Here is a 57,671-nt window from a genome sequence, read left to right on the forward strand (position 1 = left end):
GCCGGGACATCCCCGCCGAACTCGCCCACATCGCAGAAGGCATCCAGGACTCCGGCACCACCCGCCAGGAAGCCTCCACCATCCTCGCCGCCCACAGCTAAACAGACCCGCCCTAAGCCGCGCCGCCATTAATGGCGGCGCGGCTTAGTCGTTTCCAGTGGCTGAGTCGGTTCTAATCCAGGTAGAAGCGGTTCCGGGCACCCATGTGATCCAGTTGGAAACACCAGGCGGCACGGCCTATGCCGGAGGTCGCTGCCTCCAGGCCGCGTTCCAGGGTGGGTATGTCAATAACGTGTTCGTCCGGAGCGAAGATAAATTCGTCCCCGGCATGGACCAGGCTCTTTTTAGTCTGGCTTTCCGTATATCCGTGGACGGATGGGCGGGTCCAAAAGATCCCCTTGCTGACAATCCTGGCCGGCACGCCTGCAGCGGTCGCATTTGAAGGGACGTTCTTGGTGATCAACGCCCGGGCAGCAAGAATGCTACCGGAACCAACCTTCGCTCCCTTGAGGAGAAGGGTGTCTTCCCCCAACCACACGTGGTCCCCTACCCAGATCGATTCGCTCGGATTGACGCGTTGGTGGTGCTCCACCGAGTAGATCAAATGAGGGTCGGCCGTTCGGAAAGCAACCCGTGATGAAAACATTGCATCCCGTCCGACGATCACATGCTTGCGTTCAGTGGGAAGGACGCGCGCTTCGGCCGTGAAGGTTGCGCCTGGTCCCAAGTAAAAAACGGATTCTTCGAACACGGTCACAATCAGCCTGAGGAAGCCATGGGACTTCCTTAGATGGATCACGGCGTCGTTGCCCAGAAAGCGGAGCCTGGTGTTGCGGAGCCTTGTTCCGTCCTCCACGAAAAGGACATTTCCGCTGCCGGCAAACTCCACACTTGATGATGTGAATTCGGAACCTGGTGTCTCTTTGAGATGCACCACATTGTCTTGAACCGCGGCGACGTCAGCGTAGGAGCGGATGATCTGGTTCTTTGGCGCTTGGGCACGGCTGGGTGAATCAGTGATGTCCTGCACCGGCCAACACCTCCTTGGAGGCGGCCTGCACAACACTGGCGTCCTCCCAATCGATGGCGGAAAGGACTTCAACGGCCTCGGGGTCTGCATCGGCATCGATCACAAGCAGCAACCGCCGTACCCCGGCAGCGATGACGAACCTCAAGGCTGCGATGTCCGCCAATGCCCAGCCATCGAGTGGTTGAACTACTGCCTTGAAGGCGGTCCGAGAGCTGCTGTCAGGGATCTCTGCAGTTACTGAATCTGTGGTGGCCGCGAAATGGATTTCCATGGTGTCTCCGTCACCGGCCAGGGCACGGCAGTCATAACGGAAGCGGGCGAGGGTGTCGCCGTCGAGTATTGCGTACTCTTGCGTGGTTTCTGTCTCAAGAGTCAGCGGCTGGAAACTAAGGCTCTTTTTCAGCACCCGGGTTCCTGGTTTGACCGCCGCAGGCAGAGCAGCCGTCCACGTGGTTCCACCGGGCGTCAGTGCAATGACCTCGGAGAGCTGATCGATGGGGTCGTAGGCGGGGCAAAGACTCTGCTCGCCTGCGGTGTACTTGACGAAATGGTAGGAGTGTTCCGTCATCAGCTGAAGGAACCGAGTTCGCCCTGAACTGCCGGCAACGAACCAGTTGGCCCCGGCGACCATGGAAGCTTCGGCGTCGATCCGGACCTGTACTTGTACGCTCTGGTCATATCGGAAAGTTCGCAATTCTTCGCAGGCGAACTCTTTGTCAATCGGGCCGCTGAGGAAGCTTCGCAAAATACACAACATGGCAGGCAGGGCGGACCTTGCGACGTCTGAGTGCCCGCCGTGGATGCGGTATTTGGAGAGATTGGGTATGTCGGATGCCAGTTCGATCAGTGAGTGATTGCTCAGCTCATCGGAATTCGTATAGAAGTAGTCAATCCTGCGTCCTTCCGCCAAGTACCTGCGGAGCCGCTCCTCTGGTTGTTCGACTTCGCGCAGAGCGGGATTCTGCAAGAGGTTGTCCCTGAAAAACGGCTTATTGAAGTAATACGGCAGGTTCATTTGCGGGACAGCCAGCAGCAACGCGGCCCGGGGATAATTCTCCGCGTAGTGGATGGCAATGGAACCACCCTTGGAAGCTCCGAAGAACAGCATCTCCTGGGCATCTATGTTGAACCGGCTCCGGAGCCCTTCAATGGCTCCCCCAACCCTGCTGTCCAGAGGCCTTCCCGAGTTGTCCACCATCATGTAGGAACCTGCCACCAGGTAACGGTCTTGGAAGCACACCATCAGGGTCTCTTGCAGGTCCACCTCAGTGAGGTCCTTAAGGTAGCTGACCGCATAGGAAATCCGGGTTGTTGAGGGGCCGAATCCCGGAAAGGTGATGAGCATTTTCTTCGGGTTTTTCGTGTTTCCCCGCAGGGAGTAGAACACGTCCCCGTGCTGCTCCACGCCGTACCGCTCGTCGTAGGCGAGCTGCTGTTGGGTGGTGAATGCTCCGCGCCCGATTTTCAATTCATATGGCACGTCGATATCGATCGTGAAGCGGGAGGGGTCCTCCGACGTGACCATGATGTTGCGGTATTCCAGAGGAAAGCCGCGGGCCGGAGGCTCAACCTGGTTTCCGTAGACTACTTTCCCATCCTGAAGGAGCCGGAACTGATGCCCCTTCCAAGCCTCCCAATTGCCCAGGGTCAGTTTCGCAAAGTAGACCCCCTGCGGGAGGCTCTCGGAGGCAACCCGGCGTATTCTTCCCTCCAGGCCTCTTGCCTTAATGATGCGCCGCACGGGCGAATCAGCGCGGGTCGCCAGGACTGCCCTGGCGACCTCCAGGCCGGCAGGCGAGTAGGCTGCCGCGCGGCCTGCTTTGGTGATGCTCCTTTTGAAGCCATGAACCAACGCCATCAGAGACTCAACATCCTTTCGACGATCTTTTCATTGATGCGTCCTGGATCCACGCCTTCAAAGAATCGTTCCCGGCGCCCGATGTACTCAGGATCGGTGACAGTGAATTCCTCCCGGACGATGTAATTGATCAACCCGGCGTGCTCATGGAACACCGGGCCCAGCCCCTCGTCGGCGTAGTCCAGACGGCTTTCATAGGGTTGGTCGTTGAAGAAGTCGGCTGCGTCCCAGTGGTAGTAGGCGATCGGTGTGCCCACGAATGCTGCGTCAAGGGCTGCTGAGCTGTAGTCGGTCACTACCCACTCGGCGGCACGGATCGCTTCCCGATAGCTCAATTCCGACTTCACGATGCGATCTGTGAACCTGAACTGACCGGCACGCTTTTCCACATTCGGATGCAGCTTCACATGCATTATCCGGTCAGTTTCCTCAAGGAACTTCAGGAGGGCGTGGTCCGACAGCAACGCGTCAATGGCTTGGAAATAGCTCGACTGGACAAAGTGCTCGGTGGAGGACTGGTGCAGGTTGAAGCGCCACGTTGGCATAAAGAGAAGATGCTGTTGCCCGAGGGTGTCGCGGCTCAAGGACTCGTAACGGGGCAATCCACTGTTCAGCGTTTCAACGGGGGCAAGTTTTTCCATGTATTCCGCCTCGATCCTGCCCGTGGCAATGAAGACATCGAAATACTTGGAGAGCACCCAGTCGGACATGTCATTGAGTTGGATTCCATGCTGAAGGTAGACAAAACGCGAGTTGGCGAAGGACTTGCCCCGATACCTGATGCTGTAGATCTGGGAGGATACGACGAGGTCCGATACAAGGAATTTCTCGTAGAACTCCTTGGTGAAGATTGAGATCAGCTTGAAGCCCTTGGCTTGAAGCCGATCCCAATCAGGCGACTTGGGGTTGATTGCGAAGTACGCCTGGTCGAACTCGGGGTGCTTTGCCGTGAAGTACTCGTACAAGTGCTCTGCGTTGTCATCCGCCTGAAAGGGCCGGTCGAAGAAGAGGATGGTCGAGGAAGGACGGATCGGCCGGTTATAGAAGTTGTAACTGCCGGGCCTGGCATGGCCGGACCTGAGATTGCGTGCCCGGTAGCACTTGTTGATGGTCAGGATTTCCTGGTCGAACAGCAACTCATACAGGGGCACCTCCCCGGCGCCGCCGTCATCAGTATTGGGCCGAAAAACCAGGTAGGCGTCCTTGGTACTCAATTGCTTGAAGAACTGCTTGCCGTCTGCCGGGTCGTCCAGCCAACGGATCCACGCGGCTTCGAAAGGCTGCAAGGTCTCCACCATGGCCAGCAGTTCCATCAGTTCGAAGCCGCAGATGAGGTCCCTCAAGTGGTTCAGGGAAATGGACGTCGCCTTCTGTCCCCGGATGCCCCTGAGAAACAGAGAAACGTAGCGCAGAACCTGCAGTCGGATTTCCTTGGAAGGAAGGGGCATCACCGGCATCAGGCGGCTGGCCTCTGCAGAAACCCTGAGGCCGGTTGCAGCCTTGGTGTCCGAGGCTGTAGAGAAACCCGTGATAAGTGGCCTGACCTTGGCTATGGACCAGTACATCCGGTAGCTGGTGTAGATGGCTGAACGATCCACATCCCCAAGCGCCTCCAGGGCATCGGACAATCTCCTGGTGTTGAAAGCACTGCCAAAGACATCGGTGTCGCGGGCGTAGTGGTAAGTGTCATCGAGCTTGGTTCCAGCCACATTCTTGGGGATGGGCCCTGTGTAGATGACAGGCTCCGCGAGATAGACAGTGCGCGACTTGAGGTACTCAAAGATCGTGGCGACGTAGTTCGCGGACAACAGGTGGGAAGTTCTCATAAAGATGACGTACTTGCTGTCGATTTCCCGGCAAAGCCTGGCAATGACGGGCGTTGTCAAGGACTCGGCCACATGGAGGACGGCGAAGTGGGATTCAAGCCGCAAGCGTGCAGCAATCAGTCGCCGGTACATGGCTGACTCGCGGTCGAGTTGTCCGGTTTCCTCAAGGACGATGGTGAGCAGTGGCGGCAAATCGGGCATGTGGTTCCTATGGGGATCGAACGGGGAATTGCGCAGTATCGAGTCACTCCGGCGCTTGGGAGTCACTTAAACGAAGTGACATGGCGGGCTGGATCATGACGAAGAAATCAAAAATGAATCGATGGCGCTCCGGCGCAGTTCCCCAAGGCGTCCGGTGTCCGGGCATGGATCACGTAGAATTAAGGCACTATGGCGAACTCCCCTGATTCCAGCAAATCGACCCCCTCGGCCGACGCCCCCAAGCGTGGGCTGTTCCAGCGCAAGCCCAAGGAAGCCAAGGCAAAGAAGCCCAGCCAACTGAAGCAGATCGCTGAAGTCTTCAAAATGACCCGGCGGAATGATCCCCAGGTTGTATGGATCATGGTGCTGGCATTCCTTGCTGTGGTGGCGGTCGCATTCCTGGTCGGCTTCCTCCTGGAGAACTGGGTCACCGGCCTGATCATTGGTATTCCACTGGGTCTTTTGGCGGCGGTCTTCATCCTTTCCCGAAGGGCCGAGAAAGCCGCCTTCGCGCAGATCGAGAACCAGCCCGGCGCCTCCGGCGCAGCCCTGGGAACCCTTCGCCGCGGTTGGGTCACCCAGGACCAGCCCGTAGCTGTCAACCCCCGCACACAGGACGCCGTCTTCATGGCGATAGGCCGCCCCGGTGTAGTACTTGTCAGCGAGGGCCCCACCCACCGCGTCAAGCCCCTCGTGGATGCAGAGCGCAAGCGCCTCGCCCGCATCCTCCCGAACGTCACCATCCACGTTCTGGAATCCGGGCGCGGAGAAGGCCAGGTGCCGCTGAACAAGCTGGCGAAGACCATGGGCAAGCTCAAGAACGAGCTCACCAAAATTGAGGTCAATGCCGTGAGCAAGCGCATCAACTCGCTGGGAAACCGCCTGCCGATTCCCAAGGGCATCGACCCCTACAAGGCCCGCCCTGACCGCAAGGCCGCACGCGGACGCTGACATTCTTCCTGGCAACAAAAATACTGCCCAACAAAAAACCGCCGCTCCCGATCCGGGCGCAGCGGTTTTTTGTTGGCTTTGTTCAGGGAGGAAACCCTACATCCGGATAAGGATCGTGTTCATGGCTTTGTCGTGGAGGCCACGCTGGTCGGGATCAAAGACAACTGCCGGTATGACCAAGCACAAAAGAATTGTCCGGACCAGCGCGGCCACGGGGCCTGCCGGGCCGCCTCCCAGGCGGACCACATGGATCCCAACGATCCGGTGCCCGATGCTGTAGCCCAAGGTGCCAATCAAAAGAATCTGCTCGGCAGCAAAAACTGCCAGCGTTGCCCATTGGTTTCCCCCAAAGGAAAAATTGCTGATGACCAACGCGATGGTCCAATCCACCATGATGGCCAGGATGCGGCGACCGGCGCGGGCGGTGGAGCCTGGGCCCGATTCGGGCAGCCCAAGCCTCTCGCCGGGGTATTTTGAGATTCCTGAAGTGTCCGGACCACTGAGCCAGGAGCCTATGTCTTTTCGATCAACCACCCCTCAAGCCTAACTGCTGGCATGCCTGCTGTCCGACTCACAGCGGCTTCGGAAAGGGACTGGCGACGGTGTTCAGGCGGCTGCAGTGTTCGCCCACCGGACCCGCTTGGACCAGAGGCAGTGAAGCCGACTACCGTTTACACAACAGATGATTCTGTAACCTGCCGGAAACAATACTGACACCCCCGGGAAATCCCATCTCCCTATGGTGGTATGAGTTGCCAGCCACCACTGCAAGGGGATGTTTTGTGTCTCCGGAGCTTTGGCATGGGCTGCACCACGCGGCCTTCCGGGCCTGTTACTTGATATGCATAAGGAGCATAGATGTTCAAGACTGCGGACGAAGTCCTCAAGTTCATCAAAGACGAAGACGTCAAATTCGTCGATATCCGCTTCACCGACCTTCCTGGTGTCCAGCAGCACTTCAATGTGCCGGCCAAGAGTGTCGACCTCGATTTCTTCGTCCACGGCCAGCTCTTCGACGGATCTTCCATCCGCGGCTTCCAGGGCATCGCCGAATCCGACATGCAGCTCATCCCGGATGTGACCTCGGCTTTCATCGACACCTTCCGCATCGAGAAGACACTCGCGCTGAACTTCTCCATCGTGAACCCCCGCACCGGTGATCCTTACCACCGCGATCCCCGTGGCGTAGCTGAGAAGGCTGAAGCGTACCTGGCATCCACCGGCATCGCCGATACCGCGTTCTTCGCTCCCGAAGCCGAGTTCTTCGTCTTCGATAACATCCAGTACGAGTCCTCCCCGCAGGGCAGCTTCTACAAGATCGACTCTGAAGAAGCCCACTGGAACACTGGCCGCAAGGAAGAGGGCGGCAACCTCGGTTACAAGACTCCGGTCAAGGGCGGTTACTTCCCGGTCTCCCCCACTGACAAGCAGGCCGACCTCCGCGATGCCATGTGCATCGAGCTGGACAAGGCAGGCCTCGAAGTTGAGCGCTCCCACCACGAGGTTGGATCCGCCGGCCAGGCTGAGATCAACTACAAGTTCACCACGCTGACCGCGGCTGCTGATGATCTGCAGAAGTTCAAGTACATCATCAAGAACACAGCAGATGCTTGGGGCAAGTCCGTTACCTTCATGCCGAAGCCTGTCTTCGGTGACAACGGCTCGGGCATGCACTGCCACCAGTCGCTGTGGAGCAACGGCGATCCCCTGTTCTATGACGAAAAGGGCTACGCAGGCCTCTCGGACATGGCCCGCTGGTACATCGGCGGCCTGCTGAAGCACTCCTCCGCGGTCCTGGCATTCACCAACCCGACGGTCAACTCCTACCGCCGCTTGGTCAAGGGCTTCGAAGCCCCCGTAAACATGGTTTACTCGCAGGGCAACCGCTCCGCAGGCATCCGCATCCCCATCACGGGCACCAACCCGAAGGCCAAGCGCATCGAGTTCCGCGCTCCGGACCCCTCCTCCAACCCGTACCTGGCGTTCGCCGCGCAGCTGATGGCCGGCATTGACGGTATCCGCAACCGCATCGAGCCGCCGGCTCCGATCGACAAGGACCTCTACGAGCTCCCCGCCGAGGAAGCCAAGGACATCCCCAAGGCTCCGGGCTCCCTGGAAGAAGCCCTCGAGGCCCTTCGCGAGGACAACGAGTTCCTCCAGGCCGGTGGCGTCTTCACCCAGGACCTCATCGATACTTGGATCGACTACAAGTACGAGAACGAGATCCGCCCGCTGTCTCTGCGCCCGAACCCCTACGAGTTCGAGCTCTACTACGGCGTCTAGCTAGATCACGCGGCAGAAGCGGGCATAGTCCGCAGACAGTCCGCAAGAATCAAGACACAGAAAGGCCGGCCCCAGGTTTAACCACCTGAGGGCCGGCCTTTTGTCCTTAACGAATTGCCATCTATGCACGCCGCTCCGCACGCGAACTGAGCCGATCCGCAAGGACGCTGGCAACGGCGGCGCGTGCCGTATCTTCCTTGTCAGGCCACATGTGCCCGTAGGTGTCGAGAGTTGTTTTGGCTGACGAGTGCCTAAGACTCTTCTGGACAACCTTCACATCAAGCCCTTGAGCTATAAGCAATGAAGCGAAGTAATGCCTGAGGTCATGGAACCGAAATCCCTCCGGAAGCCCCTTAACCGCGCTTCGAGCCTCGCGGAAATAGTGCTCAAGCCGATGCGGTGAAATGGAGCGACCCCACTCATTCGTCACCAACGTATCGCTTCCCCACCGAGAATGATTCACCGACAGCTCTAGGCAAAGGTTCTGAGGTATCGGGATCGGGTTTTTCGATTCCTCGGTCTTAAGCTCAACGCCGGGATACTGAATTGATGGCGTTATGATTCCCCGCATGAAATCCACGTCTGACACTCGCAGCGCCACGGCTTCTGCAATGCGCAGGCCAGCAAACGCAGCCAGGAGGATGGCGGGCTGTAGACCCGCTGGCATGGCGTCATGAAGCGCCCAGACCTGCTCGGTTGTCGCTACATAGGCTCGCTGCTTGCCAGCCTTGGGTGCAGTGCGTCGGCTCACTGGCGATTTAGGCAGCAGCCCGTCGTGGACCGCATCTGCAAACACCTGCCCTAGACGTGAGTGCAACGCGTAGACGGTCGAGTCCGCTAAACCCTCGTCACTTAACCGAGCAGTCCACGCCTTCACCTCGGACGGGCGCACACTCTTTAGTGCTCGCCCGCCAAAATCATGGTTGATTCGCTTCAAGTGCGTCTTTGCTTGACGAACCGTTGAGGGGCGGTTGTTTTCGTAGCCTCGGAGCCATACGCCGGACCATTCCTGAACTGTTGTGAGCGCTGCCTTAGGGTCCACATATGTCCCCGAGACGACAGATGCGGTCACCTCATTAAGCCAACGTTGGGCGTCAATCTTACGCGGAAAGTGTCGCGCATGTTCCTTGCCAGAGTCGTCCCTGTACCTGGCGCGCCATGAACCATTCTCACGCTTCTTTATGCTCGCCATTTCAGGACCGACTCCGGAGGCCGGCTGGTAGGCCCTCGCGTTCATCAGGTGTTTCAACACTCTCGGGGGCGGCAGTAACGTCTGCTAGCAATTGCTTTGCTTGCTCGCGCAGCTTTCCGAACGCCTCACGTAGGTCGTCGTCTTGCCATTCGTTGAGGTCAATGGGCTCGACAAATTCAACGAGCTCTCTTAGCTTTGCCCGTGTTTCCGCCAGATTGCCATAGGCCTCTGAAAGACGATTACGAGCCACGCGCACGTCTCCAATGACACCCGCCAGCCCTTGGACAATCGACGTTTCCACAGGAAGTGACACCATCGTTGCCACGTTGGAGCCCAAGGCTCTAGCGATCGCCCGAGCCTCACCCAACTTTATTGGACGGTCTCCCGACTCAATGCGCGAAATGGTTGTTTGGTGAAAGATCGGCCACCCGCCCTCGATAAGTCTTCGGCTGAGTTCTCCCTGTGACCAGCCCTTACGTTCCCGCAAAGCCCGCATGTTTTCGCGGAAACACTCCTCATCCACGTCTGGTGTTGGCAAGTTCATCATGGACAAACCTTCTCACCAATCAGCATTGACGGTCAACACAAACCAGCCTATGCTGATTAGTGAGGGAACAATCACGACTCGTAAGGACGACGACATGGAGACAATCAAGCTTTTGACCATGGCGGAGGTTTCGGACGCGCTGCGGATCCCCGTCAATACGCTTCGCTACTACCGCCATCTGGGCAAAGGCCCCAAAGCCGCCAAGTACGCGGGGCGAATTATGTACCGCGAGCAAGACGTAATCGACTGGGTAAACGCAGCATTCGAACAGGCCGACTAACAGCACAAATCAAGTACTCGCAATGAGTCAGCCCACCAAGCTGACGCGAGACCCCCGAATTGCTCTCTGGGAGGGAGCACAAGGGACGCATCATCAAATCCATCACAAATTCCGATCAAAGGTTTCATTCAAAATGAACAGCACCGCATTGACCGTGCCCACTGTCCGCCGCATGACGCAGGAGCAGGCCATCAAGCTTGCAGCTTTCGTAGTCACGATTCGCCCGGAGTGGTCAGCCGCACCAATCCGCGGGCTTCTCCAAGCCCACACCTACGGAACCCGAGGCGTGGAAGTCATCGAAGTTGAGGAACTAACGCGCCGCACCGTCGCCGCAGCGTTCACCTCAACACAGGAACAACTCACAGACCTCCCGGCAGAACCCGGAGTGATCATCAGCAGGAAGTAAACGACATCCAGGCCGGCGCGGGACATGAGCACCCCGCGCCGGCACAAGCCAGCACCGCCCACAACTTTTGTCCCGACCGAAACCAAGGACACCATGCACAGGCTCAGAACATACCGACCGACCAGCGCAAACGCGCAGCCATTCATTGGCACTAGCCGCTACATCAGCTTGGAGATGAAGCGGCACATCGAAACCACCGAAACGCCAGGGCTCCATGGATACTTTGGCGAGGTGGACGGGTGAACGACAAGCCATGGTTCAGCAAAGACCTCTACGAAGAAGACTCGGCACCAGCCCAGGATGCACCGCCCAAGGGTGGGCTGAAACTGCGGAGGGCGACAGAACTAAAACTGCCACCCCACACAAAATGGTTAGGCCGCGGCTGGCTACCCCGCAGGGAGATAACCGTTCTGGTTGGATCCGAGGGAATCGGCAAAAGCTTGCTGTGGATCCTAATGGCAATGCTTGTCACAACAGGCAAAGCCTTCCCGATGTTCAACTGGGCCGCGAGGAAACCCGCTGACGTAATCGTCATCGTCACTGAGGACTCAGCAAGTGAAGTCGAAGCACGGCTACGAACAGCAGGCGCCGACATCAGCAGAATCCACTTCTACTGCGCCGAGGACGACGGCACAGGCACCCCCGTATTTTCCACCGGCAACAACGGGGACATGCTGCTACTGCATGGGCTCATCGAACAGATGGACGAAAAGCCAGCATTCCTTGTCGTAGACGCATGGCTGGACACCGTGGCAGGGAACTTGAACATCAGGGACACTCAACAGGCCCGTTCAGCACTCCACCCTTGGAAGGATCTGGCAACCCGCCACGACCTCGCGGTTTTGCTCGTGACCCACACAAACCGGATGGACACGACCAGCACCCGTGACCTTATGGGCGGCACGGCAGCGCTGCGGCAGAAAGCTCGAATGGTGCTGTTCGCTGCACGCCCACCAGGGCAGGACGACAGCGGCCAATACCTCTGGGTAGGCCCGGACAAAGCCAACACAACAGGGATCGTGGACGCGGTGAAGTTCCAAGTTCGAGTTGAGCAGGTGCGGGACCAGACAGATGACGATCCAGGGACAACGGCGCTGTTAACGTCGCCCGCGTCGGCGCTCATGCCCATCGCTCACCTTCTTTCACAGTGGAAGCAGGCTGAGACTGAGGCAGAACGCAAGCCGTCGAAGTCCGAAGAAGCGGAAGCCTTGGTCAAGGCATTTGTGGAAGATGCGGGTGGATCCGCGCCGGCTGCGGACGTGAAGGACTACCTCCGCGACGAAGGCTACGGAAAGACCGCAGCAGAGAAAGCAATGAAGGCCTTAGGAACATCGGCGCCTACCGGGCCGGGACAACCCTGGATCTACTCCCTGAATCAGTCTTCCTACCAAGGGGGTCTATCTCAGGAGTCTAGGAACACTGAGAACACTAGGAACACTGAAACGGAATCTTCCACTGTTCCTAGTCTCCCTAGAGTTCTCACTTCCTACATACACACCTCAGCGGTTAGGAACACCGGCCCGGAGCCCTGCACGGTCTGCGGCGACATGCTGGACGACAACGAACACGGAAACCATCAGGAGTGCGCAGCGTGAAGACCTACCGGAAGCACAAATGCACCCGCCAGCACCGAACCTCCAAGACCTTCCTAGCCTGCGCCATACCGCGTCATCACTGGATTCGCGGCAAGGGAAACATAGCTCTCATAGCTTGGTGCGACGCCCCCAGCATCTCCCTCTGGACTAAAGCGGAAGACGCGGATGCATCCAAGGACTTCATAGACGCCGTTGGCTGCGGAGGTCGTTGCACGGGACGGCACGACATCATCCAGGTGCAAGGAGTCGCCGCATGAATGACGCCGAATTGGCCGTCTACTGGAAGTTTCAGGCGATGCATTTCAAGCGCCTCGCGGTCGCATACCAGCAAGAACTACTAGCACTCAAGAACACCCCGACGCGCGAGCGAAGCCACGGACGAGGCCTTCATCCCGATCCAACGGCAACGCGCGCTGTTCACAACGTCTCCCGTCAGCAGAAAGGGAAATAGCTATGGCTTACGACTGGACCGAAAAACAAATCATCACCTACGACTACCCCGCACAAAGCGCCGTTTGGAAACTGAAGTTTGAGCACGCTCAGCAGGAAGCCACGCACTGGATGCGCCGCGCAAAGGCTGCTGAGGCGCAGTTGTCCATGTACCAAGCCCGCGAAAGGACCCCAGTATGAGCGCCAGCGACTTCCTAGCTGACCCACGTGTAGCCGAGCACCTTGACCCCGAAATCCTCGTTTACCTGACAACCAACCTGCCAGCAGAAGGCGTCACAGCGGATGAGGAAGCAGGGCACTGGATCGCCCACATAGTCGCGCTACTCCAGCAGGTCCGTGAACTCAAGCAGCGTGTAAGGGAATTGGAGGCTGACGCATGACACGCCACCCTTATGGGTCCTTGGGGTATTGGAGGGCCATGGCTGAGGCAAGGCAAGCCATCCTCACCCGAGCACACAAGAAGCTCAGGTTGCTACAGCAGGAGTATGACCAAGTTGAGGCTGAGCTGCGGACCTATGTTGAGGGGCGTCGTTGAACCAGACCCCGACCTCGCCTAGGCCTCCTTTTCGTACCAAACCGCCGTAGCAAAGTCCGCGTCCCTGAACGGGCCGTCAGGATCCCCGGCGCCACCGCGATCACGCGAGGTGCCCGACCACTGATATTCACCGCCCGGATGAATTTGCGGGAAGTCTGATTCCTCAGCCTCGCTCTTCTCACCGTCGCGCGGGCCACCCTCATACCTGAATTTCTTACCCATGCCGACAACCGTAAACCCCGAACCATCGAAGGAACACCCAATGCCCCTGAATGACCCCACCGCACTTAACCCGCTTTACGAACTCGAACTCCAGGAACGCCCCCACCTTGTGGAAGCCGCCACCTCCGAAAGCCTCCCGCCAACCATGTGGGCGACCGGCGACCTGCCACCCTTCACAGCGTCCGGGCTAGACCCGGAAATGCTCCGCCACGTGCCCTGGCAGGCACGCCACGCAGCAGCAGCAGAACCCGACCGCGCCAAGGTTCTCGGCATGATCGAGAACTACCAGGGTGGCAATGAACAGGAAATCATTGGCATCGAACACGAAGGCCTTGCCGCATACCGTCAGCGCATGAACGACTGGCTCTCCGGCAAGAACCGCCCCAAAGACAAGCCACTCACCGCCGAAGAAGCAGATGAACTCTACAAGAGCGTCTACGGCGGATGATCTGGCCGCCACCCGTGACGGACAACACTGTCTTGGGAAACACGGAACGTCCGAATCAACCGGCGTGAAGACACATACCGGCTTCGAACCGTCAACTTATCCGGCGCCATCGTCCAAATAGACGCGCAGGGCAATTTCTTCTGCGAAGGGTGCCAAGACCTGTTCACCCTCCAAGAAGTCACCGCCCCAGGGTCCGGCCACATGGGCGGCAGACTACGCCCAGCCATGACCAGCCATCTGATCAACATCTACCCGGACGCGAACAACCAGTAATGCACGGGTCCTGAGCCTTTACACGACCAGGACCCGTGCACAGTCCAGCTCCATACTTCCAAACAGCCCGCTCATGGCGGGCTTTTTTGTACCCAAAATCAGACGAGGAGCCATCTTTGGCTATCGAAGTAACCCCACTTGGTTTCCAGAAACCGGACGGCAATGAGCCTGTCCGGAATGGGGACAACATCATCTCCGCCAACGCCCAGAAGGCTCAAGATTTGCACGCCTCGGCCAATGGTCGCCTCGGCGCTATCGAATCCGCAGCGACCGCCCTGACAACACGGGTGTCCACCGCTGAGGGAACCATCACCAGCAACGGAACCAGGCTCACAGCAACCGAATCCGTTGCGCTGCAAGCCGTCCCCCGGTTCAAGCCACTCACCGCATACGTTGCCGGTCAGCAGGTTGTTGCCCCGACCGGGGACATCGTTTCAGCCAAGATCGATTTCACTTCAGGCGCGTCGTACTCCGCTGCGAACTGGAATCTTTCGCGGTCGTTGCAGTTCCGCGGCAATCTGCCCGTCGGCGCTGACCTCAACACTTACTTTGGTATGGCCTACGCCGGTATCTGGGGCATCCCGTCCGCCACCATCTCCAACTCGCTCGTGAACGGCCCAGCAGACATTGCAGGCAAGGCTGGCGAGTTCATTGTTGAAGCGACTGACAACGGAATCACCTTCCACACCGTTAAAATCTATAGCTCCTTCTTCAAGTGGGTTGTCCGGGCATCTAACAACCTGCTGGGAACGTCCTATCAGACGTGGCGCAACATCATGTTCGATGACGGGTCAACGCTAAAGGTTTGGCCGGCGCTGACTACCGGCGCGGATGTTCATGCCCTGACAGTAGCGGGCGTGTACCCAGTGAACACGGGGACTGTCGCCGCGTCCCTTGTGAACGCCCCAACAGATCAGCCAGGGTTCGTCAGGGTGCTTGCCTCCACGAACGGCATCTACCACCGCGAGTACATCCAGTACGGGACGCTGAAAAAGTGGGAAGAAATAACCCAGTCCGTCACCTCCGGGGCACTCACCCCGTGGGCACAGACATGGCCCGCCGCCACTAGCGGCGGCGGAACAACCGTTGTCAGTGATGCAGGCCTGACGAACAGCATCCTGATCCAGGACTTCACCCGGCAAATGGGTGGGCGTAGGAAAGTTACAACGGCGACCATCGCGTTCCGCTTTGACCACGGGCTCAACAACTTTGACGCCTACGTCCGGGCCGAGATGGAAGCCCGCGGGTTCAAGTATTCACTGGCGCTGTGCAGCGGACAGTGGTCCCGTACGGAGAACAACCTCATCACGCCCTCCATGGTGAACGCATGGGTCACTGGCGGGCTCGCTGAAATTTGGAACCACTCCAAAGACCACGGATCCGGCGACAACTCCGAAGCCGCATGGAAAGCGGCGATCCTTGACGGGCTCACTGAGCTGCAAACCCAGATCCCCGCATGTGCCGGGAAGGTGTGGGGATTCGCTCCGCCAGGATCAGCGGGCACAGACTTCGGCGGATTCATCGACGGAACCACGCTGCCCCAGTTCTACGGGACTGACGGCGGCAGGTTCCTCCACTCCCTCCATGCGGTCATCGCCGGGTATATTGGCGCCACCAAGCGCTGGCAGGACGGGATGGTCCGTCAAGGATTGGGGCACATCACCTTGGATAGCCGCAGTCTTGCGCAGGTTCAGGCTGACATCACCGCAGCCCAGGCAGAGAAGCGGGCGTTGCAGTACATGCTCCACCCGTCTCTCATGAATAACGGCACCAACATGTCATCCGCCACTTGGGTGTCCATCCTTGATTACGTCAAGGCAGAAGAAACCGCTGGGCGGTTGAAGGTTGTCGGCCCATACGAACAACTGCTCTGTGATGTCACCTAAGGAGAGCGTGCCCGTAGCTGGAGAAAGCAGCTACGGGCACAACACCAACTATCCCTGATAGTTCTGTCCAGGTGGGTAAGGGTAAGGGCTTTGGTTCTGTGCGTACTGCTGCGGGGCCGGAACGTACACACCATCCATCTTTACCGGCACATAGAGGGCATCAATCTTGTACAACGCCCGATGCGCTGCAACAGCCAAGCAAATGAAACCAGCCACCCCAGCAGCACCACCAAGCAGCATCGCAAACACAGAACCAGCATCCGGCCCACTACTGAAATAAGAATTCGATGACGAGATAGCAGTCATCGCGCCCAACCATCCGACAACAGTGCCACCAATCGAGAGCCAAAACCCTGTCAAGAACAACCCAGCAGAACGCTTGAACTGCACGCTTCCCCCTCATCAACACAAAGCAACTCAGCAAAGGCTACAACGAGCGAACGAGTACGAGCTTGTATTACTAACCCTGCCGAAAGGTGGGGGCATACACCGACCCAGGAAGAACACCGCCACCGATGGTGAGCACCCTCGCAGTTCAAAGAACCTGAAATGTTGCCGGGCAACCCATACACGCGGGCACCCCTGGGGACATTCCCTTATGGCCACCCCTCATAAATCTGGCCGCCGGGGAGGGTGATTATCCTTTGTACGCTTTGGGGGATTTTTGCTCAGGAACCGTTACGGCCCGGCCTCGGGCGTAATCGCAACGACTGGGGCTGCCTTCACGGAAAGCTTCTTGACTATCCCAATGATGAGGGCGGGCACGCTTGTGACCAGGGCAACCAGGGCAATCAGCATCAAGGGCGGGAACTGGGCAGCAGCGTAAACAAATACGAGAACCCAGCCCAACGGGAAGGAAATCACCGCATAAATGAGCGGAGTGCTTCCCGGCTTCCGCCCCTGTTCCCGGTACGCAGCAAGGGCGATACATATCGCCACGGCTCCAACGACGAGAAGTATCACCAATGCAGTAGTCAGCACGGCAACAGCACCACCCGTTACGCGACCAAAGGCAATCATCATGATGATCGACAAAACGATGCCAGCAATCGCAACAAGACCTGAAATCTTGAACAGCTTCCCCTGATTATTCATGTCGCAACTGTAACCGTGAACACCACACAAAAGAACATGACCCAAACGAAAGAAGAAACATGCCCAGAGCAAAGAAGATTTGCGCTCACCCAAGCTGCCCGACCATTGCTGACGGAAGCTACTGCCTGCAACACAAACGCGAACGAGACAAAGCACGAGGTTCACGAGAAGCGAGAGGATACAACCATTCTCACGGCCAACTACGAGAGCAATGGATCCCCAGAGTAGCAACAGGGAACGTGAGCTGCGCCAAGTGCAACCAACCCATCAGCTCAGACGCTGAGTGGCACCTTGGACACACAAACGACAGGACGGCATGGACAGGGCCAGAGCACGCACACTGCAACCTCAGCGACGCAGGCAAACGAAGGCACCTAACCACCTGACACGGTGGGCTATAACCCCTTACCCCACCCCTTCCAGCTCCACCGATGGTGAGGGCAAAAAAGAGTGCGCCAACCGCTCAACCTCAATCACGATCTGAAAGGAGACCCCTTGTGGGTACTCAGAGAAACATGACTAAGCCCAATTCGAGGGCTTACAGGCCGCAGTCCGCGGCTATTCGCGCTGCACTGGTGGAGCTGCCAGCAGAGGGGTGCACAGAAACCGTTCCGGACCTTCCGAGGTCGCGGGAGTGGACGGATGTGGAACAGGCCCGGTGGACTGAGCTTTGGGAGTCGCCGCAGGCTACTCAATGGGATGAATCTTGCCGCGGGACGGTTGCTTTGTTGGTGGCTTATGAATCCAGGCTGCTTTCGGGCACCGAGGGCGGCACTGCTTGGGTGGCTCAGGAGTGCCGGTACGCGTCAGAAGCCCTTGGCTTAACCCCTAAGGCCATGGCAACTCTTGGGTGGAGAATCGCTGATGGTAAGCAGTAGAAGGGCCGCTAGGGGCCGTCCAGTGGCATCTGTTGAGGTGCATCCGAACCGCATTACACAACAGAGTTTCCAGTCCCCCCTGTTTGGTTTAGTCAGAGCCTGGTTCAGGGGCGGCATTGTTTACCGCGTGAAGATCGCTGGCCGTCCTTACGGCTGGGGTGAAGGCCCCGAGGTCTGGGCTGCTGTGCATGATGGCACCTTCCGGCCTGAGGATTTCGGGAACCACAACCAGAGTTCCAACTACTAGTACCTAGTTCTCTATTGAAGAGGACCGATTGACTCTGCCGGCTGATTTCGGCACAAATGACAAGCCCGCTCATGGCGGGTTTTTTCATGCCCTGGGACAGGTGTCGCCTGCCTCTTAGGGCTTCGAAAGAGGTGGTCCCCATCGCGGATCGATCTATCAGTATCGCCCTTGAGGCGAAAGTAACCGACTTTGTGTCGGGAATGAAAACAGCGGCGAAGTCCGCGGAGGATTTCGCGTCCCGGACTGCCAAGTTCGCTCGCGACAATGAACAACATTTTGACCGCGTTGGTAGGGCGTCGATGGTGTTCGGCGGCGCTTTGCTGGCTGGTTTCGCCTTGGCTGTGAAGCAGTTCATGGAGTTCGACGCAGCGATGTCCCAAGTCCAAGCGTCAACTCACGAGACTGCCGCGAACATGGAGTTGCTGCGTAACGCGGCTATTGATGCCGGCGCTGACACGTCGTTTTCAGCGAAGGAAGCGGCTCAGGCTATTGATGAGCTTGCTAAGGCTGGTGTTTCCACGAAGGACATCCTGAACGGTGGCCTCAAGGGTGCAATGTCGTTGGCTGCTGCCGGGTCGTTGGAGGTCGCTGATGCTGCGGAAATCGCGGCAACGGCACTGACGCAATTTAAGCTGTCAGGTCAGGACATTCCGCACCTCGCAGATTTGCTTGCAGCGGGCGCCGGCAAGGCACAGGGGTCGGTGGAAGACATCGGCAACGCTTTGAAGCAGTCCGGCCTTGTGGCTGCCCAATTTGGTTTGTCCGTTGAGGACACGACCGGAACGCTTGCCGCTTTCGCTTCCGCAGGGTTGACCGGCTCTGATTCCGGTACGTCGTTCAAGACAATGCTGTTGTCCCTCGCTAAGCCGGCGAAGGAAACCCAGAGCCTCATGAATGAGCTGGGCATCTCAGCTTATGACGCTCAAGGCGACTTCGTTGGGATAACGAACCTTGCTGAGCAGTTGAAGTCGAAGCTTGGCGGGTTGACTCAGGCGCAGCGTGACGCTGCTCTTGCCCAGATTTTCGGTACTGACGCTATCCGTGGCGCGAATGTTCTGTATGAGCAGGGCGCTTCGGGCATTCAAGGTTGGATCGATAAGGTCAACGAGGCAGGCTACGCGGCTGTTACAGCCTCGATCAAGCAGGACAACCTCGCTGGCGACCTTGAGAAGCTGGGCGGGTCGTTCGATTCGGTCCTAATTAAGGGCGGCTCGGGCGCGGCTCAGGCTTTGCGCGGGATCGTACAAGGTGCTGAGGATCTGATCGACGCTATCGGGAAGATACCAACCCCGATCCTGAACGCCGCTGTTGGTATCGCCGGCATGGCCGGTGGTGCTTTGCTGTTGGGCGGCGCTTTACTGACCGCGCTGCCCCGGTTGGTTGAGTTTCATGCATCGTTGAACAGGATCGCGCCGGCTGGGTCGCGGGCTCGGACGTCCATCACGAATGTTGGCAAGGCTGCTGGTGGGGCTGCTGCATTGCTTATCGCTTTGCAGGCTGCCTCGGCGGTGTTCAGCGAGAAGCACACGAAGTCTGCTGAGGACTACGGGCAGGCACTACTCAAGGTCCAAGACCTCGCTCGGTCCGGCGCCGCCTCACTTTCTGGGCTTGATTCTGCTTTCCAGGATCTGGACAGTCTTGCCGGCATCGCGCCGGGGATTGATAACGCCGCTGATGCCATTAAGCGGCTGACCAACCAGAACTTCACCGATGTCACCTTGAACAAGGGTCTTGACGGCTTCCGCGAGTGGGTCACTGGCTCAAAGGGCGATATTGGACAGCTTGAGGACCGGATGAAGGGCCTAGGCGAACAGATGGGCAGCCTCGCGAAGAATGGGGCTGCGGACACTGCGGCGAAGTCCTTCCAGGCATTGACCGCCGAGTTCCAGAAGAACGGCAAGAGTGCCAAGGACGCCCTTGAGTACCTTCCGGGCTACAAGGATGCGCTGCTTTCCCTCGCTAACCAGTCTGGACAGACGCTCACGGAGCAGGAACTTCTGGACTTTGCCATGGGCAAGATTCCGGATTCCATGAAGGTAGCGGGCGACTCAGTGGAGACTTACACGACGAAAGTTGGTAATGCGGCTCCACTGACTGAGGAAATGTCTTCAGCTCTCGAAGGTGTGGGGCTCAGTGCTGCCGGCGCTATCACGAACATCGAGGCATTCACTGCTTCCCTGTTCGCAGCGGGCATCTTGTCATTGTCAGCTTCTGACGCGGCGATTGCCTATCAGGATGCAATAGACAAGCTCACCGAGTCCGTCACTGCTAATGGCACGACGTTGGACATCAACACTGCTGCTGGTCGCGCGAATCAATCAGCCTTCAACGATGTTGCGCAAGCTGCCATGACCTCGGCTGCGGCAACGGCAGAGGAAACCCTGAAAACGCAAGGGTCCGCTGCCGCCCAGCAGACCCTACAAGCTGGTCTGCGCACTAGTTACAACGACCTCATAGCGGCGGCTGGACAGTTCGGCATTACGGGCGATGCTGCCGACACGATGGCGCGAAAAGCTCTGGGCATCCCGAAGAACGTCAACATTGACGCCTGGATTGCTGACCATGCCACCACAACGCTGGACTCCATCAAGGGTAAGGCTGAGGGCCTGGATGGCAGGCAGGTCAGGATCGGCATTTACACGACCGAGTATTTCGACAGTGTTGACCGCCGATCCACCGCCCCTGATCTGAATGGCGGGGCGTCTGGTACTGGGCGCATGGGGTCCTACGCCGCTGGCGGTCGCGTCTTCGGACCCGGCACAACAACGTCAGATTCGATTGATGCCCGCCTGTCAAAGGACGAGTACGTTCTAACTGCTAAGGCTGCTCAAAAGATCGGGTACGACAACCTCGACCGCATGAACGGCGGGGACGTTACCCCGATCAGGCCCATGGGCTACCAGTATGCGCCGGCTGCTGCGCCAGCGAGGTCAGTTGTAGCGGCTCCTGCTGTTGCTTCTAGCCCGACTCAGATGACAGGAACATTGATCTTGGACTCTGGGCAGGTGTTCGGCACGTTCCGGGGGGTTGCTACGGAAGTTGCGTCTGGTGTTGTCAAGGACGCGGATTCTAATTCCCCGTTTATCCGAAGGGGGCGGTAGGCGGCATCGGGGGTCGTCACTCGGCGTTGGTTGCGTTCTGTCGCAACCAACGCCGAGTGACGGCCCGAACAGGGGCGCCTGATGCGCAAGCCGCGGCCCCTTAGATGGCTGGCTCAAAGGAATGGAAGCAAAATCGTAATGGTATTCCTCGGCGCTCACCATAGCGCAACACTTGTGCTTTACTTTGGTCATGCAATTGGACTTGGGGGCACTTTGACGCTCGTTTTGCCGGAAGGCTCACTTCACATCGATCAGATGAAGGAACAGCTCAGCCTTGCGGTCGTGAGCATGGTGGTGACAGGAGCTGGCATGTCCACGCTTTCCTGGTCAACTGACATGGATGGGATTGATACGAGCGTCCGGTCACATGTTGACTACCCCAACGTCTATGGGCCGACTTTGGATATTCAGCTGAAGTGCACTAGCTCTGGTTGGCGGGATAAGGGTACTCATATTGAGTACCAGATTTCACGGCGACTGTACGAGAAAATGTGCAACCCCAAGCGCCATTCGCCGGCTGTCTTCTGTGTGACGATGGTCCCGGAAGACGCTACGTCCTGGCTGAACCACGATGTAGAGGGACTACTTGCGCGGGCGCATTCATACTGGCAGGCGGCACGAGATTTTCCGCCCCTCGGTGAGGGACGCGAGTCGGTAACGCTCAAGGTGCCAAAAGCCAATGAGTTCACTCCCGCTCAGCTATTAAGTATGATCGTGGACCTCCATGATGCGGAGAGTGCATGAACTTCGAAACTCAGCCCAGTGATTCATTCGGGGCCGTACTCAGCCCCCACACGCTTTCCCAATTCCTAGCCGTCGAGGCCTGGAACTTTCTTGGTGAACAGCGAGGCGGAAAGATTTGGCGCTCCCCAGCCGGGGAGGACCGCCGCCAAACTACTGTCTTCTTGCCATGGGACGACACGTTTGTTGACTTTCGCAAACGGCTTGATGAGGCCATAAATGGGATCGGCGAGTACTTCCATCTCAACATGCCTGATTTGGTAGAACGCGTGGCAGCTTCCCACGCAGACATCTTCCACGTTCGTGTTGATCAGCCAATGCTTGATGGAACTATTCCGCTTAGTCAGGCAACCAGCTTGTTGCGAGGTATTGAAAAAATGATCAAGGCTGCGGCAACAACAGCCGTTAGCCCTGAGCACAGCCATCGCGGAAGATTGCCCAAAAGCGTTACGGACTTCATGAGTCAAGATGTGCGGATGGGGCACACGAAGAGCGGCAGCTTCATTGTTACTGTTGTTGCCCGACTGGACAGCTTGGATGACTCTCACGCGGCCTTGGGCCATACCCAAGATCAAGTCGAGGACCACGTTGTCTACACAGAGGAAATTCAGCCGTTCGCTCGTCAGGTAATGACAACGCTTTCTAGCGGTCTGGACGCCGCGCGGCGACATGTTCAATCCGAGGCCATTGATTTCCTGGACTTGGATGCTGCGGTTGAGCAGGGGGTCAGTCTTCCCCTTGTCCAGGCGCTGCACGAAATCGGGAGTGCCGAAAATCTTCGATCACTCGATCTGTCCTTCGACTGGTCACCAGCCGCGCCGGAGCCGTTGGCGGTCGCCAGCAGAATACTGATGGATAAGCCGGAGTTGGAGGCGCTTTCAGAGGTTTCTACTCGTCTTGAGCGTCGGATTGAGCCCGCTGTCGAAACCATAATGGGGCAGGTTCAAAGCTTGGAACGTGCTGAACATAGCGAGATTGACGAGAATAACGGGGTTGCTGTTATTTCGACCGAGGTTCGCGGTAGTTTCAGGCGTGTGCACGTTCCGCTGTCGGGAAGTGACTATGACTGGGCCATTGTGGCGCACCATCGGAAGCTCGTTTTCACTGTCTCTGGAACCTTGGAGAAGGTGGGCCGTAACTGGACCCTCACGGGCGACGTGCAGCCTGACCTGAGTTTTCTCCAGCATGTTATGAAGACTGACACCGCGCCGGCTTCTCTTGTAGATGAGGTAAGACAGCGTGAAATCGAATAGCGGTTCCACAGGCGTCTGTAGAGTCGGCCACGGATAAGTAGAGAAGGCCCTTGCCAGCGAGTTTGCTAGCAAGGGCCTTCTGCCTTAAGCGGCGTTCCTGACCAGCTAGCCTCGTGCCAAAGCCGCCGTCACTGCCCGCAATGCGCTAGGCAGCTTTAAGAACTCTGAGTGGCTGGCCGTAGCGTCTACTGGTGGGAAGGTGTACGTCGCATCTGGAAATTCAAGTTCAAAGGAAACGTGATCGGGCCAATTTGCCAGTCCTTTAGTGGTGACGTCACGAACCTTCCCGACGGATATGGAATTAATCCTCGTTAGTGGAGTCACCCGAGTGTTGGCGCCCTGGCCTGTGAACTCGGATACGACAAGCAGGTCATTTGTAAGCACTTGGATCTTTCCCTCGGCTGGATCCTCGCTGAGGTCCTTGACCTTCGAGTGATCGTAATCCTGGAGTGTGTGCCCAACGTAGATGATTGGATCATCACCTGTTATGGCGAGTATTTGTGAAACTGACTTCGCCAGCCATGCGGAGGGGATGCCATCCCGCGTCATGCGTGCGTACCCCGATGCTTCTATTCTTTTGACGAGCGCCAACCCGAGGTCCCGGTAAAAATCTGTCCTCAATGCTACCTGCTCCACGTGTCCCCTTATTCGTAGTTGGATCTTGACGGTTGCCGCCGCTACACATCATAGGCAGCGGGGCAGACAGTCGTAGCGTCGCGTCCCACCGGCCTGAATGTCAGAGGGCGGGAGGTACTCTGCGACGCATGGCGAAGTTTGACCCTGAGGGGTTTCAGAAGATGATGGCCGAGCTGGACGCGGAGGACCGGGCCGGCGTGGTTGTGCGCAGCCCGTATGAGGACATGGAGCCTGATCCGGAGTACCTACCGCATGAGACCTGATGCACATTTTTGCAGATCCCCCTCCGGCGGACTTGCGCCAATCTGCATTTCTGTTAATCTAATAGCAGATCAGACGTGATGGTTTGATGAAAACGCTTTGAAGGGTCCGTAGCTGTGGTGGCTACGGACCCTTCGGCATTTAACTGCTAGTAGGTGGCCCTGCTTTGGCGTGACCGCGAACCCACCTTCCGCCGCGGCTCGGTCGGCCGAGTTTCCGGGGCCTTGAGCAGCTCGTATATCTCTTTGACGTGGGTCTCAGTGAATCGAAGACGGTTGCCGACCTTCATATGGGGCCAGTTATCCCGCTGCGCGAGGGTGGTGACCTGGTTGTTGCTAATCTGTAACGCCTCGGCTAACTGCGTGGTCGTGAATACTCGTTCTGGCTGGAAAGTATCGTCAATGTTCATCGAAGCATCATATTAGGATCTCACGCCTGACAGTCCGCAGTCAGTCCGCAGCGGGTCCAAAAACGAGCACATCCCGCCATTGCTTACCACCAAGAAAAACCCCGGAATCTAGCGGTTTTCATCCCTATTCAGCACCGACCACCAACCATTGATAAGTTCGAGCTCTACTACGGCGTCTAAGCTCCACCACACGCATTAACAAAGGCGATCCCCGGCCCATACGGACCGGGGATCGTTTCTTGGTGCAGTCGCAGACTACTCAGTCTTATCCTGATCGCGTTCGCGGATGTTCCTGGCGATTTCGTCCAGTTTCTCCTTCACGAATCCGGCCGCTTCCGAAAGACCCTTCTCAGCGCTGCCGAGCGGATCAAGCTGAAGGTAGACCTTGTGATCTATGGTGAGGTCGTATTCGTCCTTGAGGTGGGTGCCGCCACCCACTCCTGCGAGCGATAAGTAGACCAGCGCTTCAGTTCGCGCAATGCCCGCGATGGTTCCGAAGACCACAGTGAAGTCATTGGGCTGAAAGCTCACGGACTGACCCACGTGGCGCCGGTCCAACTCCCCGGCTGTTATGGTCTTCTCTGTCGAACTTCCGTTGTATTCCATGGACTTTTCCTCTGCCTGGAGAACAGTGACAGAAGAAGTCTATAAGGATACTTAGCGTCTGCGCAGCTTGATGCACAGCGGCGACACTACCCGAAGCATGAGCGCCTGCACAGGGAAGCGATCAGTGCCGGGTTCTTGGCGATTGTCCGGATTCTTCCGGTGCCGCACAGTCGTCGCAGAACACCGTGTCGGTTTCTTCGCCGCAGCACTGGCAGCGATGGAGCAGGGCCGCTGGTTCAACCACATACGTTGTCATAGCCACCATGCTGCCTTTGCAGGAACAGTGGGGTCACGAGTAGCGTGTACTCGTTTTTTCCTTGCCGGGCGCGGAGACTACTTGGTTTGCCGGAAGCGGCAGTCCCTCGCGCCCTGGATTTCCCGCTCCCCCGGAGGCCGCACACACTCCGTCGTCAGAGAAGGTGGCGAAGCAGCGCCGGCAGGCAAAGGTACCCGCCCGCCCGTAACGCGACGACCAGTGGGGCCCCGCCTGCGCGCAGCGGAAACAGCACGTGGTGGAGAAAGCTGCACCGTCCGGATCCACCATGCTTGTCACGGGAGCATCCTAAGGGACAGCGGGCAGTGCGGACCAGTCCCCTTCGCTCCGGACCCGCTCTATTGCTTTCCGTACTTCTTATGCACAGCCTGCTTGCTCACGCCAAGGCAAAGGGCTATCGCCTCCCACGACAACCCGGATTGCCTGGCCGCGCGAACCAGGGACGCCTCGCGCCGACCCACTTCCTTCTGAAGTTCCGCCACGGCATACAGTGCCTCAGCCGGGCCCATTCCATCCATCGATCCCACCAGTGTTTTCATCCGGTCCACCTCCATATCGTCAACGCTAGTTGACGAACTGCGAAGCGTCAACCATAGTTGACAACCGAATCACGTAAAAGCCCGGTACATGATGCGCTGCGGGCCGGAACTGCCTCCCTCATACCTGCCGACATCACCGAAGTCCGCCTTGGAGTAAGCAGCCTGGCCAGCCGGATTGCGCTCGTTAACGGAAAGCACGACGCCGGCCTGGCCGCCTCCCAGCCGTCCCGTCAGCTTTCGAGCTTCCTCCACAGCCGCGCGCGCGGCCCGTGTTCCCAAGCCTTGCCCTTGGCTTCGCGAGTCAATCAGGAAGCCCCTGAGAAGCCACACAGAATCGTCGTCGGACCAACCTGCCAACCGGGCGGCACCGGATTGGAGGGTCAGCACGCCAACAGCGATGCCCCCGGACTCGATGACATACGGCATGCGGGACTCTTCCTCCAGGGCTATCAGCATCATCCGGAGAGGGTCACCGACGAATGCCCGCTGCGGCTCCTCGACGGCCAGTCCGGCGACGGAACCGAGTTGGATGGCCCGTGCGTCATCGTCCAGGAGTTTGAGCGGGATCAGCCAAACGTCACCGACATCGATGTGATCACTCACGCTCGAAAACGGATCTCCTGAGTCATATTCGAGCATTTTGCGGGGTCTTCCTACTAGGGTTGTCACATCAGTTCCCTACGTCGAAGGAACCTTCCATGGGCCGGCCGAACGTCATTCTGATCTGTGTGGATGAGTGGAGGGGCGACTGCCTGTCCTCTGACGGTCATCCCTACGTCGAAACACCCCATCTCGACGAACTCGCCCGTAGCGGCGTGCGGTTCTCCAAAGGCTACTCTGCTACACCTTCCTGTGTTCCTGCCCGGGCGGCCCTGTTTACCGGCCAGTCCCAGGAACGGCACGGCCGGGTGGGGTACAACGACGGCGTACCCTTCCATGCAGTCCACCCGGTGACAGTACAGGACGAGTTCAGAAAGGGCGGCTACCACACACAGGCGATCGGCAAGATGCATGTATGGCCGGAACGCTCCAGGCTCGGCTTCGATGACGTGATCCTCCATGACGGCTACCTTCACCACGCACGGCGGGAACATCGGCAGCACTTCGCCATGTTTGACGACTACGTGCCGTGGCTTAGAAAGCAGCCAGGAGCCGGTCCGGACGCCGAGTATTTCGATCACGGCGTAAACTGCAACTCGATCGTCGCCCGGCCGTGGGATAAAGCCGAAAACCTGCACCCCACGCATTGGATCGGAACGCAGGCCATCGAGTGGATGCACCGCCGTGACCCGGTTAAGCCCTTCTTCCTCTACCTCTCCTTCCACCGTCCGCACCCACCGTACGATCCGCCGTCGTGGGCGTTTGAGCAGTACCTCGGCATACCGGACTACGAACCAGTGCTGGGCAACTGGGAACACCACTGGGACGAGCACCGGAAGGACGGCGACTACCAAGCGAGCTATGGCCGCATGCCGGACCACGTGGTCCACCGGGCCAGGGCAGGCTACTACGGGCTGATGGCGCAGATCGACCTGCAGATCAACCGGATCAGGGAGTCGTTGGCGGACTTCGGGCTGGATGGCAATACGGTGATCGCCTTCACCAGTGACCACGGTGAAATGATGGGCGACCACCGGATGTTCCGCAAAGCAGTGCCCTACGAGGGGTCTGCACGGATTCCCTTCATCATCGCCAACGCCCCGGCAGCAAGGGACGCTGCACGCGGAGCCGTGGTGGACCACGTGGTGGAACTGCGCGACATCATGCCCACGCTGCTGGACCTAGCCGGGCTGCCCATCCCGGACTCGGTGGACGGCAAGTCCCTTGCCCCGCTGGTGCGTGGGCAGGATACCGGGGCCGTCCGGCAGGTCCTGCACGGTGAACACGTCTACTGGGGGCAGAACCTGCATTGGCTGACCGATGGCCATCACAAGTACATCTGGGGTTCCGGGAAGGGCACAGAAGAACTGTTCAACCTCGACGCCGATCCCCAGGAACGATTCAACCTCGCCGAAGACCCCGCACACCACCACCAACTGCGACTATGGCGCGGACGGATGGTGGAAACACTCCAGGACCGGGAGGAGGGTTACGTAGCCGACGGCGCGCTGGTTCCCGGCGTGCCGGTGGTCGCCATGCTGCGGCATGCCCGTGAAAAGGCCCAGGCTGCACTTCCCATGGGCTAATTGCCGTAGAACACCTTCTCGAACACACCCCTGGCCCGCCGGCTCAGCCGCAGGTAGTCCTCTTCGAACTGGCCCGCATGTCCGGGAGCGTACCCACACCATCGCGCTGCAGCTTCAAGGTCTTTCCGGGATGAGGGCAGGAGGTCCGAAGCCCGTCCCGTGACGATCACATTCGCTGAACGGATCCGGCTGGCAAACCTCCACGCGTCCCGCAGAAGTGCGGCGTCATCGTGACTGATGAAGTCCAGCTTTTCCGCCGCTTCGAGGGCTTCAAGGGTGGAAGTGGTGCGGAGTTCCACATGCTTGCCTGCGTGTTGCAGTTGAAGCAACTGGACCAGCCACTCGACGTCGCTGAGGCCACCGCGTCCAAGTTTGACGTGACGCGCAGGATCAGCGCCACGTGGCAGCCGTTCTGATTCAACGCGTGCCTTGACCCGACGGACTTCCCGCACATCCTGTTCCGCCAGTTCCCGGGGGTAGCGGATCGGATCGATGAGCTTGAGGAAATCGGCAGCCAGCTCGTCGGAACCAGCCATGGGGCGCGCCCGCAGCAGTGCCTGGGCCTCCCAGATCAGCGACCAGCGGCGGTAGTACTCCGCATACGACTCCAGCGAGCGGACCATTGCGCCGTTCTTCCCCTCTGGCCGCAGGTCCGCGTCCACCATGAGGACCCTTTCGGCCATGATCGCCGGCTTGAGTGGCTGGGTGAGGAAGCTGGAGACTTTGGCGACGATCGCCGTCGCCTGCTCCTGGGCTTCTGCGTCGGAAAACCCGGGCCGGGCACGATGCACGTAGATGACGTCCGCGTCCGAGCCGTAGCCGATCTCCCGTCCGCCCTGACGCCCCATGGCTACCACAAGGACATCCGTTTTGAGTGGTCCATCGGAGGCAATCACGGCTTCCGCCACGTGCAATGCCCCCAGAACGGCGGCACGATCCGTCTCGGCCAAAGCAAGTCCTACGGCATCCTGGTCCAGCAATCCGGAGCTGTCGGCAATCGCTGTCCGCAGGATTTCGCGGCGCCGGATCAAGCGGATGAGCCTCATGGCACTTTCGGGATCCGGGTGCCGGGACAGCTTGGACTGGATTTCCTGCCATTGGGCTTCGAAGCTGATGGGCACCAGCTCTTTGTCGCTGCCCAGCCAAGCCACGGATTCCGGGGAAACTTCCAACAGATCCGAGATCAACCGGGAATTGGCCAACACCTGGCACAGGCGTTCTGCCGCGGCTTGGGAATCCCTCAACAGGCCCAGGTACCAGTGAGTGGTTCCCAAAGCCTCACTGACCCTGCGGAAAGCAAGCAGGCCTGCGTCAGGGTCCACGCCTTCAGCGAGCCAGCCCAACAGGATCGGCAGAAGCTGCCGCTGCAAAGCAGCCCGCCGGCTGACCCCCGCTGTCAGCGCTTCAATGTGCCGCATGGCTCCCTGCGGATCCGAGTAGCCAAGAGCCGCAAGCCGGCCCTGGGCTGCCTCGGGACTGAGCTTGGCGTCTTCGCTGCTGAGCTTGGCCGCAGTATTGAGCAAGGGGCGGTAGAAAATCCGCTCGTGAAGCTCCCGCACGGATTTTTTGGTTTTCTGCCAGGTGGCCATCAGCTGGTCAGGGTGGGGCCGCTCCATGGAGAAGGGTCCCAGGACAGCTTTGGCAAGGAACCGCTGGGCGTCCTCCGTGACAGGCATAAGGTGGGTACGCCGCAGCTGGAAAAGCTGGATCCGGTGCTCCAGCAGGCGGAGGTAGCGGTAGGCGTTGTCGAAAGCGGCTGCATCCGTGCGGCCAATGTAGCCTCCAGCGGACAGTGCGGCTATGGCCGAAGTGGTGTCCTTGCACCGAAGCGACTCGTCGGATTTACCATGGACCAGCTGCAGCAGCTGGACAGTGAACTCCACATCGCGGAGGCCGCCCCGCCCCAGCTTGATCTGGCGTTGCTCTTCGGCTGCCGGAATGTAGTCGGTTACCCTTCGCCGCATCGCCTGGACCGATTCGACGAACCCCTCGCGTCCTGCCGAGGCCCACACTAAGGGTTCAACTGCCTTTTCATAGCGCTGGCCCAGTTCCCGGTCACCTGCGATGGTCCTCGCCTTGAGCAGCGCCTGGAACTCCCAGCTTTCGGCCCAGCGTGCGTAGTAGCTCAGGTGCGAGGGCAGAGTACGGACGAGTGGCCCGGACTTTCCCTCCGGGCGAAGGTTGGCGTCGACTTCCCACAGCCCGGGCTCTGGTGCCGACGAGGAGATTGCCCGGGATATTCCCGATGCCAGTGCCGTGCCGATGGTCGATGCCCGGGCGTCTTCCAGTTCACCGGCCTCAATAACGTAAATGACATCGACGTCGGAAATGTAGTTCAGTTCACGGGCGCCGCATTTACCCATGCCCATGACGGCAAGGCCGACGTCGGCGATCTCGGCGGCAGCATACTGTCCAGCGGCTTCGGCCCGCGAGACGGCCAATGCGGCCTCAATGGCGGCACCGGCGAGGTCGGCCAATTCGGCCCCGACAGAGGGCATGAAGTCCTGGGGTGAGGCAGCACAGAGATCCTTGATGGCCAACTCAGTCAGCCCCCGGCGATAAGCACTCCTCAGGGCCGCATAGGCAGGCATCCCGGTCATCCCCGCCACTGGGCGCAGGGCTCCAGGTTCGGCTTTCACGGATCGGAGCAGCATTGCCCGGAGTTCCTCGCTGGAGGCCTGGAGAGGCTCCGGGCTGACGCGGACATCAAAGACGTCCAAGTGCTCGGGCCGGCGCATGAGGAACTCCCCCAGTGCCTCTGAAGCGCCGAGCAGGCGGTACATGGGCTCGCTGCTGTCCTGGTCCGCCGCAGCCAGTTTCTTCAGCCCGGGGTTTTTCTCGAGAAGCCGAACCAATGACTGGAGGGCGGTGTCCGGGCTCGCCGACATGGAGAGCCCGGCAAAGAGCGATTCCTGGTCAATCCCCTCAAGTTCGGGGGCTGCAAGGAACCGTTCGGCTTTTTCGAGATCACTGAAACCGGCTGAAATGAGCCGACGTGCGAGGCTCACTGGCCCTGCCTACAGAATGCCGAGGTTGCGCTGCAACTCGTATGGCGTGACCTGGAGGCGGTAATCCTGCCATTCCGCGCGCTTGTTGCGCAGGAAGTGCTCGAAGACCTGTTCGCCCAGGATCTCCGCAACAAGTTCAGATTCCTCCATGGCACGGATGGCGTCGTGGAGGCTGGCGGGCAACGGCGCATGGCCCATGGCCCTGCGCTCTGCGGTGGTCAGCGACCACACGTCGTCTTCGGCCGCAGCGGGAAGTTCGTAGCCTTCCTCGATGCCCTTCAGGCCGGCGCCCAGCAGAACGGCGTACGCCAGGTAGGGGTTGGTGGCGGAGTCGATCCCGCGGTACTCGATGCGCGCCGATTGGCCCTTGCCGGGCTTGTACAACGGAACGCGAACAAGTGCCGAACGGTTGTTGTGTCCCCAGCTGAGGTAGCTTGGCGCCTCGCCGCCACCCCAGAGCCGCTTGTAGGAGTTCACGAACTGATTGGTGACGGCGGTGAACTCGGGGGCATGCTTCAGGATTCCTGCGATGAACTGGCGTGCCGTCTTGGAGAGCTGGAACTCGGCGCCCGCTTCGAAGAACGCGTTGGTATCGCCCTCGAACAGGGAGAAGTGGGTGTGCATTCCCGAGCCGGGGTGGTCGGTGAACGGCTTGGGCATGAAGGTGGCGTAGGTTCCCTGCTGGAGGGCCACTTCCTTGATGACCGTACGGAACGTCATGATGTTGTCAGCGGTCTGCAGCGCATCCGCGTAACGGAGGTCGATCTCGTTCTGGCCGGGACCACCTTCATGGTGGCTGAATTCCACGGAAATACCGACCGATTCGAGCATGGTGACCGCGGTGCGGCGGAAGTCCTGGGCAACGCCGCCTGGAACGTGGTCGAAGTAGCCTCCCTCGTCCACCGGGACCGGGGAGCCGTCCGGCCCGAGGTCCTTGGACTTGAGGAGGTAGAACTCAATCTCCGGGTGGGTGTAGCAGGTGAACCCCATGTCCGCAGCCTTGGCCAGGGTCCGTTTCAGGACGTTGCGGGGATCAGCGGCCGACGGCTCGCCATCGGGGGTCAGGACGTCACAGAACATACGCGATGTCTGCTCTGTTTCACCACGCCACGGCAGGATCTGGAAGGTGGACGGGTCAGGTTGGGCCAGCATGTCCGATTCAAAGACGCGGGCGAGGCCCTCAATTGCCGAACCGTCAAAACCAAGGCCTTCTTCAAAGGCGCCTTCGACCTCGGCGGGCGCAAGCGCCACCGACTTAAGGGAACCTACGACGTCGGTGAACCACAAGCGTACGAAGCGCACGTCACGCTCTTCGATCGTCCGCAGAACGAACTCTTGCTGGCGGTCCATAGGGCCTCTTTTCCGATTCAGTGTCCATGCCGCTTGTTCCAAGACTTTGAAGCCACGACAACTCAGCCTTCACTCTACTAACAGTTCGCTGCTATTGCCGCAGCAGTACCTTCGCGTAACACAGCGTTTACATTCCGTGACGCCGGGCACACTGGTGGCAGGCACCGTCGGCACGGCTTAGGCTCTATCCATGGCCCCGAGCAACCTCCCTGAGTCCACCACGCCCGCTGAAGTTCCCGCACCTTACGGGACCGGCCCTTCAGCGCCCTCAACGTCACCCTCCGCGGCGGCCTCAAAGCCTGCCGGCCGGGTCAGGATCCACCATCTCCAGCAGGCCAAGGACAACGGTGCCCGGTTCGCCATGCTGACCGCCTACGAGCAGTACACGGCGGAAATCTTCGACCAGGCAGGAATCGAAGTCCTCCTCGTGGGTGATTCAGCGTCGAACAACGTCTACGGCAACGAAACAAGCCTTCCGGTCACCGTGGACGAGCTGCTGCCGCTGACGCGCGCCGTAAGCCGGGCCGCAAAGCGCGCGCTGATCGTGGCCGATCTTCCCTTTGGCAGCTATGAAGTCTCCCCGGGACAGGCAGTTGCCACCGGTGTCCGCTTCCTGAAGGAAGGCTTGGCGCACGCCGTCAAAATTGAGGGAACCGCCTACTACGCGGACACTGTCAAGGCCATGGTCCAAGCCGGAATCCCTGTCATGGCCCATATCGGCTTCACGCCGCAAAGCGAACACGCCCTCGGCGGATACCGGGTCCAAGGCCGGGGAGAAGACGCACAACGCCTCATCGACGATGCTGTTGCCTTGCAGGATGCGGGGGCTTTCAGCGTGCTCATGGAAATGGTGCCGGCGGAAACCGCAGCCGCCGTGGATGCAGCGTTGCGCGTACCCACCGTGGGAATCGGCGCCGGCAACACCACCACCGGACAGGTGCTTGTGTGGCAGGACATGGCCGGTTTGCGCGGAGGCAAAATGGCAAAGTTCGTCAAGCAGTACGCTGACCTCCGCACTTCTTTGGCCGACGCCGCTGCCGCCTACGGGGAGGACGTCAGGTCCGGGCAGTTCCCCGGACCTGAGCATTCCTTCTAGTCCCCGTACAGGTCAGCACGGGTCCCGGTCAGTCCTCGTCCTGGGCGTCCCAGGCGTCATTGCGGGCTTTGACCTTTTCCAAGGCGTGCTCGGCTTCTTCCCTGGTTTTATAGGGTCCAATCAGCTGGGACCAATCGGACATGGCGTCCTCTTCGATCTGATGCGTCTTGACGTTGTACCAGTACTCCGTCACGTCTCCTCCTCGATCCTGGGTGGGCCGGACGCGTAACTTTGGCGGGGTCGCAGGAACCCAACCATGCTTTGTTACTTACGTCTCTTGTGTGCCTTATATGATCAATCTATGCCTTCTCTTGCTTCGACTGCACCCATCGGCGCCCTCACACCGGGAACCATCAGCCCCGAACGGCCTGTCCCGGCTTCCATTCCGCGGCCCGAGTACGTCGGCAAGAAGGCACCTGCCAGGTTCACGGGCTCCGAGGTGAAGTCGCCGGAGACCATTGAGAAGATCCGGATTGCGGGGCGGATCGCAGCGCAGGCCATCGTGGAGGTCGGCAAGCACATCCAACCCGGTGTCACCACCGACCACCTGGACAAGGTCGGGCATGAGTTCCTCCTCGACCACAAGGCTTACCCGTCGACACTCGGTTACCGCGGTTTTCCCAAATCCCTCTGCTCTTCCCTCAACGAGGTCATTTGCCACGGGATCCCGGACTCCACTGTCGTACAGGATGGCGACATCCTGAACATTGACATCACAGCTTTCATCAACGGCGTCCATGGGGACACCAATTACACTTTCCTGGTTGGCGACGTGGATGAGGAATCCCGTCTGCTGGTTGAGCGTACGCAGGAGTCGCTCAACCGGGCCATCAAGGCCGTGGCCCCGGGCCGCGAAATCAACGTAATCGGCCGTGCTATCCAGTCCTACGCCAAACGGTTCGGCTATGGCGTGGTTCGGGACTTCACGGGCCACGGCGTGGGTGAGGCCTTCCATACGGGCCTCATCATCCCGCATTACGACGCAGCCCCGGCGTACAACACCGTGATCGAGGCAGGCATGGTCTTCACCATCGAACCCATGCTGACCCTCGGCACCATCGAATGGGATATGTGGGCGGACGACTGGACGGTCGTCACCAAGGACCACAAGCGCACGGCCCAGTTCGAACACACCCTGCTGGTCACAGAGACCGGCGCGGAAATGCTTACCCTTCCCTGAACCCTTCGGAAGGTCCAGCAGCCCGGGCGGCTGCGCCATGCCCATCCCCTCCTGCCATGATCGGAATTGCATTGTCCAAGAAGGATGAGAAGACCCACAAGAACGCACCGCTGATCGGTATCGACATTGGCGGCACCGGCATCAAAGGCGGCATTGTCGACCTCAAGAAGGGCAAGCTGATCGGTGACCGTTTCCGGGTCCCCACTCCCCAGCCTGCCACTCCCGAGGCCGTAGCCGAGGTTGTCGCCCAGATCGTGGAGGAACTCTCCAGCCGTCCCGAAGCCCCTGCCGCCGACTCTCCAGTGGGCGTGACCTTTCCCGGCATCATCCAGCATGGCGTGGTTAATTCAGCTGCCAACGTGGACAAAACGTGGCTCGGCACTGATATTGACGGGACGTTCACCAAGCGCCTTGGGCGGCCCGTTGAGGTCATCAACGACGCCGACGCGGCCGGCCTGGCTGAAGCCCGCTACGGGGCCGGCGAGGGCATTGACGGAACCGTCCTGGTCATCACTCTGGGAACCGGCATCGGGTCGGCTTTCATCTTCAACGGACAACTGGTCCCCAACGCCGAACTTGGCCACCTTGAGGTAGACGGACACGACGCCGAAACCAAGGCCTCCGCTGTGGCCCGCGAACGCGACGGCCTGAGCTGGGACGAGTACGGCGTCCTGCTCAACCGCTACCTCCAGCATGTTGAGTTCCTGTTCTCTCCCGAACTCTTCATTGTCGGTGGCGGCATTTCCAAGCGGTCCGACGAGTACTTCCCGCACCTTGACCTGCGCACCAAGATCGTCACCGCAAAGTTGAAGAACGACGCCGGTATTGTCGGTGCGGCGCTTGAGGTTGCTTTGCACCACAAGCTCGCCAAGTAGGTCCCGGATGGCTGGGGGCCCGGTTCCGAAACCCGGGACGGCAGTTGTTACGGGAGCAAGCAGGGGCATAGGTGCAGCCGTAGCCCACGCTGCGGCGCGGGCCGGATACGCAGTAGTTGTCAACTACTCCGAAGACAGCACCGGCGCTGAAACCGTTGCCAACGACATCATCGGCCTGGGCGGCCAGGCACTGGCCGTCCAGGCCGACGTCAGCCGGCCTGCCGACGTCGTGCGCTTGTTTGACCAGGCCGCAGGCCTGGGTCAAGTGACTGCGGTCATCAACAACGCGGCCATTACCGGCAACCTGATCGGCGCCTTGGTGGAGGTACCGGCAGAAACCGTTCAACGGGTGGTGGACGTCAACGTGTCAGGAATGATCCACATGTGCCAGGAAGCGGTGCGGCGACTCTCCACGGACCACGGCGGCAGCGGCGGGTCAATCGTCAATATTTCCTCTACTGCCACCAAAGCCGGCTCCCCCGGAACCTGGGTCCACTACGCTGCCACCAAGGGCGCCGTGGATGTCCTCACCGTTGGTTTGGCGGCCGAGGTGGCCCAACAGGGCATTCGGGTCAATGCCGTGGCTCCCGGAAGCACCAACACCGGATTGCATGCCGCTGCCGGCATGCCGGACCGGGTGGAAAGACTGAACCCCACCATCCCCATGGGGCGCGGGGCCGAGCCCGAAGAGGTGGCGGCGGCCGTTCTGTGGCTGATGTCCGCCGAAGCCGGCTACATCACCGGCGCGGTGCTCCCCGTCTCAGGAGGACGCTGACCACCAGTGTGCCGGTGGCGGGTGCGGCTTCCCCTCCGCACCGCCACCGGAGCTAGAGTTGGCTCTTTTCCGAGCCCGTTGTTGATTCCTTGGCGCCGGCTTTGGCGTGTTCTGCATGTTCGTGCCGAAGCAGCGAGATGGCGGATTCGAAATCTTCCAAGGACTCAAACGCCTGGTAGACACTGGCGAAGCGCAGGTAGGCCACTTCATCCAGCTTCCGAAGCGGGCCGAGAATGGCAAGGCCAACCTCGTGCGCGTCAATTTCGGCCGCCCCGGACGAACGTATGTTCTCTTCGACTTCCTGCGCCAGCATGGCGAGGTCGTCCTCGGTGACGGGCCGTCCCTGGCATGCCTTGCGGACACCACTGATGACCTTGATCCGGCTGAACGGCTCGCCGACCCCGGAGCGCTTAATGACGGACAGGCTGGTGGTCTCCACAGTGGTGAAGCGGCGTCCGCACTCGGGGCATTGACGGCGTCGACGGATGGAAGAGCCGTCGTCGGCCATGCGGCTGTCAACGACGCGGGAGTCGGGATTCCGGCAGAACGGACAATACACGCTGGGCCTCCCCTGACAGTTCCGGCATGGAATATCGCCCTGCGGGTCGCGGGAACGCAAAAGGTGCCGGAAGTTTCACTTCCGGCACCAGTTTACGGTCGTTCACACCCTAATGACAAGCGTGTAACTACTATATGTAGTGGTAGGCACCCGTATATGTAGTGGTTGAGCGCTTAGGCGAAGCGGATACGTACGGCGTCCCCGTGGCCGGGAAGGTCCTCAGCACGGGACAAACTGACGATGTGTCCGCTGACCTGCTCCAATGCCGTGCGGTCGTAGTTGATGACCTGCACGGCGCGGAGGAAAGTAATGACATTCAGGCCCGAAGAGAAAGCCGCCGTCCCGCTGGTTGGCAGGACGTGGTTGGATCCTGCGCAGTAGTCTCCGAGGCTTACCGGGCTGTAGTCCCCCACAAAGATGGCGCCGGCATTGCGGATCCGCGACGCAACAGCCGCAGCATCCGCCGTCATGATTTCCAGGTGTTCAGCGGCATAGGCGTTGCACACGGCGATCCCCTGGTCGAGATCATCAACCAGCACCACCCCTGACTGGGGTCCCGACAACGCTTCGAGAACGCGCGTACTGTGCTTGGTGGCTGCGGCCTGTGCCGTCAATTCAAGCACGACGGCGTCGGCCAGCTCTGCTGAATCCGTCACCAGGACTGAAGCTGCCTTGGGATCGTGTTCGGCCTGGCTGATGAGGTCGGCCGCGACGAGGGGGGCCTGCGCGCTGGAATCCGCCAGGATGGCAATCTCGGTAGTTCCGGCCTCCGAATCGATGCCCACCACTCCCTTGACGAGCCTCTTGGCTGTGGCAACAAAGATGTTTCCCGGGCCGGTTACAACATCAACGGGTTCGATGGGCAGCTCATCAGCGGAACCCGGAATGCCGTAGGCGAAGGAAACGATCGCCTGTGCTCCACCGATGGCGTAAACCTCGTCAATTCCCAGCAGCTGCGCAGCGGCAAGGATGGTGGGGTGGGGCAGGCCGCCAAAGTCCTTCTGCGGAGGAGAAGCCAACGCGATGGATTCGACGCCTGCCGCTACTGCGGGCACCACGTTCATGATCACGGAGGAAGCCAAGGGAGCCAGGCCCCCGGGCACATAGAGCCCGACGCGGCCCACCGGAATCCAATTCTGGCTGACCACGGCACCATCGGCCAAGGCAACATCGACATTGGCCGGGCGCTGCTGCTCTGCAAACTGCCGGGCACGGCTGATGGACTCTTCCAGTGCCGCCCGGACTGCAGGGTCCAGCTCGGCCAGTGCCTGGGCCAGCGCTTCAGCCGGAACACGCGGGTGCGACTGTTCTACGCCGTCGAATTTCTGCGCCAGTTCCGTGAGGGCAGCAAAGCCGCGGCTGCGGACGGCTGCAATGATGTCCTGGACCTTCTGCTCGGCGTCGGCCATAGTCTGATGACGGGCCCTGGGAACGGCGGCGCGCAGTTCAGCCAAAGAGAGGCGGCGGCCCCGGAGATCGATGCTTCGGAAATCGAGGGAAGCGGCGGGGCGGGCGGAGGTATCCGAAGAAGTGGTCACCCGGTTATTTTACGGGCTTCTTGGAAAGAACCCCGAACAGCGCCAGGACGAACGTGATGAATGCCGTTGCTGCCGGCCACAACAGCAGCACGGCGTAGGAACGGAGGGTGAACCCATATCCGGGACCAAGTGCGGGATCCGGAGCCGGACCAAACAGCTGGGCGGACAGCAACCCAACGAGCCACGCCACAATTCCGCCCAGGGCGCCGCCGAGGAGAGCAAGCGTCAATCTGCGGCCCACGCTGGGACCCTGCAGCTTCCCGTCCAGCATGAGGCCCGTGAAGCAGCCGGCCAGGAGCACGAGTCCTGCCAGAACCAGATCCCGTGGAAGCCATGACGCGGGATTGTTGGCATCGGCAAGTGCAGGATTGCCGGAGACCAGGTTCAGCCCACCGGGAGCAAGAATCCACCAGAGCGCCCCCAGAAGGATTCCGCCGCCGGCCGGAAGAACGATCCACAGGGCGTCCTTCGGGACGCGCCGCGGCGGGGCCGGCGCCGGTTCGGCAGCAGCAGGGACATGCACGGTTGGCTCGGTCATACCCCTCACATTAACAAAGGTTCATGCAGGCTCAACAAAATGAGGTGCCGGCAGGACCGGAGGAATACGCTGAGGGGAGACGCAGCCCCCAGTCCAGGAGACACATCCACGTGACAAGCGAACCATCCGGCTTTGACCAGACTTTCCGGGAGATGTTCCGCCGGCACGCCGCCGGGGTTGCCATCATCACGGCCAACCTGAACGGCAAACCCTTCGGCTTCACCGCAACCTCGGTGGCGTCGCTGTCCGCCGAGCCGCCCAGGTTCACCTTCAACATGGCCAGGAGCTCCAGTTCGTGGCCTGCCGTGGCCAACGCCGAATACATCGGCGTGCACATGCTGGGACTTGAGAACCAGGCCCTCGCCAACCGTTTCGCCCGTACGCGTGACCGGTTCGAGGGCGACCACTGGGAACCCGGACCCCACGAGGTACCCATCCTCAAGGATGTCAGCGGCTGGCTGGTGGGCAAGATCCAGATGCGGCTTTCCTTCGAGAACAACGCAGTAGTGGTGGTTGAGGTCGTCGACGGCCAAGTGGGCGGCGACGGCACTCCCCTGCTATACCACAGCGGGGGCTACAGCAGGCCGGAGCCCCTCGACTACGAGATCTGACCGGACGAAGAGTCACCGGCTTCCAAGGCTCCTAGTTATCCAGGCAGGCCGGACCCAGGAGGACCTTCAGGTCACCAAAGAGGGATGGGCTGGGGTTGACCCGCATGTGGACCGGCAGGCCCATGACCTCCACCTTGGTATCACCCATCAGCTTCAAACGGACCTCCGAGTTGCCTCGATGCGTACGGAGGACGTCCCGCAGGTCAGTCACTACGGCCTCCGTAGCCTTGAAAGTGGGAATGGTGATCACTACCGGACCGTTGACGCTTTCACTCAAGTCCGGCACTGAGAGCTCCATGCAGTTGAGGGTGACCGCGCCATCGTCCCGGCGCTGCAACCGTCCCTTGACCACAACAATCAAGTCCTCTGCCAGGACGGAGGCAATGGGCCCGTACACCTGGCCAAAGAACATGACCTCCATGGAGGCACCAAGGTCCTCGATTTCGGCGCGGGCATAGGCGTTTCCACTGGCCTTGGCGATCCTGCGGCTCAATGAGGTGATCATGCCCGCAATGGTGACGATCGCGCCGTCGTGCGGTCCGTCCTCGGCGATGATTGAAGTAATCGACTGTTCCGCATGCTGGCTGAGGACCCCCTCCAGGCCCTGCAGCGGATGGTCTGAAACGTAGAGTCCCAACATGTCCCGCTCGAAGGACAGTTTGTCCTTCTTCTCCCATTCCGGGAGATCGGGGATCTCCGTAGTGAGGGAAGCCTCCGGCTCCTGGTCCTCAAAGCCTGCGAAGAGGTCGAACTGGCCAATTGCCTCATTGCGTTTGAGGGTGATCACTGAATCAATGGCTTCTTCGTGGATCATGGCCAAGGCACGCCTATGATGCCCCAGGGAATCGAAGGCACCGGCCTTGATCAGCGATTCAATGGTCCGCTTGTTGCACACCACGGCCGGAACCTTCAGCAGGAAGTCCTTGAACGAGGTGTAGTTGCCTTCCGTGGTGCGGGTCGAGACCATCGCATCCACCACGTTGACGCCGACGTTTCGAATAGCCCCCATGCCGAAACGGATGTCCGTTCCCACCGGGGTGAAGTTCAACGAGGATTCGTTGACGTCCGGTGGGAGGACCGTAATACCCATGCGCCGGCATTCATTGAGGTAAATGGCCGATTTGTCCTTGTCATCGCCCACCGAGGTCAGCAGTGCGGCCATGTATTCAGGCGCGTAGTGCGCCTTCAAGTAGGCAGTCCAGTACGAGATCACGCCATATGCTGCCGAGTGGGCCTTGTTGAAGGCGTAATCGGAGAACGGAAGCAGGATGTCCCACAGCGTCTTGACGGCGGCCATCGAGTAGCCGTTGTCCTGCATGCCTTGGGAGAAGCCGGCAAACTGTTTGTCCAGCTCGGATTTCTTCTTCTTGCCCATGGCACGGCGGAGGATGTCGGCTTGGCCCAGCGAGTAGCCGGCCAGCTTCTGGGCTACGGCCATAACCTGCTCCTGGTACACGATCAGGCCAAACGTACCGCCGAGGATTTCCTTGAGGGGCTCTTCCAGTTCCGGGTGGATGGGAATGACCTCTTGGATGCCATTCTTCCTCAGCGCGTAATCCGTGTGGGCGTTGGCGCCCATGGGGCCCGGACGGTACAGCGCCAGGACTGCGGAAATGTCTTCGAAGTTGTCAGGCTTCATCAGCTTGAGCAGGGACCGCATGGGGCCACCATCAAGCTGGAACACACCCAGGGTGTCACCTCGGGCAAGAAGTTCGTAGGATGCGGCGTCGTCGAGTTCCAGGTTTTCCAGGTCGAGGTCGACGCCACGGTTCATCTTGATGTTTTCCAGGGCGTCCGAAATGATCGTCAGGTTTCGCAGGCCCAGGAAGTCCATCTTGATCAGGCCCAGGCCCTCGGACGTCGGGTAATCGAACTGGGTGATCACCTGGCCGTCCTGGAAACGGCGCATGATGGGAATGACGTCAATGATGGGGTCCGAGGACATGATGACGCCGGCCGCGTGGACACCCCACTGGCGTTTCAGTCCCTCGATGCCCAAAGCGGTCTCGAAGACCTTGGCGGCCTCGGGATCGGTGGCAATGAGCTGGCGGAAGTCCCCTGCTTCGCTGTAACGCTTGGACTCCGGATTCTGGATGTCCGCCAGTGGAATGTCCTTGGCCATGACGGCAGGCGGAAGTGCCTTGGTCAGGGTCTCGCCCATGCTGAAGGGGTAGCCCAGCACACGGGAGGAGTCCTTCAGCGCCTGCTTGGTCTTGATGGTGCCGTAGGTGACGATCATCGCCACACGCTCGTCGCCGTACTTCTTGGTGACGTAGTCAATCACTTCGGAGCGGCGCCGATCATCGAAGTCGACGTCGAAGTCAGGCATGGAGACGCGGTCCGGGTTGAGGAAGCGCTCAAAGATCAGGCCATGCTGCAGCGGATCGAGGTCAGTAATACGCATGGCGTAGGCCACCATGGAGCCGGCACCCGAACCACGGCCGGGACCCACACGGATGCCGTTGTTCTTGGCCCAGTTGATGAAGTCGGCAACCACCAGGAAGTAGCCGGGGAAGCCCATGGACGTGATGACGCCAAGCTCGTAGTCAGCCTGCTTGCGGACCTTGTCCGGAATGCCCTGGGGATACCGGTACTTCAGGCCCGTATCCACTTCCTTGACCAGCCAGGACGTCTCGTCCTCTCCCGGCGGGCAGGGGAAGCGCGGCATGTAGTTGGCGCCGGTGTTGAACGAGACTTCGCAGCGCTCAGCGATGAGCAACGTGTTGTCGCAGGCTTCGGGGTGGTCGCGGAACAACTCCCGCATTTCCTGCGGCGATTTCAGGTAGTACCCGCTGCCGGAGAAGGCAAAGCGGGAGCCTCCGTTGTCGTACGTGGGCTCCAGGAGGGTAGAGCCGGACTGGATCGCCAGCAGGGCCTCGTGGGCTTTGGCATCGTGCTCATGGGTGTAGTGGAGGTCGTTGGTGGCCACGAGCGGGAGGTTCAGTTCCTTGGCCAGGCGCAGGAGATCGCCGGTGACACGCCGCTCGATGTCCAGCCCGTGGTCCATCAGTTCACAGAAGTAGTTCTCTGCCCCGAAGATGTCACGGAACTCGGCGGCGGCTTCAACAGCCTCACGGTAGAGGCCAAGCCGCAGCTTGGTCTGCACTTCGCCGGACGGGCAGCCGGTGGTGGCAATCAAACCTTCGGAATAGGTATTGAGCAGCTCCCGGTCCAGCCTGGGCCACTTGCCAAATACGGAATCGAGCGAAGCAATGGACGAGGCCCGGAACAGGTTCCTCATGCCCACGTTGTTGTAGCTCAGGAGTGTCATGTGGGTATAGGAGCCACCACCGGAGACATCGTCCTTGCGCTGGCTCTCATCGCCCCAGCGAACGCGCTCTTTGTCGCCGCGGGCGGTGCCGGGAGTTACGTACGCTTCCACGCCGATGATCGGCTTGATGCCCTTGTCCGTGGCCTTGCGCCAGAAGTCGAAAGCGCCGAACAGGTACCCGTGGTCCGTCGTCGCCAGGGCCGGCATCCCCAGACGTTCAGTTTCGTCGAACAGCTCCCCCAAGCGGGCCGCCCCATCCAGCATGGAGTATTCGGTATGGGTGTGCAGGTGGACGAACGAATCATTGCTGGAAGTCACCACGACAGTCTACCGTCCCGGGTCCAACAGGAAGCGGACCCGGGCAGTGAAATCCGTCTATGCGGAACCGGTTGCGAGCAGATCCAGGGCGTACTGGAGGTCCGCCGGATATTCGCTGCTCACTTCCACCCATTCACCTGTGGCGGGGTGGGTGAATCCGAGTTGACGGGCGTGCAGCCACTGCCGGGTCAATCCGAGAGTCGCCGCAAGACGGGGATCGGCGCCGTAGGTGAGATCTCCGGCACAGGGGTGCCGCAAGGCCGAGAAATGGACGCGGATCTGGTGTGTCCGGCCGGTCTCCAGGTGTACCTCCACCAGGGTTGCCTTGCCGAAGGCTTCAAGGACCTCATAGTGGGTCACGGATGGACGGCCGTCCTCGATCACGGCAAACCGCCAGTCATGTCCGGGGTGGCGCCCGATCGGGGCATCAATGGTGCCTTCCAGGGGGTCCGGCAGCCCCTGCACCACGGCATGGTAAACCTTCTCCACGGTGCGCTCCTTGAAGGCACGCTTCAGCACCGTATAAGCATGTTCAGTCTTGGCCACCACCATGACGCCGGACGTGCCGACGTCGAGCCTGTGGACGATCCCTGCGCGCTCCGGCGCACCCGAAGTCGAGATCCTGTAGCCGGCACCAGCCAGGCCGCCCACAACGGTGGGCCCCACCCATCCGGGTGAGGGATGGGCGGCAACTCCCACCGGCTTGTCGATGACAACGAATTCCTCGTCGTCCAAAAGGATCTTCAGGCCTTCCACAACTTCCTCCACCACTTCCAAGGGGTCCCGCCGGTCCGGGACGGTGACATCGAGCACGGACCCGGCGGCCAGCTTTGCCGACTTGCCCAGTGGCACCCCGGCGAGAGTCACGTTGCCTTCGGCGATCAGCAGTGCTGCTGCAGAACGGGAAATATCCAGCAATTTCGCCAGGCCTGCGTCCGCCCGCACCCCCGCGAGGTCATCGGGCACTTCCACGGAGCTACTCACCGGCAGGCTCCCCCTGGCTACCGCTGGCTGGCTTGGCATGGTCCGAACCCTTGGGAGCCGCTGTCTGCCGCGTCCCATCCATGCCAATGCCGCGAAGGGTCAGGAGGCAGATGATCACGACGCCGGACACCACGGCTGAGTCTGCGATGTTGAAAATGGCGAAGTTGGGAAGCTGGATGAAGTCCACCACGTGTCCCATGGCAAAAGAAGGCTCCCGGAACAGGCGATCGGTGAGGTTGCCCAGCGCTCCCCCCAAGAGCAAACCCAGCGAGAGCGCCCACCATGCCGAACCCAGCCGGCGCAGCTGGAAGAGGATAGCCACCGAGACGGCCGCCATGACAATCGTGAAAATCCAGGTGACGTTCTCGCCGATGGAGAAAGCGGCCCCGGAGTTCCTGATGTAGTACCAGTGCAGCAGCGGAGGCAGGACCGGAATCCGCTCCCCTTCCGTCATGGTGCTGGTCACCCAAAGCTTGGTGAGCTGGTCAAAGGCATAGGCAAACACGGCGAAGCCGGCAAACAGCCAGAGCATGGCCGGGCGCCACTTGCGGCGGGCGGTGGTCGCCGGCTGCGGGGCGTCTTCGGTGAAGTCGGTCATAGTGCTTTCATTCGGGGAGAAGCGTGGCGGGCTGCTGTCGGTCTTTAACAGCGAAAGCCGGTGGCCGAGGAATCCTCAGCCACCGGCTTTCAGAATACTTGCTAAACGTCAGCGGTTGCTTCGCCAACCTCAGGGGCAGCGACGGAACCACGGGCATCAAGGTCGCGGAGCTGGCCTTCGATGTAAGCCTTCAGGCGTGAACGGTAGTCGCGCTCGAAGCCACGGAGCTGCTCAACCTTGCGCTCCAGCACGGAGCGCTGCTGCTCCAAAGCACCAAGGATCTTGCGGGACTTCTCCTGGGCATCGTTGACGAGGCTTGAAGCCTCGATCTGAGCCTCGGCAATGATCTTTTCCTTCTGCTGCGCACCGTCGGAGACGTGCTTGTCGTGCATCTGCTGTGCCATGGCGAGCAGGCCTGCAGCAGATTCAGCGGAGGGAGTGAGGCTGTTGTTGGCAGCGGGAGCCTTCGCAGCGGCGGCAGCGGCTGCAGCCTGCTCGGCTTCCTTCTTCTTGGCAGCTTCGGCAGCCTTGGCTTCGGCTTCTGCCTTGGCTTCAGCTTCCTTGTCGACCTTGACGGGGGCCGGAACCTTCTCAACCACCGGAGCCGCGGCAGTCGCAGCAGGCACTGCCGAACCGGCCTCGCCGAGCTTCTTGCGAAGCTCGTCATTTTCCTGGTTCAAGCGGCGAAGTTCCACCACGATCTCGTCGAGGAAGTCATCTACCTCGTCCTGGTCGTAGCCTTCGCGGAACTTGGTCGGCTGAAAGCGCTTGTTGACAACGTCTTCTGGCGTCAAAGCCATCTGGTCACCTCGTTGGTCTAGTTAGTCAGTAGGCCTTCCGGCCGTTCAAAACTACGGTACCTAAATATCATCTTGTTCCTCCAATTCAACACCATCGTGTTGAATTGGCGAATTTGCGGCCTGTGAACCATCGGTGGTCCAGGTTCCGCGCGCAGCTAGGCGAGGCTGAAGGTCACTGCCATGGCGATACTCACGGCAATTATCAGGATCAGGAAGCCCAAATCCAAGGAGATTCCACCCAGCTGCAATGGCGGTATCAGTCGACGAAGCCTTCCCAAGGGAGGATCCGTGACCGAGTAGACCACGTGTGCTGTAACCAATGCCACACCCCTGGGCCGCCACTGGCGGGCAAACATCTGGACCCATTCGAAGACGAGGCGGATGATCAGGGCGATGAAGAACAGAAACAACACAATATGGATAAGGCCGAAAACAATGCCCACGAGTTAGCTCAGATCTCCCACTTGTTCCGGAATGTCAATCGGTCCCTACTATTGCAACACAGATGCCAGGCAGGTTGACCCGCCTGGCATCCGCAAAAGAATCGTCGTCAGCTCTGGTTGAAGAAGCTGGCCTGCGTCTCGCTGGCCTTCTTGTCGTCCCCGATGACCTCGACATACGACGGCGAAAGCAGGAAGACCTTGTTGGTCACCCTCTCGATGCTGCCGTGCAAGCCAAATACCAGGCCTGCGGAGAAGTCCACGAGGCGCTTTGCGTCGGCCTCGCCCATGTCCGTGACGTTCATGATGACTGGAATGCCATCCCTGAAGCTCTCACCGATGACCTTGGCGTCGTTATATGAACGGGGATGAACTGTGGTGATCTGCCTCAGGCCGGAGGCATCTTCGCGGCTGGAGGCCGCACGCTTAATGGGTGTCACGGGTGCGCGGTATTCCTCTTCGGCATCTACAGTGGGCATTTCACGGACAACTTCCCGGACGGGAGCGGGCGCCCGGCGCTCTTCCCGTTCCTGTGCCTGGGGGCGTTCTTCGTCGTGGCGCGAGGCGACGGCCTGCTCAGATTCGTAGTGTTCATCGCCGTCGGCGAGCCCAAGATAGATCATTGTCTTGCGCAGAGCGCCAGCCATGGTGCACTCCTATCGTTTCTGCAGTAGGCGGGCCGCCATGACGTGACATATTGGAACCCCGGCCCGTCATTCCAATACTTTGACGCTACCCCACGGCCGGACGGGAACCGAGAATATCGGAGCCAATTCTCAGGTGTGTCGCCCCGAACTTCACCGCCGCTTCAAGGTCCTGGCTCATCCCTGCCGATATCGACGTTGCGGCCGGATGGACAGCCCGGAGCGCTTGGGAAATACCGGCAAGTTTCTCGAAGGCCGCCTCAGGATCTGCCCCCAACGGAGCAACTGCCATGAGACCGGACAGATGAAGACCGGAAGCCGATGCGATCCTGTCGGCAAGAGCCGCGACTTCTGAAGGGTTTGCACCGCCGCGGTGGGCATCGGCGTCGTCGTCCAAACCGACCTGGATGTAGCACTCGAGGTCGCCCCGGCCGCTGGACTCCTGTTCCCGCCCCATGGCCTTGGCCAGCGCGTCAACGAGCTGGAGCCTGTCAACCGATTGGACTGACGCGGCGTACCTGACAACCGACTTTGCCTTGTTGCTTTGAAGTTGCCCAATGAAGTGCCAACGGACATCGACGTCGGGAAGACCGGCACTCTTTGCGGCCGCTTCCTGGTCCCGGTTCTCACCGACATCGGTAATGCCCAGGCCGGACAGTCGGCGCACATCCTCTGCGGGATGGAATTTGGTCACCACGATCAATTGCGGCGGGTCGGTACGTCCGGCGGCAGCAACGGCCGCGTCAATCCTGCGCCGCACTACCCCAAGCCGGCCGGAAAGTTCGGCCGTCCGGGCATCCCCCACATCGGGTTCGCTCGCTTCGTCGGCCCCACCAAGGCTAATCATGCGTCCACACCAAACCTGCAAATCGACCCGTCCGGGAGTCCCGGCGGTAGGAAAAAAGTGAATTGTTCTCCAGCGTGCACTCCCCTGAGTACCCCACGCTGACGTCCAAGGATGCCAGTTGGGCCCTCACACCGGCCGGAAGGTCCAGGGCCGGCGTACCCCATGAAGTCGAGGACCATGCAGCAGGAACCAAGGCGGCGACGTCGGCACGCAACTTTTCGGGTACCTCGTAGCACGAGCCACAGATGGACGGTCCCAGCCAGGCGCTGATATCCACCGCGCCACGCTTCCGCATTTCCTGGACGGTCTCGGTCACGACATCCGAGGCCACACCTGGACGCCCGGCATGGGCCACGGCGATCACGGGATCAGCACCGGGACCGTCCGCCACGAAAACCACGGGAACGCAGTCAGCAACCATGACCGCCAAGGGCTGCGGCGCAGGGGGCACTCCGGCGCCGGAAGTGGTAGCTGCTGAAACCATGGCATCGGCGGTGGGCCCAGGCCCATGTACCTTGATGAATTCGACCCTGTTGCCATGGACCTGATCCATGTACTGGAACTTACGGCCGCCGAGTCCGGCAGCCTGCTCCAGGTCAACGCGGCGCGCCAGAACCTCGTCAGGATTGTCCCCTACATGGAGGGCCAGGTTCCCGGCGCCTGTATCCGTGAAGGCTACAGAAACGCCGGGCCGGACTTCATTCCGCCACCAAAACACCAAAACCGGCTCTCGGGACCCGGCTTACTTGAGGAAGTCGGGGACGTCGAGGTCGTCGGAACGGCTACCCGAAAGATCGGGCTCCACTACCGCGGGGAGATCGACGTCGAAGCCCGAGTCGGCCGGGAGTGCAGAGGGGCGCTGCTGCCCCCAGTTGCTCAGGCCGGCTGCACCGATCCCCGCTGTTGCGTGCTGCGGTGCAGCGGCGCTGGAGGGTGCGCTGCTTGGGGCAGCGGGGCGTTCCGAAGGGACAGGATTCTGGGCAGGACGCGCCTGGTCCATGGAGGGCGAGGTCGCCTTGACGTCATCAAAACCGGCAGCAATGACGGTCACGCGTGCTTCGTCACCCAAGGCGTCGTCAATGACGGCGCCGAAGATGATGTTGGCTTCGGGGTGAGCCACTTCCTGGACCAGGCGGGCGGCCTCGTTGATTTCGAAGAGGCCCAGGTCCGATCCGCCCTGGATGGAGAGCAGGACACCGTGGGCACCGTCAATGGAAGCTTCCAGGAGCGGGGAGGCGATTGCCAGTTCGGCGGCCTTGACCGCACGGTCTTCGCCACGGGCGGAGCCAATGCCCATCAGGGCCGAACCGGCACCCTGCATGACGGACTTGACGTCGGCAAAGTCGAGGTTGATCAGCCCCGGGGTGGTGATGAGGTCCGTGATGCCCTGGACACCGGAAAGGAGCACCTGGTCCGCGGAACGGAAGGCATCAAGGACGGAGACGTTGCGATCGCTGATGGACAGGAGCCGGTCGTTGGGGATGACGATCAGGGTGTCGACTTCATCGCGCAGGGCGTCGATGCCGGCCTCGGCCGAGCCTGCACGACGACGGCCCTCGAAGGTGAACGGGCGGGTCACCACACCGATGGTCAGGGCGCCGAGCGAACGGGCGATGCGGGCCACCACAGGAGCGCCACCAGTTCCGGTGCCGCCTCCTTCGCCTGCGGTCACGAAGACCATGTCGGCACCGCGGAGAACTTCTTCGATCTCGTCGGCGTGGTCCTCGGCGGCCTGCTTGCCTACCTCGGGGTTTGCGCCGGCGCCGAGGCCACGCGTGAGCTCACGTCCGACGTCGAGCTTGACGTCTGCGTCACTCATGAGCAGCGCCTGCGCGTCCGTGTTGATGGCGATGAACTCGACGCCCCGAAGGCCCACCTCGATCATGCGGTTGACTGCGTTCACGCCACCGCCGCCGATGCCGACGACCTTGATGACGGCCAAGTAATTCTGCGGTGCTGCCACGTTTCGTGCCCCTTGCTTGTGTCCTATAGCGAAACTGATCGAGTCCAACTTGAATTCTTGGACCTTAACCCTCTAGTTGAAGGTTATAGTTATGTCAAGTAACTCTACTGCGACGGTATTTCCTATGGTTCGCACATGCAATCTCCGCTTGCGCGTGTCGTGTGATTGTCGCGAAATAAGGCCACCGACGGCCGCAGGTTACGTTCTCAAAGCTGCTTATTTGGTGAATGGATGCCGCGGAACGCTGACGTCGTAAACACTCACTGGAACCTTTGGGTCCGCAGGCATCTTGAGCAGCGCTTCAAGTGCCTTCGCCTTCAGTTCCTTGTCCTCGGCATTGCCCCACACTACCGTCTTTCCATCCACCAACTTCAGCTCCACGGCGTCCGCGGAGGCTGCCGAGGCAGTTGACATTTTGGCACGGACATCGGTGGGCAAGGTATCCAGCACCGCTGCGATGGCCTTGAACAACTCTGTGTTGGTGGATCCTGCCCCCGCGTCGATCAACGGCAACGCCACTGCCGACTGGTCCTTGGTGGCCCCGAGCTGCACGCCGTCCACGTCCACCATCACGTAAGAGTCGCCCTGCTTCAGCAAGGCAACCGGAACGCGTTCGTTGACATGCACCAGCAACTCCGAGGGCGGCCTGGCCTCCATCGTGGCGGAGCGGACCTGCACCAGTGGCTTCAACAGTTCGTTGATCTCTTCTTCACTCACCTGCGGCAGCGGCTTGCCGTTCAGGCCCGACAGGGCTTTTTCGACGTCCTGCGGAGTCAATAGCGTGGTGCCGTCAACCGTAATGGTCCGGACCGCCAACGCCGGCGAAAAGATGGCTCCGGCAATCACGGCAGCCACCACGGCGGCCACTATGGAAAGTGTCCACAGCACGAGTCGACGCCGGCGCCGCCCCTTCGGCTCCGGAAAGACGATGACGTTGTCCGGGCTCCCGGCTGAAGCCGCGGCTTTGCCTGTTGCCACTGACTGCTTGGCCGTGGCGGTAGTCCGCTCCGGCTCCAGGGACCGCTGCGCGCTGATGACGGCCTCCGGTTCAGCCTTGTCGACTGCCCGCGGGGAACCCACCCGCGCCGAACCCGGACGCGCTGCACCGGGCCGGGAGTCCGGCCCTGGCCTGTACGTCGGCTTTCGGGTGCTAGCCACCCAGGGCCTCCACGATCACTGGCCCGTAAGCTGTGACGTCACCTGCTCCTACGGTCAGGACGACGTCACCGTCGCGGGCGGCGCCTGTCAGAACTTCCACTGCCTCGCCGGCCGAGACCAACCGCCCTGTGGCCAGCTGATCGGCGATCAGCGCACTGGTGACACCCGGAATGGGGTCCTCGCGGGCAGGATAGATGTCCAGGATCAAGGCGGTATCCGCTGCGTCCAACGCGGAGGCAAACTCCTTGGCGAATTCACGCGTCCGCGAGAACAAGTGGGGCTGGAACAGGACGTGGACTTTACTGCCGCCTGCTACCGATCGGGCCGCGGACAACGCAGCCCGGACCTCCGTGGGGTGGTGGGCGTAGTCGTCATAGACCCGTACTCCCCTGGCCTGGCCCTTGAGTTCAAACCGCCGCGAAGCACCGGTGAAATGGCCGAGCGCTGTTGCGGCAGCTTCCGGTTCCACGCCAAGTTCGACGGCGACCGCGAACGCGGCCGCTGCGTTCAGGGCGTTGTGGCGTCCGGGAACCTGGAGTTCAACCTTGTGGGGGTCAGGATGGACGCCTGACCCAACCGCGATGGAAACCTCACCCGGGCCGCCGTCGAAAAGCCGTATATCGGCGTCGTCGGACGTCCCGTACGTCAGCACGCGCGTGGTTCCCTTGGCCCGGGTCCGTTCGGCCAGCGCGCGGGCCCCGGCGTCGTCGGCGCAGGCAAGGAGAAGGCCTTCCGCGGGAAGGAGGGCAGCAAAGCTGTCAAAAGAGGCGAAGACGGCTTCCGGCGTTCCGTAGTGGTCCAGATGGTCGGCTTCGACATTTGTCACGACGGCGATCAACGGCCGGTAGTTGAGGAAGGAACCATCCGACTCGTCCGCCTCGGCAACAAAAATATCCGACTCCCCATGGGCTGCGTTTACGCCCAACGCCGGGACGTTTGCCCCAATGGCAAAGGAAGGGTCAACCCCGGCTTCCTTGAGCAGCACCGCAATCATGGACGTAGTGGTGGACTTCCCATGGGTACCGGCCACTGTTACCACGCGGTGGCCTGCCATCGTGGCTGCCAGCGCTTCGGAACGGTGCAGCACGGGGAGCCCGGCGGCCCTGGCTGCGGCGAGCTCCGGATTGTCGGCGCGGATGGCTGAACCTGCCACGATCGTCTGGGCGTCGGCCAGGTTGTCTTGGTGGTATCCCACCGCGATGCGGGCCCCTGCCGAAGAGAGGTCGTGCATGACCGGCAGGTCCTTGGCATCACTGCCGCTGACGGGCACGCCGCGGGCCACCATGATCCGGGCGACCGCGGACATGCCCACACCGCCGATGCCAATGAAATGGACGCGGCCCAAGGACTCGAGGGGGGCGATGCTGGTGGTCATGCGGATACCGCTTCCAGGACAAGATCAGCCATGCGCTGATCGGCGTTTCTAATACCAAGTGCTTCGGATTTGGCGGCCATGTCTTCGAGCCGCTTGCGGTCCGAGATCAACGGGATGAGCTCCCTTTCAAGCCACTCAGGGTTGAGGTCTTTGTCCTCCACCAGAAGTGCTCCGCCTGCATTGACCAACGGCGCAGCATTTAGTGCTTGTTCCCCGTTGCCGATGGGCAGCGGGACAAAGACAGCCGGAACTCCCACGGCAGCAACTTCGCTGACGGTTCCGGCCCCGGCGCGGGCCAGCAGGACATCGGCCGCAGCGTAGACATTCTCCATGCCGTCCACATATTCCACCTGGCGGTAGCCTTCGGCGGCCAGGAGCGTGCCGTGGTCATCGAGTACGGCTTTCCCGTTGCCGGTAATGTGCAGGGTTTGAATCCCTGCGGCCGCCAACGCCGGCAGGGCCGCAGCGATGGATCGGTTGATGCTCAAGGCACCTGAGGAACCACCGGTGACGATCAATGCCGGACGGTCCGGATCCAGGCCCAGGGCTTCCTTGGCACCGGGTGCGGCCTGTGCTCTGTGGAGGCCGGAGATGGCCCGGCGCATAGGCATGCCGACGTGCCGGGCTCCCCGCAGCCGGGTGCCGGCGAATGCCACCGCTACATGGTTGCTGAACCGCGCCCCCACCCGGTTGGCCAAGCCTGCCTTCATATTGGCTTCGTGGATCACCACAGGAATGCCCAGCTTGCGGGCGGCGAGGTACATGGGAGTGCAGACATAACCGCCCACACCGACCAGGACGTCAGCCTTGGCATCTTCCAGGATCCGCCGGGCTTGGGAGACTGCGGACCGCAATCGCCCGGGCAGTTTGATGAGGTCCACGGAGGGCCGCCGCGGAAACGGCACCCTGTCGATGGTGGCGAGTTCGTAGCCGGCTGCCGGTATGAGCCGCGTTTCCATGCCCGACGGCGTGCCTACAGCCAGGATGGCAGCCTCCGGACGCTTGTCCTTGATGGCATCGGCGATGGCCAGCAGCGGGCTGACGTGCCCTGCAGTACCGCCGCCGGCAAGGACGACGGACAAAGGCTTGGACGCGTTGCGGGAGTCAGGAGTCATGAAGTGCTAGGTACGCTTTCGTGCGGTTTTCGGAGAACGGCGGGGCAGGAAACGGGGACGCTGCTGAGGCGGTAACTGGCCCCTGGCCAAAGACAAGACTACGCCGATACCGCAGAGCGACATGATCAGTGCCGAACCTCCGTAGGAGATAAACGGAAGCGGCACACCCACCACGGGGAGAAGCTGCGTGACGACCGCCATGTTCATGCTTGCCTGGCCCAACAGCCACACCATGATGCCACCGGCAAGGGTGCGCTGGAACGGGTCGGTCTGCCGGACCACTACCCGGAAAATAGCGATGCCGAGGATGGCAAAAAGGATCAGGACCACCAGGGTCCCCACCAGGCCGAGTTCCTCTCCGATGATGGCGAAGATGAAGTCGTTGTGGGCCTCGGGGAGCCAGTTGTACTTCTGGCGGCTTTGCCCAAGGCCCAGGCCGGTCCAGCTCCCCTGTGCCAGCCCATACATGCCGTTGGTTGATTGGAAATCGAAATCGAATTGGTCAGTACAAGTCTGGGAGGCCGTTCCCAGCCAGGAGGTGATGCGGCAGATCCTGTTGGTACTGCTGATGGTCCCCAACACGGCACCTGCGGCTCCAATGATGCCGGCGATGGCCAGCATCCGCCCGGGCACACCCGCGAAGTAGAGTCCCGCAGCTGTGATGGCTGCGATGACGATGACAGTCCCGAGGTCGTTGCCCAGCATCACCAAAGCGATGACCATGCCGGCTCCCGGCACTACGGGAATGATGACGTGCCACCAGCGGTGGAGGAGTTTTTGCTTGCGCGCCAGAACCGCAGCGATCCAGATACAAAGGATCAGCTTGGACATCTCGGAAGGCTGGAGGGTTATCCCGCCAATGTCGATCCAGTTCTTGTTGCCGTTGACGGTGTTGCCCATCACCTGGACCAGGACCAGAAGCACCAGAACCGCTCCGAGGGCCCACCAGGACAGCCTTTTCATCCAGTTCACGTTGGTCCGGGAGATGACGTACATCGCAATCAGGCCGACGACGCCGAACATGGCTTGCTTCAGGGCATCCGCGTAGGGGGATTTCCCTTCGGAGATGGCCTCGACACTTGAGGCGGACAGCACCATCATGATGCCAATGGCAGTGAGCGCCAGGGCACAGCCGAGGATGAGGTAGTACGTGGAACTGTTGGGCGCTTTGTCCTTGCCTTCAAGACTGTCCCAAAAGTTGCGCAGGTGTCCGCGGAGCCCTGAAGGCTTCTTGCCCGGCTTGGCCGGAGCCTTGGGTTTCCCGTCCCGGGGGTCTTTACCGCGGGTGCGGGTGGGCGTGCTGACCATTGTTACTCCTCGGTGGTCGGTGCCTGCCCTTCCACAAGCTCGCGAACTGCCTGGACGAAAGCATCGCCGCGGTGAGCGTAGGAAGAGAACTGATCCATGGATGCAGCCGCGGGCGCCATCAGGACGGTGTCCCCCGGCGCGGCAAGTTGGGCCGCCGACGCCACGGCCTGGGCCATGATTGCTTCGCCGTAGATAGGCGAAGCGGCGTTGCCGGCTGCGGTCTGCACCTCTTCAGTGTCGCCCTTCGGCTGGGCTATCACCGGGACATCGGGCGCGTGTCGCTGGAGGGAGCCTTCCAGCGCTGCGGTATCGGTACCTATCAGCACCACAGCCTTGAGCCGGGGTGCATGTTCTTTGACGAGGTCGTCATAGTTGACCCCCTTGGACAGTCCCCCTGCTATCCAGACAACCTGCTGGAAGGAAGACAACGCGGCCGACGCGGCATGGGGATTGGTGGCCTTTGAGTCATTGATCCAAAGGACCTCATTCTGCTTGGCCACCAACTGGATGCGGTGGGCGCCGGGCAGGTAGTTGATGAGGCCCTGCTTGACCGCTGCCGGCTCGACGCCATAGGCGCGCACCAGAGCTGCTGCAGCAAGTGCATTGGCGACCATATGCCGCGGGGCAACAGGTCCGAGGTCGGCCATGGAGGCCAGTTCGGCTGCGGAGTCCTTGCGCTCGGCGATGAAGGCGCGGTCAACCAGCAGCCCGTCCACTACCCCCAGCATGCTGATGGCCGGGGTGTTGGTGGTGAACCCGATGGCACGGCACCCTTCCACCACATCGGCGTTCTCCACCATGCGTTCAGTTTCGATCTGCTCAGCGTTGTAGACGGCCGCCTTTTGGGTGTTCTCATACACCTTGGCTTTGTCCGCCAGGTAGGAGGCATAGGATCCGTGCCAATCCACGTGGTCTTCGGCCACGTTGAGGCAAACGCTGGCCACCGGGGACAAGGAGTGGCTCCAGTGGAGCTGGAAGCTGGAGAGTTCGACGGCGAAGGCGTCATAGTCCACAGGATCCCTGAGAGCGTCCAGGATGGGCGTTCCTACATTTCCTACCGCGATGGCCTTGAGCCCGGCCGCCTGCAGCATGGATTCGGTCATGCCCACGGTGGTGGTTTTGCCGTTGGTGCCGGTGATGGTGAGCCAATCCGCCGTCTTGCGTCCCTCACGGACGCGGAGCCGCCACGCCAGCTCGACGTCTCCCCAGACGGCAATGTGCTTGCGCCTGGCGGCAGCCAGGAGAGCTTGGTCAGGGCGCCAGCCCGGCGAGGTGACCACAAGATCGGGCAAAGCGTCCTCGATCAAGGGCAGGGCGCTGACCGCTTCTTCGCCCAGCAACACTTCCACGGCACCAACGATTTTCAAGGTGTCCGCCTGGGCTTTGGCCTTGGCGGTGGTGGCGGCATCTACGACCACTACTTTGGCGCCAAGCTCGATCAGGGTGTCCGCTGCCGAGAAGCCGGACACACCAATTCCCGTGACCACCACCCGCAGGCCGTTCCAGTCAGCGTCCCAGCTTGTGAGTCCTTTGAGCCTGTCCGTGACGGACGACGTCGTCTCCGGGCTTCCGTTCACAGCAGTACCACCCATTCAGCGTAGAAAATTCCGAGGCCGGCAGCTACGAAGAGGCCTGCAAGGATCCAGAAGCGGACCACCACTGTGACTTCTGCCCAGCCCTTCAGTTCAAAGTGGTGCTGGAGCGGTGCCATCTTGAACACACGCTTGCCGCCACTGAGCTTGAAGAAGCCCACTTGGATGATCACCGAAAGGGTGATCAGGACGAAGAGGCCGCCGATGAAAGCAAGCAGGAGTTCCGTGCGGGACAAGATGGCAAATGCTGCCACAGCGCCGCCGATCGCCAGCGAGCCGGTGTCTCCCATGAAGATCTTTGCCGGCGAAGTGTTCCACCAGAGGAAGCCCACCAAAGCGGCACTGAGGATCGCGGCCAACAGGGCCAGATCCATGGGATCCCGCACCTGGTAGCAACCGCTGCCGGCCTCCCGCGGGGATCCACAGGCCTGGTTGTTCTGCCAGATACCCATGATGGTGTAGGCACCAAAAACCATGATGGAGGCGCCCGCAGCAAGCCCGTCCAGGCCGTCAGTCAGGTTTACGCCGTTGGTGGCGGCGGTGATGATCAGGTTGGACCACACGATGAAAAGGATCGCACCGAGCACTGTTCCCCCGAAGGCCAGGTCCAGCCACGGGATGTCGCGGACCAGGGAGATCTGGGTGGATGCCGGACGCAACCCGTCCTCGTTGGGGAATTGCAGGACCAGGACGGCGAAAATGATTCCCACTGCGGCTTGGAGGATCAGCTTGGCGCGGGCGTTGAGCCCCAGGCTTCGCTTGTTGGAAATCTTGATGTAGTCATCCAGGAAGCCAACGAAGCCCATGCCCACCATCAGGAAGAGCAGGAGAAGCCCGGACGCGGAAGGTCCTGGGGAGCGCGGGTTCATCATCCACATGATCAGGTGCGTTACGAAGTAGCTGATCAGGACAGCGGCAACCACCACGGTTCCGCCCATGGTGGGGGTTCCCCGCTTGGTGTGGTGCGATGTTGGCCCGTCGTCACGGATGAATTGCCCGTAGCTCTTGGCCACGAGGAACCTGATGAACAGGGGTGTCCCTATCAGGGCCACCAGAAGGGCGACGCCGGCGCCGATCAAAAGTGCAATCACAGCAGCTCGTTCCCTTCGCTTGCAGCCGTGCCGGCTGCGTTGTCTCCGGTGGGCTCGGCCCGTGGAGGTAATGCTATCCGATCACCCAAATGCCGCAGCCCCACGCCGTTGGAGGATTTGAACAGCACCAGGTCACCGGGTTCGAGCTCGTTCTGAAGAAGCTCATAGGCTTCTTCCACCGTTTCGGTGAACGAACATTCGTCTCCCCAGGATCCTTCCTGGATGGCTGAAATGTAGAGGGCCCGCGCTTCGCGTCCCACCACCACCAGCCGTGAGATGTTCAAGCGGACCACCTGCGTGCCCACGGCTGTGTGCTCGCGGATGGAGTCCTCCCCCAGCTCAAGCATGGCGCCCAGGACAGCCCAGGTCCTTCTGCCCTGTCCAAGGTCTGCCAAGGTCCGCAGCGCGGCCCGCATCGATTCAGGATT

Annotated in this window: 56 protein-coding genes (1 of these 56 running past the window's edge); 20 read left to right on the plus strand and 36 right to left on the minus strand. The window is 60.5% G+C overall.

The window, feature by feature from the left end:
• Positions 1-172: 172 nt before the first annotated feature.
• From BLQ01_RS20320 to BLQ01_RS20330, 3 genes are read right to left on the minus strand one after another with little or no spacing between them, the layout of a single operon-like run.
• Positions 173-1,030 carry an acyltransferase gene (locus tag BLQ01_RS20320; RefSeq protein WP_051421660.1) on the minus strand — a complete coding sequence of 286 codons (858 nt, stop codon included), beginning with the start codon at positions 1,028-1,030 and terminating at the stop codon, positions 173-175.
• The gene (locus tag BLQ01_RS20325) at positions 1,014-2,888 is read right to left on the minus strand and encodes an alpha/beta hydrolase family protein (RefSeq protein WP_091554001.1); all 1,875 of its coding nucleotides are present in this window, start codon (positions 2,886-2,888) and stop codon (positions 1,014-1,016) included. Before BLQ01_RS20325 ends, BLQ01_RS20320 begins: the two co-directional genes overlap by 17 nt.
• On the minus strand, positions 2,888-4,915 hold the full coding sequence (locus BLQ01_RS20330) for a CDP-glycerol glycerophosphotransferase family protein (RefSeq protein WP_091554004.1): 2,028 nt from the start codon (positions 4,913-4,915) through the stop codon (positions 2,888-2,890). The genes BLQ01_RS20325 and BLQ01_RS20330 overlap by 1 nt, the downstream gene beginning before the upstream one ends.
• Before the next feature lie 189 nt (positions 4,916-5,104).
• Here BLQ01_RS20330 and BLQ01_RS20335 point away from each other — a divergent pair, with 189 nt between their 5' ends.
• The gene (locus BLQ01_RS20335; RefSeq protein WP_026542536.1) at positions 5,105-5,866 is read left to right on the plus strand and encodes a DUF4191 domain-containing protein; all 762 of its coding nucleotides are present in this window, start codon (positions 5,105-5,107) and stop codon (positions 5,864-5,866) included.
• Between the two features lie 96 nt (positions 5,867-5,962).
• Here the strand turns inward: BLQ01_RS20335 and BLQ01_RS20340 are convergent, their stop codons facing one another.
• The gene (locus BLQ01_RS20340) at positions 5,963-6,400 is read right to left on the minus strand and encodes an RDD family protein (RefSeq protein ID WP_091554006.1); all 438 of its coding nucleotides are present in this window, start codon (positions 6,398-6,400) and stop codon (positions 5,963-5,965) included.
• A 324-nt stretch (positions 6,401-6,724) separates the two neighbouring features.
• Here BLQ01_RS20340 and glnA (BLQ01_RS20345) point away from each other — a divergent pair, with 324 nt between their 5' ends.
• Positions 6,725-8,149: a type I glutamate--ammonia ligase gene (gene glnA, locus BLQ01_RS20345; protein ID WP_024820496.1), complete on the plus strand. Its 1,425-nt coding sequence runs from the start codon at positions 6,725-6,727 to the stop codon at positions 8,147-8,149.
• Between the two features lie 121 nt (positions 8,150-8,270).
• Here the strand turns inward: glnA (BLQ01_RS20345) and BLQ01_RS20350 are convergent, their stop codons facing one another.
• Complete coding sequence (locus BLQ01_RS20350; protein ID WP_254779554.1) at positions 8,271-9,086, minus strand: tyrosine-type recombinase/integrase; 816 nt, start codon at positions 9,084-9,086, stop codon at positions 8,271-8,273.
• A gap of 256 nt (positions 9,087-9,342) precedes the next feature.
• Positions 9,343-9,888 carry a helix-turn-helix domain-containing protein gene (locus BLQ01_RS20355; RefSeq protein WP_091554009.1) on the minus strand — a complete coding sequence of 182 codons (546 nt, stop codon included), beginning with the start codon at positions 9,886-9,888 and terminating at the stop codon, positions 9,343-9,345.
• 94 nt (positions 9,889-9,982) lie between these two features.
• Between BLQ01_RS20355 and BLQ01_RS20360 the strand changes: the two genes are divergently transcribed.
• From BLQ01_RS20360 to BLQ01_RS20390, 6 genes are all read left to right on the plus strand, one after another.
• Entirely contained in the window at positions 9,983-10,168 is a 186-nt protein-coding gene (locus tag BLQ01_RS20360) for a helix-turn-helix domain-containing protein (protein WP_091554121.1), read from the plus strand.
• A gap of 133 nt (positions 10,169-10,301) precedes the next feature.
• The gene (locus tag BLQ01_RS20365; protein ID WP_139183524.1) at positions 10,302-10,574 is read left to right on the plus strand and encodes a hypothetical protein; all 273 of its coding nucleotides are present in this window, start codon (positions 10,302-10,304) and stop codon (positions 10,572-10,574) included.
• A gap of 239 nt (positions 10,575-10,813) precedes the next feature.
• Positions 10,814-12,169 (plus strand): AAA family ATPase, encoded by a 1,356-nt coding sequence (locus BLQ01_RS20375; RefSeq protein ID WP_175493506.1) that lies wholly within the window; start codon positions 10,814-10,816, stop codon positions 12,167-12,169.
• Between the two features lie 253 nt (positions 12,170-12,422).
• Positions 12,423-12,620 (plus strand): hypothetical protein, encoded by a 198-nt coding sequence (locus BLQ01_RS20385; RefSeq protein ID WP_091554023.1) that lies wholly within the window; start codon positions 12,423-12,425, stop codon positions 12,618-12,620.
• Positions 12,621-12,622: 2 nt separating this feature from the next.
• Positions 12,623-12,799 (plus strand): hypothetical protein, encoded by a 177-nt coding sequence (locus BLQ01_RS22475; protein ID WP_175493507.1) that lies wholly within the window; start codon positions 12,623-12,625, stop codon positions 12,797-12,799.
• Complete coding sequence (locus BLQ01_RS20390) at positions 12,796-12,999, plus strand: hypothetical protein (protein WP_091554025.1); 204 nt, start codon at positions 12,796-12,798, stop codon at positions 12,997-12,999. Before BLQ01_RS22475 ends, BLQ01_RS20390 begins: the two co-directional genes overlap by 4 nt.
• Positions 13,000-13,172: 173 nt before the next feature.
• On the opposite strand, the gene BLQ01_RS20395 is transcribed toward BLQ01_RS20390, so the two are convergent.
• Positions 13,173-13,376: a hypothetical protein gene (locus BLQ01_RS20395; protein WP_139183525.1), complete on the minus strand. Its 204-nt coding sequence runs from the start codon at positions 13,374-13,376 to the stop codon at positions 13,173-13,175.
• Between the two features lie 40 nt (positions 13,377-13,416).
• Between BLQ01_RS20395 and BLQ01_RS20400 the strand changes: the two genes are divergently transcribed.
• Positions 13,417-13,824 carry a hypothetical protein gene (locus BLQ01_RS20400; RefSeq protein WP_091554030.1) on the plus strand — a complete coding sequence of 136 codons (408 nt, stop codon included), beginning with the start codon at positions 13,417-13,419 and terminating at the stop codon, positions 13,822-13,824.
• A 389-nt stretch (positions 13,825-14,213) separates the two neighbouring features.
• Positions 14,214-15,983, plus strand: coding sequence for a pyocin knob domain-containing protein (locus BLQ01_RS20405; protein ID WP_091554033.1), 1,770 nt, complete (start codon positions 14,214-14,216; stop codon positions 15,981-15,983).
• A 48-nt stretch (positions 15,984-16,031) separates the two neighbouring features.
• Here BLQ01_RS20405 and BLQ01_RS22235 read toward each other — a convergent pair whose 3' ends face one another.
• On the minus strand, positions 16,032-16,373 hold the full coding sequence (locus BLQ01_RS22235; RefSeq protein WP_139183526.1) for a hypothetical protein: 342 nt from the start codon (positions 16,371-16,373) through the stop codon (positions 16,032-16,034).
• A gap of 288 nt (positions 16,374-16,661) precedes the next feature.
• Complete coding sequence (locus tag BLQ01_RS20410; protein ID WP_139183527.1) at positions 16,662-17,243, minus strand: hypothetical protein; 582 nt, start codon at positions 17,241-17,243, stop codon at positions 16,662-16,664.
• A 1,091-nt stretch (positions 17,244-18,334) separates the two neighbouring features.
• Here BLQ01_RS20410 and BLQ01_RS20425 point away from each other — a divergent pair.
• The 3 genes from BLQ01_RS20425 to BLQ01_RS20435 all read left to right on the plus strand — a co-directional run bounded on the left by BLQ01_RS20425 (position 18,335) and on the right by BLQ01_RS20435 (position 23,298).
• Positions 18,335-21,304 (plus strand): phage tail tape measure protein, encoded by a 2,970-nt coding sequence (locus tag BLQ01_RS20425; protein WP_175493508.1) that lies wholly within the window; start codon positions 18,335-18,337, stop codon positions 21,302-21,304.
• Between the two features lie 138 nt (positions 21,305-21,442).
• The gene (locus BLQ01_RS20430) at positions 21,443-22,048 is read left to right on the plus strand and encodes a DUF4365 domain-containing protein (protein WP_175493509.1); all 606 of its coding nucleotides are present in this window, start codon (positions 21,443-21,445) and stop codon (positions 22,046-22,048) included.
• Complete coding sequence (locus tag BLQ01_RS20435; RefSeq protein ID WP_091554044.1) at positions 22,045-23,298, plus strand: hypothetical protein; 1,254 nt, start codon at positions 22,045-22,047, stop codon at positions 23,296-23,298. Before BLQ01_RS20430 ends, BLQ01_RS20435 begins: the two co-directional genes overlap by 4 nt.
• Before the next feature lie 105 nt (positions 23,299-23,403).
• Here BLQ01_RS20435 and BLQ01_RS20440 read toward each other — a convergent pair whose 3' ends face one another.
• Entirely contained in the window at positions 23,404-23,934 is a 531-nt protein-coding gene (locus BLQ01_RS20440; RefSeq protein ID WP_091554047.1) for a hypothetical protein, read from the minus strand.
• A 128-nt stretch (positions 23,935-24,062) separates the two neighbouring features.
• On the opposite strand from BLQ01_RS20440, the gene BLQ01_RS22815 reads away from it, so the two are divergent.
• Positions 24,063-24,197, plus strand: coding sequence for a hypothetical protein (locus tag BLQ01_RS22815; protein ID WP_302846725.1), 135 nt, complete (start codon positions 24,063-24,065; stop codon positions 24,195-24,197).
• 146 nt (positions 24,198-24,343) lie between these two features.
• Here the strand turns inward: BLQ01_RS22815 and BLQ01_RS20445 are convergent, their stop codons facing one another.
• From BLQ01_RS20445 to BLQ01_RS20460, 4 genes are all read right to left on the minus strand, one after another.
• Positions 24,344-24,604: a MerR family transcriptional regulator gene (locus BLQ01_RS20445; protein WP_091554049.1), complete on the minus strand. Its 261-nt coding sequence runs from the start codon at positions 24,602-24,604 to the stop codon at positions 24,344-24,346.
• A 255-nt stretch (positions 24,605-24,859) separates the two neighbouring features.
• On the minus strand, positions 24,860-25,210 hold the full coding sequence (locus BLQ01_RS20450; protein WP_026542534.1) for a hypothetical protein: 351 nt from the start codon (positions 25,208-25,210) through the stop codon (positions 24,860-24,862).
• Between the two features lie 612 nt (positions 25,211-25,822).
• The gene (locus tag BLQ01_RS20455; RefSeq protein WP_026542533.1) at positions 25,823-26,038 is read right to left on the minus strand and encodes a hypothetical protein; all 216 of its coding nucleotides are present in this window, start codon (positions 26,036-26,038) and stop codon (positions 25,823-25,825) included.
• Positions 26,039-26,092: 54 nt separating this feature from the next.
• Positions 26,093-26,662 (minus strand): GNAT family N-acetyltransferase, encoded by a 570-nt coding sequence (locus BLQ01_RS20460; RefSeq protein WP_091554051.1) that lies wholly within the window; start codon positions 26,660-26,662, stop codon positions 26,093-26,095.
• A gap of 59 nt (positions 26,663-26,721) precedes the next feature.
• Here BLQ01_RS20460 and BLQ01_RS20465 point away from each other — a divergent pair, with 59 nt between their 5' ends.
• Positions 26,722-28,209, plus strand: coding sequence for an arylsulfatase (locus BLQ01_RS20465; protein WP_091554054.1), 1,488 nt, complete (start codon positions 26,722-26,724; stop codon positions 28,207-28,209).
• Here the strand turns inward: BLQ01_RS20465 and BLQ01_RS20470 are convergent.
• Both BLQ01_RS20470 and glnA (BLQ01_RS20475) read right to left on the minus strand, forming a co-directional pair.
• Positions 28,206-31,217, minus strand: a complete 3,012-nt coding sequence (locus BLQ01_RS20470) for a bifunctional [glutamine synthetase] adenylyltransferase/[glutamine synthetase]-adenylyl-L-tyrosine phosphorylase (protein WP_091554056.1) — start codon at positions 31,215-31,217, stop codon at positions 28,206-28,208. The two genes, BLQ01_RS20465 and BLQ01_RS20470, sit on opposite strands and share 4 nt — an antisense overlap.
• Positions 31,218-31,226: 9 nt before the next feature.
• On the minus strand, positions 31,227-32,567 hold the full coding sequence (gene glnA, locus BLQ01_RS20475; RefSeq protein ID WP_026542529.1) for a type I glutamate--ammonia ligase: 1,341 nt from the start codon (positions 32,565-32,567) through the stop codon (positions 31,227-31,229).
• A 190-nt stretch (positions 32,568-32,757) separates the two neighbouring features.
• Between glnA (BLQ01_RS20475) and panB the strand changes: the two genes are divergently transcribed.
• A complete protein-coding gene (gene panB, locus BLQ01_RS20480) occupies positions 32,758-33,663 on the plus strand; it encodes a 3-methyl-2-oxobutanoate hydroxymethyltransferase (RefSeq protein WP_026542528.1) in 906 nt (301 codons plus the stop codon).
• 28 nt (positions 33,664-33,691) lie between these two features.
• Here the strand turns inward: panB and BLQ01_RS22240 are convergent, their stop codons facing one another.
• Positions 33,692-33,856 carry an SPOR domain-containing protein gene (locus tag BLQ01_RS22240; protein ID WP_139183528.1) on the minus strand — a complete coding sequence of 55 codons (165 nt, stop codon included), beginning with the start codon at positions 33,854-33,856 and terminating at the stop codon, positions 33,692-33,694.
• Between the two features lie 108 nt (positions 33,857-33,964).
• Here BLQ01_RS22240 and map point away from each other — a divergent pair, with 108 nt between their 5' ends.
• The 3 genes from map to BLQ01_RS20495 all read left to right on the plus strand — a co-directional run bounded on the left by map (position 33,965) and on the right by BLQ01_RS20495 (position 36,493).
• Complete coding sequence (gene map / locus BLQ01_RS20485; RefSeq protein WP_091554059.1) at positions 33,965-34,843, plus strand: type I methionyl aminopeptidase; 879 nt, start codon at positions 33,965-33,967, stop codon at positions 34,841-34,843.
• A 71-nt stretch (positions 34,844-34,914) separates the two neighbouring features.
• Complete coding sequence (gene ppgK, locus BLQ01_RS20490; protein WP_026542526.1) at positions 34,915-35,718, plus strand: polyphosphate--glucose phosphotransferase; 804 nt, start codon at positions 34,915-34,917, stop codon at positions 35,716-35,718.
• Between the two features lie 7 nt (positions 35,719-35,725).
• Positions 35,726-36,493: an SDR family oxidoreductase gene (locus tag BLQ01_RS20495; protein WP_091554060.1), complete on the plus strand. Its 768-nt coding sequence runs from the start codon at positions 35,726-35,728 to the stop codon at positions 36,491-36,493.
• A gap of 52 nt (positions 36,494-36,545) precedes the next feature.
• Here BLQ01_RS20495 and nrdR read toward each other — a convergent pair whose 3' ends face one another.
• The 3 genes from nrdR to BLQ01_RS20510 form a co-directional block, all read right to left on the minus strand.
• Positions 36,546-37,052 (minus strand): transcriptional regulator NrdR, encoded by a 507-nt coding sequence (nrdR, locus tag BLQ01_RS20500; protein ID WP_026548593.1) that lies wholly within the window; start codon positions 37,050-37,052, stop codon positions 36,546-36,548.
• A gap of 173 nt (positions 37,053-37,225) precedes the next feature.
• Positions 37,226-38,590: a histidinol dehydrogenase gene (gene hisD, locus BLQ01_RS20505; RefSeq protein ID WP_091554063.1), complete on the minus strand. Its 1,365-nt coding sequence runs from the start codon at positions 38,588-38,590 to the stop codon at positions 37,226-37,228.
• Between the two features lie 4 nt (positions 38,591-38,594).
• A complete protein-coding gene (locus tag BLQ01_RS20510; RefSeq protein ID WP_091554065.1) occupies positions 38,595-39,128 on the minus strand; it encodes a hypothetical protein in 534 nt (177 codons plus the stop codon).
• A 110-nt stretch (positions 39,129-39,238) separates the two neighbouring features.
• Here BLQ01_RS20510 and BLQ01_RS20515 point away from each other — a divergent pair, with 110 nt between their 5' ends.
• Positions 39,239-39,739 carry a flavin reductase family protein gene (locus BLQ01_RS20515; RefSeq protein WP_026542521.1) on the plus strand — a complete coding sequence of 167 codons (501 nt, stop codon included), beginning with the start codon at positions 39,239-39,241 and terminating at the stop codon, positions 39,737-39,739.
• Positions 39,740-39,770: 31 nt separating this feature from the next.
• On the opposite strand, the gene dnaE is transcribed toward BLQ01_RS20515, so the two are convergent.
• The 16 genes from dnaE to murF form a co-directional block, all read right to left on the minus strand.
• Positions 39,771-43,328, minus strand: coding sequence for a DNA polymerase III subunit alpha (dnaE, locus tag BLQ01_RS20520; RefSeq protein WP_026542520.1), 3,558 nt, complete (start codon positions 43,326-43,328; stop codon positions 39,771-39,773).
• A 57-nt stretch (positions 43,329-43,385) separates the two neighbouring features.
• Complete coding sequence (locus BLQ01_RS20525; protein WP_091554067.1) at positions 43,386-44,312, minus strand: RluA family pseudouridine synthase; 927 nt, start codon at positions 44,310-44,312, stop codon at positions 43,386-43,388.
• On the minus strand, positions 44,305-44,910 hold the full coding sequence (gene lspA, locus BLQ01_RS20530) for a signal peptidase II (protein WP_026548590.1): 606 nt from the start codon (positions 44,908-44,910) through the stop codon (positions 44,305-44,307). The genes BLQ01_RS20525 and lspA overlap by 8 nt, the downstream gene beginning before the upstream one ends.
• 101 nt (positions 44,911-45,011) lie before the next feature.
• Positions 45,012-45,710, minus strand: coding sequence for a DivIVA domain-containing protein (locus tag BLQ01_RS20535; RefSeq protein WP_026542517.1), 699 nt, complete (start codon positions 45,708-45,710; stop codon positions 45,012-45,014).
• 155 nt (positions 45,711-45,865) lie between these two features.
• Positions 45,866-46,153 carry a YggT family protein gene (locus BLQ01_RS20540; RefSeq protein ID WP_026542516.1) on the minus strand — a complete coding sequence of 96 codons (288 nt, stop codon included), beginning with the start codon at positions 46,151-46,153 and terminating at the stop codon, positions 45,866-45,868.
• A 107-nt stretch (positions 46,154-46,260) separates the two neighbouring features.
• Positions 46,261-46,797, minus strand: a complete 537-nt coding sequence (locus BLQ01_RS20545) for a cell division protein SepF (RefSeq protein WP_091554070.1) — start codon at positions 46,795-46,797, stop codon at positions 46,261-46,263.
• Between the two features lie 85 nt (positions 46,798-46,882).
• On the minus strand, positions 46,883-47,641 hold the full coding sequence (locus BLQ01_RS20550) for a YggS family pyridoxal phosphate-dependent enzyme (protein ID WP_091554072.1): 759 nt from the start codon (positions 47,639-47,641) through the stop codon (positions 46,883-46,885).
• Positions 47,634-48,359, minus strand: a complete 726-nt coding sequence (locus tag BLQ01_RS20555; protein ID WP_091554074.1) for a purine nucleoside phosphorylase YfiH/LACC1 family protein — start codon at positions 48,357-48,359, stop codon at positions 47,634-47,636. Before BLQ01_RS20555 ends, BLQ01_RS20550 begins: the two co-directional genes overlap by 8 nt.
• Positions 48,360-48,383: 24 nt before the next feature.
• Positions 48,384-49,604, minus strand: a complete 1,221-nt coding sequence (gene ftsZ, locus BLQ01_RS20560; RefSeq protein WP_091554076.1) for a cell division protein FtsZ — start codon at positions 49,602-49,604, stop codon at positions 48,384-48,386.
• Between the two features lie 216 nt (positions 49,605-49,820).
• Positions 49,821-50,762, minus strand: a complete 942-nt coding sequence (locus tag BLQ01_RS20565; RefSeq protein ID WP_091554078.1) for a cell division protein FtsQ/DivIB — start codon at positions 50,760-50,762, stop codon at positions 49,821-49,823.
• Positions 50,755-52,137 carry a UDP-N-acetylmuramate--L-alanine ligase gene (murC, locus tag BLQ01_RS20570; RefSeq protein ID WP_091554081.1) on the minus strand — a complete coding sequence of 461 codons (1,383 nt, stop codon included), beginning with the start codon at positions 52,135-52,137 and terminating at the stop codon, positions 50,755-50,757. The genes BLQ01_RS20565 and murC overlap by 8 nt, the downstream gene beginning before the upstream one ends.
• Positions 52,134-53,252 (minus strand): undecaprenyldiphospho-muramoylpentapeptide beta-N-acetylglucosaminyltransferase, encoded by a 1,119-nt coding sequence (murG, locus tag BLQ01_RS20575; protein WP_026542509.1) that lies wholly within the window; start codon positions 53,250-53,252, stop codon positions 52,134-52,136. The genes murC and murG overlap by 4 nt, the downstream gene beginning before the upstream one ends.
• Positions 53,253-53,258: 6 nt before the next feature.
• Positions 53,259-54,560 (minus strand): putative lipid II flippase FtsW, encoded by a 1,302-nt coding sequence (ftsW, locus tag BLQ01_RS20580; protein ID WP_091554083.1) that lies wholly within the window; start codon positions 54,558-54,560, stop codon positions 53,259-53,261.
• Positions 54,561-54,562: 2 nt separating this feature from the next.
• Positions 54,563-56,152, minus strand: a complete 1,590-nt coding sequence (murD, locus tag BLQ01_RS20585) for a UDP-N-acetylmuramoyl-L-alanine--D-glutamate ligase (RefSeq protein WP_091554086.1) — start codon at positions 56,150-56,152, stop codon at positions 54,563-54,565.
• The gene (mraY, locus tag BLQ01_RS20590) at positions 56,134-57,243 is read right to left on the minus strand and encodes a phospho-N-acetylmuramoyl-pentapeptide-transferase (protein ID WP_026542506.1); all 1,110 of its coding nucleotides are present in this window, start codon (positions 57,241-57,243) and stop codon (positions 56,134-56,136) included. Before mraY ends, murD begins: the two co-directional genes overlap by 19 nt.
• A protein-coding gene (gene murF / locus BLQ01_RS20595) for a UDP-N-acetylmuramoyl-tripeptide--D-alanyl-D-alanine ligase (RefSeq protein ID WP_091554089.1) crosses the window boundary here: on the minus strand, positions 57,240-57,671 show its 3' portion. Its footprint extends 1,059 nt past the window's final position; only the last 432 of its 1,491 coding nucleotides appear in the window; the start codon falls outside the window, past its right edge; the stop codon is at positions 57,240-57,242. Before murF ends, mraY begins: the two co-directional genes overlap by 4 nt.

Origin of the sequence: Arthrobacter sp. UNCCL28 (assembly GCF_900102805.1) — a bacterium.
Lineage (GTDB): Bacteria > Actinomycetota > Actinomycetes > Actinomycetales > Micrococcaceae > Arthrobacter > Arthrobacter nicotinovorans_A.

Bases quoted from the DNA above. Each gene is read 5' to 3' on its own strand.
- BLQ01_RS20325 (WP_091554001.1), bottom strand. From the start codon at position 2,888: ATGGCGTTGGTTCATGGCTTCAAAAGGAGCATCACCAAAGCAGGCCGC.
- BLQ01_RS20330 (WP_091554004.1), bottom strand. From the start codon at position 4,915: ATGCCCGATTTGCCGCCACTGCTCACCATCGTCCTTGAGGAAACCGGA.
- BLQ01_RS20335 (WP_026542536.1), top strand. From the start codon at position 5,105: ATGGCGAACTCCCCTGATTCCAGCAAATCGACCCCCTCGGCCGACGCC.
- glnA (WP_024820496.1), top strand. From the start codon at position 6,725: ATGTTCAAGACTGCGGACGAAGTCCTCAAGTTCATCAAAGACGAAGAC.
- BLQ01_RS20355 (WP_091554009.1), bottom strand. From the start codon at position 9,888: ATGATGAACTTGCCAACACCAGACGTGGATGAGGAGTGTTTCCGCGAA.
- BLQ01_RS20360 (WP_091554121.1), top strand. From the start codon at position 9,983: ATGGAGACAATCAAGCTTTTGACCATGGCGGAGGTTTCGGACGCGCTG.
- BLQ01_RS20365 (WP_139183524.1), top strand. From the start codon at position 10,302: ATGAACAGCACCGCATTGACCGTGCCCACTGTCCGCCGCATGACGCAG.
- BLQ01_RS20385 (WP_091554023.1), top strand. From the start codon at position 12,423: ATGAATGACGCCGAATTGGCCGTCTACTGGAAGTTTCAGGCGATGCAT.
- BLQ01_RS22475 (WP_175493507.1), top strand. From the start codon at position 12,623: ATGGCTTACGACTGGACCGAAAAACAAATCATCACCTACGACTACCCC.
- BLQ01_RS20390 (WP_091554025.1), top strand. From the start codon at position 12,796: ATGAGCGCCAGCGACTTCCTAGCTGACCCACGTGTAGCCGAGCACCTT.
- BLQ01_RS20395 (WP_139183525.1), bottom strand. From the start codon at position 13,376: ATGGGTAAGAAATTCAGGTATGAGGGTGGCCCGCGCGACGGTGAGAAG.
- BLQ01_RS20400 (WP_091554030.1), top strand. From the start codon at position 13,417: ATGCCCCTGAATGACCCCACCGCACTTAACCCGCTTTACGAACTCGAA.
- BLQ01_RS20430 (WP_175493509.1), top strand. From the start codon at position 21,443: ATGGTATTCCTCGGCGCTCACCATAGCGCAACACTTGTGCTTTACTTT.
- BLQ01_RS20435 (WP_091554044.1), top strand. From the start codon at position 22,045: ATGAACTTCGAAACTCAGCCCAGTGATTCATTCGGGGCCGTACTCAGC.
- BLQ01_RS22815 (WP_302846725.1), top strand. From the start codon at position 24,063: ATGGCGAAGTTTGACCCTGAGGGGTTTCAGAAGATGATGGCCGAGCTG.
- BLQ01_RS20445 (WP_091554049.1), bottom strand. From the start codon at position 24,604: ATGAACATTGACGATACTTTCCAGCCAGAACGAGTATTCACGACCACG.
- BLQ01_RS20450 (WP_026542534.1), bottom strand. From the start codon at position 25,210: ATGGAATACAACGGAAGTTCGACAGAGAAGACCATAACAGCCGGGGAG.
- BLQ01_RS20455 (WP_026542533.1), bottom strand. From the start codon at position 26,038: ATGGAGGTGGACCGGATGAAAACACTGGTGGGATCGATGGATGGAATG.
- BLQ01_RS20460 (WP_091554051.1), bottom strand. From the start codon at position 26,662: ATGCTCGAATATGACTCAGGAGATCCGTTTTCGAGCGTGAGTGATCAC.
- BLQ01_RS20465 (WP_091554054.1), top strand. From the start codon at position 26,722: ATGGGCCGGCCGAACGTCATTCTGATCTGTGTGGATGAGTGGAGGGGC.
- glnA (WP_026542529.1), bottom strand. From the start codon at position 32,567: ATGGACCGCCAGCAAGAGTTCGTTCTGCGGACGATCGAAGAGCGTGAC.
- panB (WP_026542528.1), top strand. From the start codon at position 32,758: ATGGCCCCGAGCAACCTCCCTGAGTCCACCACGCCCGCTGAAGTTCCC.
- map (WP_091554059.1), top strand. From the start codon at position 33,965: ATGCCTTCTCTTGCTTCGACTGCACCCATCGGCGCCCTCACACCGGGA.
- BLQ01_RS20495 (WP_091554060.1), top strand. From the start codon at position 35,726: ATGGCTGGGGGCCCGGTTCCGAAACCCGGGACGGCAGTTGTTACGGGA.
- BLQ01_RS20510 (WP_091554065.1), bottom strand. From the start codon at position 39,128: ATGACCGAGCCAACCGTGCATGTCCCTGCTGCTGCCGAACCGGCGCCG.
- lspA (WP_026548590.1), bottom strand. From the start codon at position 44,910: ATGACCGACTTCACCGAAGACGCCCCGCAGCCGGCGACCACCGCCCGC.
- BLQ01_RS20535 (WP_026542517.1), bottom strand. From the start codon at position 45,710: ATGGCTTTGACGCCAGAAGACGTTGTCAACAAGCGCTTTCAGCCGACC.
- BLQ01_RS20545 (WP_091554070.1), bottom strand. From the start codon at position 46,797: ATGGCTGGCGCTCTGCGCAAGACAATGATCTATCTTGGGCTCGCCGAC.
- BLQ01_RS20550 (WP_091554072.1), bottom strand. From the start codon at position 47,641: ATGATTAGCCTTGGTGGGGCCGACGAAGCGAGCGAACCCGATGTGGGG.
- murC (WP_091554081.1), bottom strand. From the start codon at position 52,137: ATGACCACCAGCATCGCCCCCCTCGAGTCCTTGGGCCGCGTCCATTTC.
- murG (WP_026542509.1), bottom strand. From the start codon at position 53,252: ATGACTCCTGACTCCCGCAACGCGTCCAAGCCTTTGTCCGTCGTCCTT.
- ftsW (WP_091554083.1), bottom strand. From the start codon at position 54,560: ATGGTCAGCACGCCCACCCGCACCCGCGGTAAAGACCCCCGGGACGGG.
- murD (WP_091554086.1), bottom strand. From the start codon at position 56,152: ATGGGTGGTACTGCTGTGAACGGAAGCCCGGAGACGACGTCGTCCGTC.